The sequence below is a fragment of the Paenibacillus sp. NPDC058177 genome, assembly GCF_042883835.1.
Lineage (GTDB): Bacteria > Bacillota > Bacilli > Paenibacillales > Paenibacillaceae > Paenibacillus_AQ > Paenibacillus_AQ agri.
This window is the reverse complement of record NZ_JBHVVB010000003.1, coordinates 111,879-169,549: the sequence shown is the minus strand read 5'-3', so window position 1 is coordinate 169,549 and position 57,671 is coordinate 111,879. Positions and strand designations below refer to the sequence as shown.

Here is a 57,671-nt window from a genome sequence, read left to right as displayed (position 1 = left end):
TAAGGAAGGCGAGGTAGCGTCAGGTATCCAGGGGGCCATTTATGATTTTGCCGACTCGCCGGTGGAGACAGTGAACTATACTACAGCTCATGATAACCTCAACCTGTGGGATAAAATATTGACCGTTCAAGGCCTGCGCGAAAATGCCGCTCTGCCGGAACTGGAGAACGGTAGGCTGAAGAATGGAGGCAGTGTAGAGGCTGCTGTCGCTTTCGCTAATCCCTATGTCACTGTGGACAAAGGGGATGTTTTGAAGAATGAAACGGTTCGCCGTTCTCTTTTGGCCAATGGGATTGTGCTGACTTCACAGGGCGTACCGTTCCTCCATGCCGGGGACGAACTGTTGCGCAGCAAATATGGTGATCATAACAGTTACCGGAGCAGCGATGTCATCAATGGGATTCGTTGGGATAACAAGCAGGTATTCAAACCTGTATTTCAATATTATAAAGGCTTGATTGCCTTGCGGCGGTCCCATCCGGCCTTCCGCCTGCACGGACGTGAGGAGATTGAACGTTGTCTGGAAATTCTGCGCTGCGACAGCGGGATCGTATCCTATATACTCAAGAATCATGCGGGGGGCGACTCGTGGCGGAATATTGTTGTTATTTTTAACGCCAATCCAGGGACTGTAACCCTCTGTCTTCCAAATGTTGCTGAACGCTGGAATGTGGTGGTGGATCATTCTGCTGCAGGTCAAGATGCCTTCCGGCTGATTGAAGGCAGCGAGGTCGAGATTGAAGGGCTGTCCATGATGGTGCTATACGATGTGTACGGAGAACCGGGCCCCCGGTCCAAAGTGGTCGAGGTGCATTATGAGCGACCGGATGGCGATTACCGGGGCTGGAACTTGTGGGTATGGGATACAGGCATTCAGGATGGTCAGTGTGATTTTCGGACATTGGAGGATGGACGCGCGGTAGCCCGCATAGAAGTGATGCCGGAAGTGGAATCCATCGGCTACATTCTGCGCCTGAATGACTGGGAAGAGAAAGACGGGGAAGGCGATCGTTTTATCGATTGTCCTCCAGGGGAAGATGTCATCCGGGTGTTGATCCTTGAGCGTGAACAAGGGAACGGCGGGGCGACCGTTGAACATTTGCAGCTAATGACCTAATGGAGAACGGTTGCCTTGCTAACATGGGGGTGCCTAAGCGGAAGCGCGACTAAGAATGAAGTATGAATCAGAGTTAACTCAAAAAGGCTGTTCATCCGGTCCTATCGCAGTGGTAGTCCTGGTGAACAGCCTTTTAACTATCAGGGAGAAGCAATCTGCCGCCTCAGCCATTCTTTTGCACAACATATTCTTCTTCCATATTCTGATTGTAGAGATTAGACTGATTACCGCCGCAGCTCTTGGAGTAGTACATCGCAACATCGGCGGCATGCAGTAGTTCATTGATAGTGCTGCCGTGCTGCGGATAGAGGGCTACGCCGATGCTGGCCGAGGTGTGGAAGTCGGAGCTATTCTGTAAGGACCATGATTTGCTGAACAGATGAAGTACCCGTTTTAGCATTTCCTCTAGTCTCTCAGGGCTTGTGAAGCGGTGTAGTACCACTGCGAATTCATCTCCACCAATGCGGAAGGCCTGGCCCACGCCTTTGACCGTCTGCTGCAGCTCACCCGAGAGTAACTGCAGGAACTCGTCACCGGCAAGATGACCGAGTGTGTCATTAAGCTGTTTGAAACGGTCGCAGTCGAGCATTGCAAGGGCGACTTCCTGTCTGCGCTCCGGTGGCTGTGAGATCAGATTTTCCATGTACATGATGAAATGCGCTCGATTGGGGATGGAGGTCAGATGATCATAGAAGGCTAGCTTGTGCAGCCGTTCTTCATATTGCTTCCGCTGGGTAATTTCCCGGGATACCAGCATGAATTGCGCTGGAAAGGCACCGCTGTCCTGCACAGGTGTGACCTTGGTCTCCAGCCATACCCAATGCCCCTCCGATCCACGCATGCGAAGCTCTGAGGTCCGCGGTGTTCCCTGGACAATGCTTTTCAGCTTGGCCCAGGCGATTTCCGGCTCACGGATATAATTGGACAGAGGCACGCCTTTTTGTGGAATATAGCCCAGTATAGCTGAGTGGGAAGGGGAGGCGTACAGGATCAGTCCGTTCGGATCAGTCAGAATAATGAAGTCGGACATCTTCTCACCGATCAACTGATAGAGGTTCTGTTCCTCTAGTTTTTCATTTTGGAGAGTGAGGATTTTGCGGCCCAGATAAATAATGACCACGAGGAGTCCGGATAATAGAATTGTGAATAAGGCAAACAGGGTGACTTTCTTGCTTTGAAATTCATGGCCCAACTGTTCGGTATTACTCAGCCCTGCCTGATGAGGTTGATAGTCTGTACTAAGGATTTGTTCGGAGCTCTGGTACATATCGCTGTCCAGCAAACCCGAAAGCTTGCTGAGGCTGTTATTCAAATAGACCAGTGAAGCGATGCTGATGCCGATCAGAAGCACAGAGATTGAGGAGAACAATAGAATCAATTTTCTTCGTATGCTAACTTCGTACATACCAGCCACTTTCATTCACTCCTTCAAACCTATTCGCGGTAGGGACTTCGGCCTCACCATATTACCCAGTACAAATGGTAGTTTTCTTTACTATACCAGAATTTTCAAATCTCACATACAGGATTATCTATGATGTAAGATGCAGGAAGCATAAAGCGTTCATTGTTTCATCTGCTCTAAGTTTCAAAAATATTGAGGGGCCTGTTGCCTTATTCATATTCCGGCTTCTGAGACCTAGTACATAGTTTTCAACTAAGCGGTGTAGTGGATTGTCCATCTAAGCACAAAAAACTGTCACCTACCCATAATCATGGGAGGTGACAGCCGAACTAATAAGTCTTTAGACCTTGCAGGTGCTTAATCAACACGAAGTGCATGAATCGGCCGCAGTCTTGCTGCCTTATTCGCAGGCATCATTCCGAAGACCACACCGATCAACAGGGAAAAGAGGAACGATACCAGCACCATATTCCAGGCGATGGATACCGAGAGCGGGGAATAGTGGCCGAGCAGCCAGCTACCCCCAACTCCAATTCCCACGCCGATGATCCCGCCGAGGCCACTAAGGACAACGGATTCGATCATAAACTGGGCCAGAATATCGAGCTTCTTGGCTCCAATCGCTTTGCGGACGCCAATCTCTCGTGTTCGTTCGTTAACCGACACGATCATAATGTTCATGATGCCGATGCCACCAACCAGCAGCGAGATTCCGGCGATGCCAGCGAGCGCCATCGACAGGGTATTGGTTGTAGAATTGACTGTATCCAGCATTTGCTGGGAGTCGAATACGGTGTAGGCATTGGTAGCATTGCTGAATTTAGCAGCCAAAATGCCTTCAAGCCGGCTCTTAACCGTAGCTACAGTATCTGCTGAAGTGGTAGCTATCGTAATAGAGCGCACGCCTTTGCTTTGCAGCTGGCGTTCTGCTGTAGAGATGGGAATCAGGATCTTGTCGTCGTTGGAGCCCCCAAGGCTGCTGCCCTTGGTTTCCAGCAAGCCGACGATTTTGTAGCTGATGCCATTTAACTGGACAGTCTGCCCGACAGGACTATCTGTGCCGAACAAATCATTCGCTGTACTGGAGCCGATCAGAGCCACCTTTTGCCGATACTGGGTATCAATATCCAGCAGAAAACGTCCGGATTGGACGTGAAAATCCTTCACATCCTCATAGGAAGGTGTAATGCCCTCCACAGAGACACTGACATTATCCGTATTATGCTTGGCCGTCACATTGCCGCTGATTACCGGTGCTACATCCTTGACACCTGGTATATCGCCCAGCGCCAGCGCTTCATCGTAAGTGAGAGAGGTGGTTGCTCCGCGTCCGGTAATATTGACAGTCAATTGATTGGTCCCTAGTCCGTTCAACTGCTCGGTTATTTGTGAGGTAGTGCCCTGGCCTACGGATACGAGAATAATGACGGAAGAGACGCCGATTATAATTCCCAGCATGGTGAGCAGAGAGCGGACCTTGCTGCTGTAGATGCTTTTTAATGCCATTCTCATGCTTTGAAATAACTTCACCTACGCCTTCCTCCGATCTTCCACGAGATTGCCATCCTGTATGCGTATAATGCGGTTGGCCTGTTCGGCGATCTCCAGGTCATGTGTAATCAGGATAATCGTATGGCCTTGCTCGTTCAGTTGTCTGATCATTCCCATCACTTCCTTGCCGGTCCGGGTGTCGAGCGCCCCGGTGGGCTCGTCAGCAAGCAGGATAGGCGGGGAGCCTGCCATCGCCCGCGCAATAGCCACCCGCTGCTGCTGTCCGCCGGACAGTTCGGCCGGCCGATGGTGCATGCGGTCACCCAGACCGACCTTGGTCAAGGCTTCCTCGGCAAGCTGCCGCCGTTGCCGGTGCGATAGTCCCCGGTAAACGAGAGGGAGCTCCACATTTTCCACAGCCGAGAGCTTCGGAAGCAGATTGAAGCTCTGAAAAATAAAACCGATCTTCTCGTTGCGTATGGCTGCGAGCTTGTTGTCGGATAGCTTGCGGATCTCTTGTCCGTCTAGAAGGTAGCTGCCTGTATCCGAAACATCCAGGCAGCCGAGCATGTTCATAAGTGTGGACTTGCCGGAACCGGAAGGGCCGATAATCGCTACGAACTCGCCAAAGTTTATCGTAAACGACAGGTTCTTCAGGACGGTCATTCGCTCACCAGCCATGGTATAGCCATGACTCATGTCACTGACCTCGATTAGCGTACCTGATGTACTCATTGTCCTCCACCCCGAGTCCCTGTACCGCCACCGCCTGTACCAGCACCGCCCGTACCAGCCCCGGCTCCGCCAGAGCCGCCAAAGCCACCGCCGCCGTTTCTTCCGCCTCCACCGAAGCCACCGGACCCTGGAATACCGCCGGTCGCACCGCCGCCACCGCCGCCGAAACCACCAAAGCCACCGCCGCCTTGACCTTGCTGAGCTGCTGCGCTATTACCGGAAGAAATGACGGTTGGAATCACGACTTGATCGCCTTCTTTAAGGCCGCTGGTAATTTCCATGCGACTCTCGTCATGCAGGCCTACTTCAACAGTGATCATTCGTTGGGCAGGTGTTGTGCCAGTTCCAGTACTGGTTCCTGTTTTCGCGGCTTGCCCCATACCCCCGCGGGTGCCTCGGGCACCGCCACCGTAAGCTCCGGTTCCACTGCCTGCACCCCCAAAGCCGTCACGGCTCCCAGCTGCAGGCGTACTGCCCGAACCGGAACTACTACCGTCTGTTCCGTCAGGAGCTGCGCCGCCTGCACTACCTGGAGCCTGTCCAGCACCTGCAGATCCGGTGCCCTCCCCGGTTCCGGCCGCTCCAGAGGTTGCCGGCACGGCAACCATGTAAGTGCCGTTTCTATCCCGGACAGCTTCTATTGGTACGGTTAGGACATCTTTTTTCTCAGCCGTCGTAATGGACACTTCTGCTGACATTCCTGCACGAGCGCCCTTGGAATCTGTTAAATCTACCGTGACATCGAACAGAGATACGCCATTGGAGCTGGTGCCTTCATTGGCAATAGCGGTTACTTTTCCCTGATACTTCTTATCCGGCAAAGCGTCCAGCTTAATGGCGGCCGGCATACCGAGCTCGACCGACGGAACGTCCAGCTCATCAACCTGAACGACAGCGCTGAGATTGGAATAATCGGTAATGTCGATCAGTTCCGAGCCATCCATGGCTTTTTCACCATCCGAAATGTTTACCGCTGTGACAGTGCCGTCAATCGTGGCAGTCAGTGGAGCAGGCGGCACCATTGATTCCTCTACAGAGGCAACTTTATACTTCTGATTCTCGATATCTGTCTTTGCTTTATCAAGTGAACGTTTGGAGCTTTTTACTTGATCCTCTGGGGCACCGCTATCAGCCAGCTTGTGATACTGGTCTTGCTTGTCTTCGAGGTCTAACTGGAGGTTGGCCAGGTTGTTTTTTTCCTGCCGAAGACTGTCACTGAGGTCTGCTCCTTCGAACGTAATCAAGGTTTGTCCCTTTTTAACGACATCGCCCTCCTTGACTAGTACCTTCAGAACTTTGCCGGAGTCCTTGGTTTTGACCTTACCTGTACGGGGAGCTGTCACAGATCCTGCACCGGTAACACTCACCACAATGTCGCCTTTCGTAACTGAAGCTGTATTGAGGGGGATTTCGGCCAAAGCGCTGCTTTTGTCAGGCAGATAGGCGTAAACCAGCAGTCCAGCTGTTACGACCGCCGCTGCCCCAATGGACAGTAGTGCTACTTTCTTCTTCTTCATCGTTGTCCTCCATTTAATCGTTAAATTTCTGGATCATTACTTGCTGCTGCCTGAAAATATCAAATGTGGCTGAATGCTAGCTGAAAATTGCGGCCAAAACCGGCCTTTAACCTTAAAGTCAGCTTAAAGGAAGATAAAGATTTGCCCAAATTTGTCCGGCTTGCCAATGCCAATGAATTTGCATATAATAAAGTGACATATCTTTTCATAGGGAAAGATGAATGAACATTTGAAAGAACTGCCAAATGCAGTGATGGAGAAGAGTACGCAGTGCCTGACTTACAGGGAGGAGACGCCGTTGATTGAGAGCGTTTCTAAGGATGCAGAGCTGCTGAAGTTCACTCCGGAGCAGTTCCCTGAAATTATCCAAGAGGCTTAGGTCCTCTGGCAATGGGTAGGGGATACCGGCCGCAGACCGTTACTTCTGCATAAAGTGAGACAGAACTGTTATTAGTGAGGGTGTAGATTATACTCCTGAATGGAACAGGCTATGCTGTCTAACAAGGGTGGTACCACGGTCTTTTCGTCCCTTACCGGGAGGAAAGGCCTTTTTTTGTTGGCTTGGCTGACTACACAATGATTGAAGGGGGCTGTACACGGCCATGAAAGAAAAGTTGGAAGCATTGAAGGCTGAAGCGTTGGCGAAGCTGCAGGAGGTCTCAGACCCGCAGGTACTTAATGACTTGCGCGTGAAATACCTGGGAAAAAAAGGTGAACTGACAGAGGTGCTGCGCGGCATGGGCAGCTTGAGCGCCGAGGAACGTCCGGTTATCGGGCAAGTTGCCAACCTCGTCCGGGGTGCGATTGAAGAGATTATTGGAACCAAGCAAGAAGTTTTCCAACAGCAGGAGACACAAAACCGTCTGCAAGCGGAGAAAGTGGATGTTACCTTGCCGGGACGCCGTTTGGCGCAAGGCGGAATTCACCCGCTCAGCAGAGTGGTTCAGGAGATCGAAGATATTTTCATCGGCATGGGCTATCGTGTGGCAGAAGGTCCAGAAGTGGAGACAGATTATTACAACTTTGAGGCGCTCAACCTGCCGAAGAACCATCCGGCACGTGATATGCAGGACTCCTTCTACTTGACGGAAGACCTGCTCATGCGCACCCAGACTTCTCCGGTACAGATCCGTACCATGCAAGCCATGAAGGGTGAAGCTCCGGTCAAAATCATCTGTCCCGGCAAAGTATTCCGCCGCGATGATGATGATGCAACCCACTCCTTCCAGTTCCATCAGATTGAAGGTCTGGTGATCGGACGGAACATCCGTATGAGCGACCTGAAGGGCACGCTGCAACAATTCGTGCAGGAAATGTTCGGGCCAAGCACAGGTATTCGCCTGCGTCCAAGCTTCTTCCCGTTCACAGAGCCAAGCGTTGAGGTAGACGTGAGCTGCTTCAAATGTGGCGGCGAAGGCTGCCGTCTATGCAAGCAAAGTGGCTGGTTAGAAATCCTTGGTGCAGGAATGGTGCATCCGAATGTACTGCGTATGGGTGGTTATGACCCCGAGGAATTCAGCGGTTTCGCGTTCGGTATGGGCGTAGAGCGGATAGCAATGCTCAAGTACGGTATTGATGACATCCGTCATTTCTATAATAATGACATGAGCTTCGTGAAGCAGTTCAAGGGACTGTAGGCAATAAATACATTGAATTAAGAGGAAGTGAGCCGAAATGAAAGTATCAACGTCATGGTTGAGTGATTATATATCGCTGGATGGAGTAACCGCCGATGAGCTGGCTGAGAAGATTACGGCTGCAGGCATCGAGATCGACGGTGTGGAAAATCGTAATAAAGGCATTACCGGCATTGTTACCGGCTATGTCAAATCTAAAGAAAAACATCCGGACGCGGACAAATTGAATGTCTGCATCGTTGACGCCGGACAGGGCGAAGATCTGCAAATCGTCTGCGGCGCGAAGAACGTCGAAGCCGGACAAAAGGTTCCTGTTGCGCTTGTAGGCGCAAAGCTACCGGGACTCGTGATCAAGAAAGCGAAACTGCGCGGCGTGTTGTCCCAAGGGATGATTTGTTCCGCCAAAGAACTGGGCCTGAATGACAAGCTGTTGCCGAAGGAATTACAGGAAGGCATTCTTGTACTTCCGGAATCTACGGAAATTGGTCTGGATATTACCAAAGTGCTAGATCTGAACGACGAGGTGCTGGAGTTTGACCTGACACCGAACCGTTCCGACTGTCTCAGCATGATTGGTGCTGCTTATGAGGTAAGTGCGATTCTTGGCCGTGAGCTGAAGCTTCCACAGCCAGAGAAGGATATCGTGGAGGCGGGTGGTTCTGCCGCGAATGATATTTCCGTTCGAATTCTTAATGAAGAACTGTGCAGCCACTATACTGCTCGTTATATTACAGGCGTTAAGCCCGCTGCTTCCCCGCTCTGGATTCAGAACCGTCTGATGGCAGCAGGTGTGCGTCCGATCAACAATATCGTGGATATTACCAACTACGTGATGCTTGAATACGGACAGCCGCTGCATGCTTTTGATGCGGATACCATCGATGGAGGCATCCTTGGCGTGCGTCTTGCGGATGAAGACGAAGTGCTGACCACACTGGACGGGCAAGAGCGGAAGCTGGAGCCGCATATGCTGGTAATTACCGACGCGGCCAAAGCCGTGGCGCTTGCCGGAGTGATGGGTGGTCTGGAGACCGAAGTCACGGGCAGCACCGTGAATATCGTGCTGGAATCGGCTAAGTTTGACGGAGGCACGGTTCGCAAAACTTCACGCCAGCTTGGCCTTCGTTCCGAAGCCTCGCTGCGTTTTGAGAAAGAAGTGGATCCGAATAGAGTTATTCCAGCTCTTAACCGTGCAGCAGCGCTTATTGCGAAGTATGCAGGTGGTACGGTGCATGAAGGGATCATTCAAGCAGGAACTGACGTTGTGGAAGAGAAGGTCCTCACGCTGTCGCTGGATAAGCTGAACCGTTACCTTGGTACAGACTTGTCCCTGCTGGAAGTCAAAACATTGTTCGGACGGCTGCATTTCAAATGCGGTGATGCCGCACAAGGGCTGATCGAGGTGCAAGTGCCAACAAGACGCGGCGATATCAGCTATGATGTGGATCTTATTGAAGAAATTGCTCGTCTTTACGGGTACGATAATATCCCTACAACACCGATCGAAGGTCCTACCACACCGGGAACCTTGACCAGATCACAAGCGATCCGTCGTGAAGTCCGTCGACTGCTATCGCATGGCGGTTATCAAGAGGTACTGGGCTACTCCTTCATTCAGCCGGAACAAAGCAAACTGTTCCCTGCGTTGACCGGTGAGGGCCTGGCCGTGAAGCTGGCGATGCCGATGAGCGAAGAGCGCAGTGTGCTGCGCACCAGCCTTCTGCCGCAATTGCTTGATATTGCTGGATATAATACGAATCGCCGCCAAAGCGATCTGGCACTGTTTGAGATCGGAAATGTGTTCTACACGGAAGAAGAAGTGCTGACTCGTCAACCTCATGAGTTGCCGATGCTTGGTTTGCTGCTGAGCGGAACCCGTGCTGCTAAACAATGGAACGTGCCAGTGCAACCGGTCGACTTCTTCGACCTGAAGGGTGCTCTTGAGACCGTCTTCGACCACTTGGGGCTTACTGGCCGAGTAGTCTATGAAGGGGATGCGCCGGAAGGCTATCACCCGGGACGCTCTGCTTCGATCCTTCTGAAAGGACCTGAAGGGGCGGTTAAAATCGGAACGCTGGGCCAGCTTCACCCAGACCTGCAGCGTAAGCTTGATCTGACCGATACTTATGTCGCTGAAGTTTCGCTGCAGCCGCTGTATGAAGTTGCCCGGAATAAGCTGCAATATCATGAACTGCCAAGATTCCCAGGGGTAGAGCGGGATATCGCGGTGGTTGTAGACACAGCTGTACCAGCTGGTCAATTGATGGATTCCATCCGTGAGAACGGAGGAAGCCTGCTACAGAACGTACAGGTATTTGATCTCTATACCGGCGGCAAGCTGGAGAGTGGGAAGAAGAGCGTGGCTATCTCTCTGGTGTACCGTCATAATGAACATACTTTGACGGATGAAGAGGTTGCAGAAGTGCATGATAAAGTACTATTCGAGCTTCAGCAAACTTTTGGCGCAGAATTGAGAAAGTAGCAGGAATTGTGTAAAGCCGCAGCGAATCCATTAGAAACCGAGATTCGCCGCGGCTTTTTTTCATGCAGCAAACATGCGGAATCCCGGTTCAATCTACTGATTCGAGCATCATTTTTGCTAAATGATTAACTATACAGATACAATGGAAGCAGGGAGACCAGCTTAGAATCTGCACATATATAAAGGAGGGCACAATTGTGGCTATGGACCGGACACGTGTCGCCGTGGAGATATACGGAACTTCTTATAAACTTGTAGGAAGCAGTAGTGAATATATGAAACAGGTTGCAGACTATGTGGATGAACACATGCGTGCAATCTCTAAATCCCATAACCGGCTGGATACACCGCGCATTGCTGTGCTTGCTGCTGTACATATGGCCGAGCAGGCGCTTCAGGTGCAGGACATTAAGAACGAAGTGAAAATGCTGACCGGGGAACGCAGCGAACTGCGGGTGGAGGTTTCGCGCCTGCTGGAGGTGCAACGGGAACGGCAGGAGGAGTATGAACGTCTGGATGCTGCCGCCAAGGAAGAGGCGAAGCGGCTGATCGCTACGGCGGAGGAAGAGCGCAAGCGGCATTTGGAAGCACAGGAGCAGGAGAAAGCCCTGCATCTTCAGCAGCTGCAGGAAGCGGAGCAGGCTGCCGATGACGTCCACCGCAAGCTGACAGAGGATCTTCTGTCCCGTGAGCAGGAGCTTAAGGACTTGAAGGCTGGCTATGAGCAGGAACAGAAGGCCCAGCGGGAGAGTCACCGCCAGGAGCTGGCAGAAGCAGAAGCTGCCCGTCTGGCAGAGCTTGAAGATCTGAAGGCTACACATCTTCTCGAACTGGAGGGCATCCAAGAGGCCCTGGTACAGGAGAAAGGGGATGCACTGGCCGCTGCCGAGAAAGAGCTTGCGGCAACCCGAGAATCCCTTGGCAAAGAGCTGGAAGAAGTTCGAACGCTTCTTGGTCAGGAATTGGCAGATACGAAGTCTGCGCTTGGCAAGGAGCTGGAGGACACGAAGACTCAGCTCGGCCAAGCGTTAGAAGAAGCCAAATCGACGCTGGGCAAGGAGCTTGAAGATACAAAGGTTGAGCTTGATAAGGAACAAGCTAAGAACAAGGAGCTGCGCCAGACACAGGGAGCGCAGGAGCACAGACACAAGCAGAACGTGCAGGAGCTGGAGAAGCAATTGGCCGAACTGCGCGGCGGTACTGGACAGCTTCAGTCCAGACTGCGGGCTGCCGAAGCTGGAGTCAAAAGCGAACGAGAAGCGCGTCTTACTTTGCTGGAACAATATGAAGTTATTGTCAAGCGCGAGGAACAGCTCAGCGGAGAGCTTCAGACTGCAACAGCGCTTAGCGAGACGCTCAGTGGCGAACTGGAAGAAGTGCGTCAGCGTTATGATTCCTCGCAAAATGAAGTTGCAGTGCTACGAGGCTCACTTGAAGAAGCTGAGAGCGGCTTAAGTGCTGTTCAGGCAGAACTGCGTACAGCTAACGAACTGGGCGAGATGCTGGACGCTGAGCTGGAAGAAGTGCGTCAGCGTTATGAAGCCTCGCAGAATGAGGTTACAGTGCTGCGCGGATCCCTTGAGGAAGCTGAGGGCAATCTGAGCGCAGTTCAAGGAGAATTGCGTACGGCCAACGAGATAGGTGAAGCCTTGGATGTTGAGCTGAAAGAACTACGCCAGCGCCATATGGCTTCGCAAGAGGAGGTCGCGGTGTTCCGTGAGGCTCTGGAAGAGGCTAAAAACAGCGTGAGCCATGTGCAGGCAGAACTGCGCACGTCCACGGAGCTGGGCGAGATGTTGGATACTGAGCTGGAAGAGCAGCGCCAGCTTCATGTTACTTCGCAAGAGGAAGTTATGGAGCTGCGGGAACTTCTTACTGCTTCGCAAGAGAAAGTTAAGGAGCTAAGCGATTCACTTAAGGAAGCTGAGAGTAATCAACGCGTTGTACTGGAAGAATTGAGCACAGCTAACGAGCTTGGTGAGGTCTTGGAGACTGAATTGAAGGAGCTGCAGCAGCTTCATGCCGCTTCACAAGAGGAGGTTAAAGAGCTGCGCCAGCGCCATGCTGATTCACAAGAAGAGGTTAAGGAGCTGCGTGGTTCTCTTGAGGAAGCTGAGAGTAACTTGAGAGCGGTGCAGGAAGAATTGAGCACAGCCAACGAGCTGGGCGAAGTTTTGGATACTGAGCTGAAGGAGCTGCAGCAGCTTCATGTAGCTTCGGAAGAGGAAGTTAAAGAACTGCGCCAGCGCCAGGCTCTTGCGCAAGAAGAAGTTAAGGAGCTGCGTGGTTCTCTTGAGGAAGCTAAGAGTAACTTGAGAGCGGTGCAGGAAGAATTGAGCACAGCCAACGAGCTGGGCGAAGTTTTGGATGCTGAGCTGAAGGAGCTGCAGCAGCTTCATGTAGCTTCGCAAGAGGAAGTTAAAGAGCTGCGCCAGCGTCATGCTGATTCACAAGAGGAGATTACAGGGCTCCGTGAAGACCTGCAAGAATCCAAGGGCAGCCTGAGCAGTGTGCAGGAAGAGCTGCGCTCGTCCACAGAGCTAAGTGAGATGCTGGATGGTGAGCTGGAAGAACTGCGTCAGCGTCATGTTGCTTCGCAAGAAGAAGTTAAGGAGCTACAAAGTTCTCTTGAGGAAGCCGAGAGCAGTCTGAGTGCGGTGCAGGAAGCATTAAGCACAGCGAATGAACAGGGTGCAGTCTTCAATACTGAGCTGAAAGAGCTGCGCCAGCGCCATGCTGATTCACAAGAGGAGATTGCGGGGCTCCGTGAAGATCTGCAAGAATCCAAGGGCAGTCTGAGCCAGCTTCAGAACGAACTTCAGTCTTCAACTGATCTTGGCGAAATGTTGGACGCTGAGTTGGAAGAGTTGCGTCAGCGTTATACTTCGTCACAGAATGAAGTGACAGTGCTGCAGGATGCTCTGGAAGAAGCTAAGAACAGCGTGCTCCGTGTCCAAGAAGAACTGCGCTCGACAACAGAGCTTGGCGAGGTGCTGAATTCGGAACTGGAAGAGCTTCGCGAGCGTTATGATCTTTCGGTGAAGGAAGCCTCGGATCTGCGAACCTCCCTGGGGGAAACTGGTGACAGTCTGAGCCAGGTACAGCAAGAGCTTGACCGTGCTGCGAGTGAGGCGGTTTCTTATAGGGAGCTTGCTGAGAAGCGTATGGATGAAATCAATGAGCTGGAAATGAGTCTTCTGGAGACAGAGGACAAAGCTCAGGGGCTGAACCGCGATACCGAGAACCTGCGAGGCCAGTTGAACAGCTTGGTGAACAAGCTAGATGACGAAGTTACCCGGCGTGCGGAAGCGGAGCAGCAAAACGGAGTGCTGATCGGCGAGGGAGAGCAAGTGCGCAAGGAACTGGCAGCATTGCAAGTCCGTTATGAGGACATGATCTCACAGTATGATGAAGTTCTTCAGGACGGGGAGCGTCTTCAGGAGCGATACCGTCTGCTGGAGGAGGAACGCGAGGAGATGGCGGTCCGCCTCGAAGAGCTGTCCGAGGCCGGTCGCGAAGCGGCGGCTGCAGCAGCCGAGCAGCAGGATGTGCTAAAAGAAGCTCAGGATTACGGAGCTTCCTGGAAGCACAGATATGATGAGCTGGCAGCGCGCCAGCAGCAGTGGGCCGAGGCGGAAGCCAAGCTGCGCGAGGAGATTGAGATCTGGCAGCAGGAGGCCACAGAGGCTGAGGCGAAGCGGGAAGCGGCACATCAAGAGCATAGCACGGTACTGGCGCAGCTGAACGAGGTTGGGGAGCATTACGAGCTGGCGCAAGGCCAACTCCGCTTGCTCCAGATTCAGTCCCAGGTTAACCAGGACGAGTTGGACAAGCTCAATCAGGAATATCGCAGCCTGCAGGCGGAATATTCCAAGCTGCAGCTTGAATATAATGAATGGATTCAACTGATCGAGCAAGACAGTTGAATAACGGATGAAGGTAGAAAAGCCGGTCCCGACGCTTATGCGTGTGGGGCCGGCTTTTTTTAGACAAACAACGAATTCCACTTCCATATTCTGCAACTTTGTCCAGCTTCGAGTCGTCTGAAGATCGAGGTGATACCCATGAGACTAAAGAGTAATTTAGTACTGCTCCCAGCCATACTTGTTCTGCTGATTACAGGCTGTGGGGATGTGGAGAAGGGAAGCGTTTCTACATCAGCTGCTTCTGCTGGGTTGAAAGCCACTGAGGAGACTACTGAGGAGACTGCTGAGGGAGCAGAGCCGATTACAACGTCTGAGCCCCAAAGGGACTATAAACAAAATAACAAACAAAACTGTTCTTACGCTATTATCGAATGGGTAGATATCTTGATGATCAACGATATCAAATACGAGCGGAATTATGAAGGTACACAAGAAGTTAAAGCTGATCAGATCGGCAAAAAGGTAGGGGAGGTAGCCTACATGCTGAACGACAATGCTTGTTCTGGCCATATTACGGTGAATGGTGATGCAGCTTTTCTGCCAGTTGGCACTGAGATTTATGAACTGAAAGGATACCGGCCAGAGTTTCGGGTGGTGGCTAACCATTCCATCTATGAAGTGAGCGACAATCCCAAAGCGCAGACTATAGGCGATTTACTTGATATTGGGGGGAAGATTAGTAAAGTCAGTATTGAGAGTGGGAATGACGGCAGCCTAATTCGGTATTTTGATCCTGAGGCAGCGAAGGCTTTTGAAGAAGAGCTGTTGAGAATAAAAAAATCTGATTTTAAGAAGATCTATGCTGTAACAAGCCGTACGAAGAATGAATGGAAAATTTTTCTGCGTGTGCACCTTCAGGATGGCACCTCGCTGCGGATGGTCTTTTACCCGGAAGCCAATGCCATTCACCGGGGAGGATTTGGGACTGAGAAGCTGAAGGAGATCATCCTCTCGCAGAAATTTGCTCAGAGGAAATAGACTGGATTGTCTGCTGAAGAGACTAACTACGGTAAATAGACTGTAGTGACTGAGCGTGACAAGTGAGGGAAGTACGTGAGAGAAGTAATTGAGAGTAATAAGTGAGAGTAGTAAGTGAGAGAAGTAAGTGAGAGAAGTAAGTGAGAGTGGTAAGTGAGAGTGGTAAGTGGGGAGTAGTAAGTGAGAGTAATAAGTGATTGTAGTAACTAACTGCAGTAACTAGCTCTCCTCAAGCAGGCGCTTCAGCAGTCTGTCGTGGAATAACGGGAAAAACTCCCGTTAATATCGCATGTTGGAGCAAATGAGCAGTCCAAAGTGCGAAATAACAGGAGTTTTTCCATTTAAAATAAGGAATATTGATTAGTTTGACGAAATAACAGGAACAATTCCCGTTACTTCCATAAGGTTGACGCTCCCCCCAGTCCTCACTCCTCGACGATCACATTTGCAATCATGCCGGTGTGGCCGGCGCCGCACATGATGGAGCATGTCATTTGGAAGGTTCCGGTTTCTTCCGGGACGATGACCTTTGTATTTTTTTTGCCGCTTAGTTGCAGATTCAGCTCGGGAACGAGAATGCCGTGATTACCGCTTTCATTTTCGAAAATGATTTTGACGGGTACGCCCTTCTTCAGGTGGTACTCCTCTTGATCGAAGCTGTAGTTTTTGGCCTTGATGACGAGTTCGGTCTCAGCTTGAATTTCAGGTTCCTTTGCAGCGTTAGTGCTGCTTCCGGCGGCGTTGCTCCCGCTATTGGAGCAGGCGGTGAGAATCAGAATACAGAATAATGACATAAAAAGTGCAAATTTAGACTTCATTTTGCTCCCCCTCACCTGTAGAATGGTTAAATGTGACAATTCTGTAGACATCATAACTTAAAAATTTAGGAAGCGCTCTATAAAGTTGTGAAAAGTTGGTGAACAGAGGGAAGTATGCCGGAGATATATTAATCGACATTTTTCGCAAAATAATTGTCGAAGAATGCAAAAAAATGATGCAAAAACAATTTATATTTATTATAATGTAAACTATTATATCATGGGTTAGAAGTAGGGGATCCACATGATCGCAGCAACTGATTTGCTGAATGCGGAGGTCTGGCACCGTAAAATAATGAATGGGTATTGGATTGTGTTGGCTTTCATGCTGATCGCCCAAGTTCTCTTTGTGCTGTGCGAGGATCAACTTAGACTGAAGAGTAGTCCAGGGACTGAAAGCGGCTATTTGTTCATTGCTTCCAATATCCTGATTGTTATTTGTGTGGCTTCTGCGGAGATATGGCTGCGTTCCACTTTGCAGTATAACAAGCAAGCCATTGTTGGCTGCGGCTTTATCATTTCTTATTTGTTTTATTTTGTAATAGAGCCTTTTGTGGACGGTGCCCAGATGGCGCTGATGATGCCGATCATGATTTCGTTAATTTATTTTGATCGCAAGCTTCTGTACACATTGGGTCTTTTTAGCATATTCTTCTACGCTGCGGTATATTTCGGGCTGGAACGAGTGTACTTGAAGAAACCGTTGCTCGAATTTATTGCTATGGAGTTTGTTTTCTTACTCTTTTTACTTATGGCGCGGGCTGTGATTGTAAGGTCGAAGGAAACCGGAGAATACTTGGAGCAGCTGACGAAATCGGAACAGGGCCTGCTGGTAGAGCGGGCTATTTCGGACAAGTTGTTGAAGATTGATGCACTGACTGGATTGTACAATCACAAGACCTTTCATGAATACCTTGATTCCTTGCTGGAACAGTGCGAGAACAACGGGCTAATGCTGCAACTAGCGTTGTTTGATATTGATAACTTCAAGCGGGTGAACGATACTTACGGGCATTGGGTCGGTGATCTGGTGCTGAAGGAAGTCGCAGCCAAAGTGGGCGAGAAGATCGGGCTTAATGATTTTGCGGCGCGTTACGGCGGAGAAGAGTTTGCGGTTATTTATACAGACCGGAACTGTTCTGAAGCTTACAGTGCAGCAGAGGAGCTGCGGTTGACCATCGAGCAGATGGAGCATCCCTATGCCGGCGGCCATCCTATAACGGTTAGTATCGGCTTATGCCGTTATCAGCTTGGCGATGGTAAGGAACAGCTGTTTCGCAAGACTGATGATGCGTTGTATCAGGCGAAAAGATCCGGAAAGAACAGAGTCGTTACATCTTCTGTTGATTCACAAGAAGCTAATATCCTGTCCTATGGATAAATATGAACAGCCCCCCTCTCCCGTGGTAACCGGAAGAGGGGGGCTGTCTTCGTGCTTGAGGCAATCGTTATTTAGCAGCTTCGAACGGTGTGGATACCGGCAGAAACAGGTCGATAATACCGATGACCAGAGCTGCCAGAATCGCGCCGAGAATGGTAACACTAACACCGCTGACTACAAACTGCGCGATCCAGATAACTAGCGCGCTGACGAGGAAGCCGACAATGCCTCGACCAAACGGTGTCGCTTTGCCGCCGAAAATCCCTTCGACCACCCAACCAAGCAGGGCGATCACGAGGGCCAGAACCAAAGCGCTCCAGAAGCCGCCGATGGTGAATTGGGGAACAATCCAGCCGACGATGAGCAAGACAATCGCTGATACAACAAAACGGACTACATGACCTAAAAATCTCACTGGTTTAACCTCCTTTGGCTCAAGCTAAGGATATGTGCAGTTGTTATTATGACCCGGATACGGAATTAATATGTTGGGAAACGATACCCAAATAGCGAAAATCGCCCATATTCGGTATAATGGAATCATCTATGAAGGGAGTTGTGACTGTAATTGGACGACAAAATTTTGCATACGCTTGAATATCGCAAGATTTTAAATAAATTAATGCAATATACGCAGACCTCGATGGGGCGTGAAATGGCGGAACAGCTAAGACCTTCCGGTGATTTTGAAGGCGTAAAGCTGCTGCTGAAGGCTACCGATGAAGCCGCCAACGTGGATCGTCTGAAGGGCATTCCATCGTTTGGCGGAATTACCGACATCAAGGCGGCGCTGAAGCGGGCGTCCATTGGTGGACTGCTTGGAACGCATGAACTGCTTTCTGTCGGCTTCACAATTGGCGGAGCCCGCAGAATCAAGCGTTTTTTGGCTGCAATGCATGAGGATGAGGCTGTTGAATCTTTGTTTGCCCTCAGTGATCTTTTGTCAGAGCAGAAGCATGTAGAGGATGCCATCCGTGCGTGTATTGACGAGAATGCCGATGTCATGGATTCCGCCAGCCCTGAGCTGGCAAATATCCGCCGCGAGCTGCGCGGAGGCGAAGCCAGAATTCGTGAGAAGCTGGACTCGATGATTCGTTCCTCCTCGGTATCTAAAATGCTGCAGGATCAGCTTGTTACGATCCGCGGCGACCGATTCGTAATTCCGGTCAAAGCGGAATACCGTGCCCACTTTGGTGGTATTGTGCATGACCAATCCGGCTCCGGTGCGACCCTGTTCATTGAGCCTGAATCCATTGTGGCGATGAACAATAAGCTGCGGGAGACACGGCTTCGTGAGGAACGGGAAGTGGAGATTATTCTGCACCGGCTAACGGCTCTGGTCGGCGATATCGCGGAAGAGATGACTTACGATGTCGATATCCTGGCCGAACTTGATTTTATTTTTGCCAAAGCTCGTCTGGCCCGGGATATGAAGGCTTCCCAGCCGCGCATGAATGACCGGGGATACCTCAAGCTGCGCAAGGGGCGTCATCCGCTGATCCCTGCAGAGCATGTAGTGCCACTGGATGTGGAACTGGGGAACCAGTACAGCACGATTATCGTTACCGGACCAAATACCGGCGGTAAGACCGTGACCTTGAAGACCATTGGGCTGTTGAGTCTGATGTCCATGTCTGGTCTGTTCATTCCGGCGGAGGAAGGCAGCCAGATGTGCGTATTTGACGCGATCTATGCTGACATTGGCGATGAGCAGAGTATTGAGCAGAGTCTCAGTACCTTCTCCAGCCATATGACTAATATTATTTCCATTCTGCGTAAAATGACTCCGAAGAGCCTCATCCTTCTGGACGAAGTCGGCGCGGGTACGGACCCGGCGGAAGGATCGGCACTGGCCATCGCGATTCTGGAGAACATCCACCGGACGGAATGCCGGATGGTGGCGACTACCCACTACAGCGAGTTGAAGGCCTACGCTTACGAGCGAAAAGGGGTCATCAACGCCAGTATGGAGTTTGATGTACAGAGCCTTAGCCCGACATATCGGTTGCTGGTCGGCGTGCCTGGACGAAGCAACGCGTTTGCTATAGCAGAGCGCCTCGGCTTGCCGAGTGCTATTCTGGAGCATGCGCGCGGTGAGGTCAAGGAAGAGGACCTGCGTGTGGAGCACATGATTGCTTCGCTCGAAGAGAACCGCCTTGGTGCGGAGAATGAGCGGGAGAAGGCGGAGCATATCCGCCGTGAAGCCGAAGAGTTCCGCAGTAAACAGAAGCAGGAACTGGAGAAGCTGGAGAGCCAGCGCGACAAGCGTCTGGAGAAGGCCGAGAAGGAAGCCAGCGACATTCTGGACAAAGTGCGCAAAGAGGCTGAACAGATCATTAGTGATCTGCGCAAGCTGGCGCTGGAGGAAGGAGCTTCGGTTAAGGAGCATAAGCTGATCGAGGCCCGTCGCCGTCTGGATGAAGCTGAGCCCGCGCCGCGCAAGAAGGCAGCGTCCCGCACAGCGGTCAAGCCGCCTAGGCAGATTGGACCTGGAGACGAAGTGCGGGTTTACAGCCTGAATCAGAAGGGTCATGTTGTGGAAATGAGCGGTTCCAAGGAAGCAGTAGTGCAGCTTGGCATTATGAAGATGAAGGTGCAGCTGGATGATCTGGAACTGGTCGCTGCCCAGAAATCGGGCAATCCCACGCCATTGCGGCAGGCTACGACCGTGAAGCGTACGCGCGACGAGAATATCCGCAGGGAGCTGGATCTGCGCGGGGCCAATCTGGAGGAAGCGCTGCTGGAGACGGATCGCTTCATCGACGAGGCGTTCCTCGGCAATCTGGGCCAAATTGCGATTATTCACGGCAAGGGAACCGGGGTATTGCGGTCAGGCATTCATGATTACCTTCGCAAGCACCGGAATGTTAAGAGCTACCGTCTAGGCAACTATAACGAAGGCGGAGCAGGCGTGACGGTAGCCGAGCTGCAATAGCGAAGGAACCATGTGGAGGAGAGAAGGGTGAGCATGCAGGAAAATGTTGATCTTTTGCTGAGGCATCCGCTGGGGTCGCTGCTTGGCTACTTCACCGTAGCAATCTTGGGGCTGGTGGTATTCCTCTCCTTTTTTGAGATGGTGACGAAGTATAACTGCTGGGAAGAAATTCGCAAAGGAAATGTAGCGGCGGCCATGGCAACCGGGGGCAAAATCTTCGGAATTTGCAACATCCTACGTTTCAGCATCCAGGCCGGGGCTTCGATTTACGAGACGATGAAATGGTCGGTTGTGGGCTTTTTGTTGCTGCTGTTGGCCTATTTTCTCTTTGAGTTCCTAACGCCCGTATTTTCTATTGATGAGGAGATTGCCGCAGACAACCGGGCCGTAGGCTTGACCGCACTGCTGATCTCGGTATCCTTATCGTATGTTATTGGAGCTTCCATAATGTAGGAGGAAACCATGAAGATTTTAACCCGGGTCCTGTTTGGTTGCGCCGTTGCTTTTTTGCTCGGTGGCATCATATATGTGACGATTAATTAAATATTAAGCATGTTAAGAAGGAGATTTTAAAGATGGAAACGACTGTATGCCCTTGGTGTGATACCGAAATTGTGTGGGATGAAGAATTCGGACCCGAGGAGTATTGCCCGCACTGCAACAATGAGCTGAAAGGCTACCGGACAGTGAATGTCACCAGTGACGATCTGGAGGACGAGCTGGAAGTGAAAGAGGACACGGACGAAGAGTCTGTGAATGACGAGGACCTGTGGGATGACAGTGAAAAGGATGGCGTAGTGCCTATTTTCAACACTCTGGAACAGTTCCGGGACGATTACGATCTCCAGAAGTATGAACAGAACAGCTCAGCTATTCTGTCGCAGCAAGAAGAAGCACCGGAATGCCCGCAGTGCCATGAATTACTGTTACTGGCTGGAACGCAGGAAGTGAAGGAGTTCGATCCTTCGACCCCGGCTGTCCTTGGCGGACCTGTGCTGAAGGCCCCGTTCTCACTAAATGTATTCGTCTGCCCGTCTTGCTTCCATGTCCAGCACAATCTGGCACAGAAGGACCGGGTACAACTTGTTCGCAATTTGAGCATTGGCAGCTAGGGAATTGATCATTTCCTGCCTGTATGGGCATGATATTCAGAATCATGTCTATAGGCAGGGGGACAATCATGAAGGCTGCATCAATGAAGGTTCAGGCTTCGCTGCTGCTGGGAGTGAACGGTTTGTTTTTACTGGCGGGAGCGTTGTCGGGTACCTTTCTTAACGTTTATTTATGGAAAAGCCGTCAGGATTACATGATGATCGGCTGGTTCACTGTGGCCCAGCAGATTGCGCTGGGCCTTAGTTTTTGGCTCGCAGGCAAATGGGTCAAGGAGCACAACAAGATGAACGCTCTGCGGATCGGGATTGCCGTTTCAGGTCTTTTTTATCTGATTGTGCTGGGAATTGGCGGAAATGCGATTCAGTATATCTGGCCGCTAGGCCTGCTCCTGGGTGTGGCTATCGGATTATTCTGGCTGGCGTTTAATATCGTCTATTTCGAGATTACGGATGCTGCAAACCGTGACTTCTGGAACGGCTGGATGGGACTCTTGGGCTCGCTGACAGGGATAGTTGGACCTTGGGCTTCAGGGAGGTTAATCTCGTCTTTATCCGGAGACCGCGGTTATCAGATCGTATTTATGATCTCGCTCGGTATCTACGGAGCAGCGGTTGTGCTAAGCTTTTTTCTCAAAAAGCGCAAGAGCGAGGCGGATTACGGTTGGCTGGAGCCATGGCGGCAGCTGAAGGGTTCGGATCAGTGGCGAAGAGTGGCTGCAGGGCTTTTTTTTCAGGGCTTGCGAGAAGGGGTCTTCTCGTTTCTAATTGGTTTGCTGGTCTTTGTTGCCGCTAAGGAAGAGAGCAAACTCGGTCAGTTTGCACTGGTTACATCTGCACTCTCGTTAGTAAGTTACTGGATCGCAGGTAAATTCTTTAAGCCGACATACCGGTCTGCCGGTATGCTGATTGGCGGGGTGCTGCTGGTTGGAGTGATCACACCACTGCTGTGGCAGGTGAATTACGGAACTTTATTGATCATGGGAATGGGTACTTCGCTGTTTATTCCGCTGTATATGTTGCCGATGACATCAACCAGCTTTGATCTGATTGGAGCGTCTGAAGAGAGCGTGAGCAATCGGGTGGAGCTTGTCGTGCTGCGGGAGTTAAGTTTGATGTGTGGCAGAATACTGGGTATTCTGGTGTTCATTGCTGTGTTGTCTGTCAACCGATCACCGCGTACGATAACAGTGCTGCTGTTGGTGCTTGGTGCGGCACCGCTGGGAAGCTGGCTGGTCCTTAGGCGTTCTTTGTCCCGTCAGGAGGACAGGCATCCGGTCTAAAACGTTTTATTTTATTGTTATGGGAGAGGCCTACATTGGTCAAAAGAAAACGGATTAACAGCATGGTAACGACGATTGCTATCATGGTGTCCGCAGTGGTGTTTTCCGTACTGCTTGTACTGTATATTATCTTCATTAATCATATTTTACCCCAGACCCGAAAAGCATTGGAGGGCAAGGCCCTAAGCATTGCCCACACAGTTGCCTTGACACCGCTGGTGTCCAAGGGCCTGGAGGAGGGTGTAAGTAAGGATATTCAAGCTTATACGGGAAAAATCGCTCGTCGGAATGATAGTCTGTTCGTAGTGGTACTAGATATGGATAGTATCCGCTACTCGCATCCCGACCCGGCCCTTATTGGCAAGCCTTTTGTTGGCGGAGGACAGGAATTAGCGCTGCAGGGCGAGGATAGCATTTCGGTGGGCTGGGGGACAATGGGCAAATCCTTGCGCGCATTCGTGCCGGTATATAACGACAAAGGACATCAGGTTGGAGTTGTTGTCGTCGGCTTCTCCATGAAACGGGTACATGATATTATTAAGAAAAATGAGTGGACCATCATCTTGATCCTGTTATCGGGGGCCCTGCTTGGTACTTTGGGCGCTATTGTGCTGGGAAAAAAGATTAAGAAGATGATGTTCGGGATGGAGCCGTCGGAAATTTCAAGACTGCTGGAAGAACGCAGTGCTATGCTGCAATCAGCCCGTGAGGGCATCATTGCCATAGACGCTGAGGCGCGTATCACGTTGATTAATGTGGAAGCAGAACGGTTGTTTACGGCTGCTGGAATTACAGGAAAGGCTTTGGAATCATACATAGATGATTATTGGCCAGCTCTGCGTCTGGATAAGGTCTTGATATCAGGAGATGTGAAGCTGGATGAAGAAATTGACCTGAACGGGATTTCTCTGCTGGCTAACAGTTTGCCGATTCGTGTGGGCAGCGAGATTGTTGGAGCGATCGTCACTTTCAGAGATATGACTGAAATTACCCAACTTGCAGCGCAGTTATCCGGGATATCCGTATACGCGGATGCGCTGCGGGCAGGTGCGCACGAATATATGAACAAACTGCATGTTATTTTGGGTATGACCCATATGGGGATGTATGATGAGCTGCAGCAGTATATTTCCGGAACGGTAAGTAATTATCAGAGCGAGATTGGTTCCATCACAAGAGCAATCAAAGATCCGGTTATGGCGGGATTTCTGCTAGGGAAATTAAGCAGGGCCCGCGAGGACGGCATTAATCTTGTGCTGGAGGAAGACAGCTATCTGCCGGAGTCAGCCCAAGCGGAGATAACCCATGAGTTGATCACAATTGCCGGCAATCTGCTGGATAATGCAAGGGATGCCCTGAGCGATATGACGTCTGAAAACAAGGAAATACGGCTGGCTTTTTACTATGACGAAGGCCGTTTGATCTGTATAGTCAGGGACAACGGTCCCGGCATACCGGAACCGCTGCAAGAGAATATCTATACGCAGGGCTTCTCCACAAAAGGGGAGAACCGGGGGATGGGACTCCATCTGGTCCGGCGAAGTGTGAATAAACTGAACGGACATTTGCAGTTGCTTCCCGGTCATGATCCAGGAACGGTTTTTGTCGTAAATGTGCCGTATTTGACTAAAGGTGATGAGTCTAGATGATTAACGTAATAATCGTGGAAGATGATCCGATGGTAGCGAAGTTTAACCGACATTATCTGGAGCAGATGGATGGGTTTCGGTATACTGGCTGTGCTGCTTCAGTTGAAGAGGCTAACGTACTGCTGGCAAGCCAACAAGTAGATTTGATTCTCTTGGATATCTATATGCCAAAGAGTAACGGGCTTCAGCTGCTATCCTTTTTACGTGAACAAGGAAGTACGGTAGATGTGATTGTTATATCGGCAGCTAGCGATAATGTCAGTATCCGTAATGCCTTGCAGCATGGTGCAGTGGATTATCTGATCAAGCCCTTTGAGTTTGCTCGCTTTCAGGCGGCATTGACCACGTACAGGGAGAACAACCTGCTGATGAGGCATAGGAAAAATCTTAATCAGGAACAGTTAGATAAGCTTGTCCGGCATCGGGGTGAGACTGAGAAGAATTCTGTCGTGGTGTCTGCTGCTCCCGTGCTCCCTAAAGGGCTCAGTGAGAGTACCTTGGATAACATCTGGGAGATCATCAACGGGCTGTCGCAAGATTCCTTCTCTACAGACGATATTTCTACAAGAGCGCCTATCTCCAGAATATCGGTGCGCAAGTATTTGATGTATCTGACGGAGACCGGTGCTTTGTCTATGGAGATCAGCTATGGGGCGATAGGGCGTCCAGTATATAAGTACAGGGTAATATCAGAGGGGCACACAGGTGAATCTCCTAATATTTGAGTAGACAAGGTGTTTGCAAGAGGCTGTAAAGTTTGAAATTGCGAGAACCCCAGGTCATTACGACCTGGGGTTTCTTTAATTTTTTATATAAAACGAATAAAAGAAAGTAACAAAGAGCCAGAAGGAACGGAGGGGAAGGATTGGAACTGTAGGAGCGTAAGCGATCGCCTGAAAGCTTTCCATAGGAAAGCACGCATCGTAAGCCTAAGCTGTAGCCAGATATCAACAGCGACCGGAAGTCCAAACATTCACCGTAGTGACGACCAAGCCTTAAGTGAGAATCTTAAGTTTGTTTTATATAGATTAGTACAGAACGTCGCTCAGGATCAGCCTTTTGGATTGATCGTGTTGATATCATGGTTGTTGTTGCTCTTATTGCTACGTATTGAATACAGTATGAATAGTAATATGAACCATAACGGGGTAAACAATAAAGCCGGTCGTGTCTCTTCTGCGAAGAGCATTATGATGAGAATTACGGCAAACAACGTTAGGACCGCATAATTAATAGCCGGGGTGAACGGTGCTTTGAACTTGGATTTAGCCTGTAAGTCCGGCCGAGTCTTCTTGTACTTGATATGGCATACTAGAACAACACCCCAAACCCATATAAAACAAATTGCACTTATAGTAGTGACGATCCCAAAAGCTTGACCTGGAATGACTTTACTTAATAAAGTACCAACCGATATAACGAGCGTAGAAATAAATAAGGAGTTCCCTGGTACATGATTTTTATTTAGCTTGGCAAAATGAGGGGATGCTTGGTTCTTTTTGCTCAAACTATAAAGAATCCGGCTTGTCGAGAACATCCCGCTGTTGCAGGCGGAAGCGGCTGAAGTTAATACGACGAAATTAATAATTCCCGCAGCGATGGGTATTCCTATTAAACTAAAGGTTTTCACGAATGGACTTTCCGCCGGACTGAGTTCTGTCCATGGGTTAATGCACAGGAGGACAAACAGTGCGCCAACGTAAAAAAATAGGATCCGCAAAGGGATTTTATTAATAGCAGATGGAATGTTTTTCTCTGGATTGGATGTCTCCGCTGCCGAAACACCAACTAATTCCACGCCGACATAAGCGAATACCACCATTTGAAAAGAAAATAAAAACCCTGAGGCGCCGTTTGGGAAAAAGCCGCCATGCTCCCAGAGATTCCGTATAGTTACCGATCCTGCATCTGTTTTGAGTCCCATGATCAGCAAAACGATCCCAATGCCGATCAAGGCAAGAATTGTAATTACTTTAATTAACGCAAACCAAAACTCCAATTCCCCGAAATTTTTTACAGTTAATAGATTGAGCCCTAATAAAATGATCAGGCAGACGATGGCCGGTACCCACTGCGGGATATCAAACCAATAGTTCACGTATATGCCAACAGCTATAACATCAGCCATAGCTGTCATGATCCAGCAGAACCAATAGGTCCAACCCGTGATAAACGCAGCTCGAGGGCCGAGATAGTCTTCGGCAATGTCCGTAAACGATTGATAACCTGCCTTAGACAACAGAAGTTCTCCCAATGCTCTCATTACAAAAAACACAGCAATCCCCACGATTAAATACGTGATCATGATAGAAGGACCTGCTTGTTGAATCGCTTTGCCCGATCCCAGGAATAATCCCGTCCCAATGGTGCCGCCAATAGCGATGAGCTGAACATGCCGATTAGCCAGCTCTCGCTTTAATTCTGTTTGTGCCATACCTGTTTCCCCCTAAATGGATATAATGCCAATAAAAAAGAGACTGGATGTCATCCAATCTCTAGGTAAAAAGAATATTAAATAATACTTGCCCTGCTAATGATAATCAGCATGACAAATACATATTCAGTACTCTTCTGTCCTTTTGCCTGAGATTGTGAACCCTTCGGCGCCGCAGATTGCCTGCGGTCTCTCCAGAAGCTGCTCCTGCTATAGTGTGATCCATAGCAATCATAGCTTATGATTTATGAAGTTTATGTTTGTGTAGCGACGGTGTTCTGATATGCAACATATTACATTTAATGTGAATATCCGAACAGTGATAAAAGTCTCTCTGTCACGCAGATAGTATATTATAACATGAAATTCATTAAAATTATGAAGGATCTGTTACTTTAATGACGAAACGTTTTCTTTAATTACGTAAACTATCATGAACAGCACTTTTACGGTTATGATTAATTGTGAAAAAAAGCACAAGGGGGCAATTATAAATTATGAAAAAGAAATCAGTGGCTGCGCTTATTCTCATTCTCTCTGTTATGCTCGTGATCGCAGGATGCGGGAATAGTGGCAATAACAGCAGTAAAGGCAACTCCGTCAATAACAGCAGCAGCGGGAACAAGAATCAAGACAACAAGGATGCGGCAAAGGAAGCAACCACGGAGGCTGTTTCAGGAGCATCGGAAGCAAGCTATACACCGCTCGATCAACTGAAGGATACATACGATATCATTATTGTCGGTGGAGGCGGGGCAGGGATGTCTGCCGCGCTTGAGGCTAAAGCCAAAGGGATGAATCCTGTTATTTTTGAAAAAATGCCGGTTGCTGGCGGGAATACAACGAAGTCTTCTTCGGGAATGAACGCTTCTGAAACGAAGTTCCAAAAGGAGCAAGGTATTGCAGACAGCAATGATTTATTTTATGAAGAGAGCTTAAAGGGTGGTCATGATACGAACGACAAAGAGATGCTGCGTTTCTTCGTTGACCATTCCGCAAGTGCCATTGACTGGCTCGACTCCATCGGAATCAAACTGAGCAATATCACCATTACAGGCGGTATGAACGAGAAGCGTACACATCGTCCTGAAGATGGCTCTGCAGTTGGACAATATCTTGTTAAAGGTCTAGTGAACAATATTCAAGAGCAAGGAATCCCGCTTTTTGTGAACGCCGATGTCAAGGACATTACTGAAAAAGATGGCAAGGTCAATGGCGTCAAAGTCATCTTTAACCAAGAGGATGAAAAAACCATTACAGCGAAGGCGGTCGTTGTGACAACTGGAGGTTTTGGGTCCAACAAGGAAATGATCTCTGAAGTCAGACCTGATTTAGACGGATATGTAACAACCAATCAAATCGGCAGCACAGGTGACGGCATTCAGATGATTGAGAAGCTTGGTGGTGTAACTGTCGATATGGATCAGATCCAAGTTCACCCGACGGTGCAACAAGAAAAATCATATCTCATTGGGGAAGCTGTTCGCGGGGAAGGCGCTATCCTCGTATCCAGCGAAGGTAAACGATTCACCAACGATCTGGGTACTCGTGACAAAGTAACCGCCGCAATCAATCAACTTCCTGAAAATGCAGCTTTTCTGGTCTTTGATTCTGGCGTGAAATCCAGAGTTAAAGCAATCGAACAATATGAGAAGATGGGCTTTGTGATCCAAGCTGATTCCATCGAGACATTGGCCCAGGAAATGGGTGTGCCGGGTGATCAATTGCAAAAAACACTGGATACCTGGAACAGCTCTGTAAAAGGTAAAGAGGATGCCGAATTCGGCAGAACGACAGGGATGGATAACGACTTGTCCAGCGCGCCCTACTTTGCGATTAAAATCGGTCCCGGGGTTCATTACACCATGGGCGGTGTGAAAATCAACACCAACACAGAAGTTTTAAATAAAGAGGGTAACCCTATTACAGGTCTGTTTGCTGCAGGTGAGGTGACAGGAGGTCTGCATGGTCAAAACCGGATCGGCGGAAACTCGGTTGCAGAAATCATTATTTTCGGTCGCCAAGCGGGGATCAAATCTGCAGAATTTGTAAAAGCAAACTGAGAAATACACCATTCATCCATCATATTGGAAAATAAACAAAAGCTTGGACTGATTACAGTCCAAGCTTTTGTTGTAGGTGCAGTCACAATTATAATCAGCTCGTCTTTTCATGAAACGCTATGGGGTGAAGGTCTGGATGAACGGGTCAGTGAGAACAGTTCGAGTTCCGGCCTGTGCTTTCCACCAAGAGTATCCGTCAATAGCTCTGCCGCTATATTGCTGTAGGCAGTGCCGTTGCCGCCGTAGCCTTCAATGAAGTAACTATGCGGATAATCCGGGTGCGGCCCAATATAGGGCAGGCCGTCACGCGTTGTTCCAAATACGGCGCCCCAGGCGTATTCAACCTCTATGCCGCGGATTTCCGGGAATAATGCTTCCAGCTCCTCCCGTAGCCTTTTACTCTGGGAGAGAACTCTAACCTCGCGCTGCTTGTCATCAGTCAGTGGTTCATCTTTACCGCCGGCAATGATGCGTCCCTCCGGAGTGGTTCTGAAGTAAAGGTAGGGACGAGCTGTTTCCCAGAGCAAGCTTTGCTCATGCCATTTGGGAAGCTCTTTCAGGGGACGGGTCATGATAGCATATGTATTAATCAGTTCGGCACCCCGGTCCTTCTTCATCTCCTGTGTCTCATAGCCCATAGCAAAAATAACATTCTTCGCAAAAATCCGACCATGCCGGGTGTGGCAAATCACGCCGTCTTCCTTGAACTCATAATGCTGCGCTTTGGTCTGTTCGTATACACGAGCCCCGTTCTTGGCCGCTTGATGAATCAGGCTATGCACCGTTCGGAAGGGATTGGTCTCGGCATCTCCCCGGGAGTACAGGCCTGCTGGTTTGGCAAAAGAGTATGCCGAAGCAATCTGGTCCTGCTCCCAAAACTCCGAATGAAAGCCGTGAGCGGTCAAATTGCGGTGCTCTTCACGTAGGGTTGGTACATCCTCTGGCTTACTGGCATACAGCAAGCTGGAACGGGGAATGATCTGCGGGTCGATCTCCAGCTTGGCAGGGAGGCCAACAATATTGTCGAGTGCCTTCTGACACAACTTATAGAACATCACACCCTGAGCCTCTCCAAACGTGTTGATACAAGCAGTCAATGACTTGTCATTAGAGATCTGCAATAGTCCAGTGTTAGCGTGTGAGCTTCCGCCAGCTACGGCTCGTTTGTCGATCAAGAGCACATCTGCTCCGTTCACGGACAGCTGATAGGAAGTCATGGCTCCGCCCATTCCGCCGCCTACTATCAGACACTCACAGTAGGCATCTCCTTGCAACGCCGGGTAAGCAGGCGGATTTAGCAATGTATCACTCCAGGGCGTTTGCCCGCTGATTAATTTCATCGTCGATCTCCCTTTCGTATCATCGGGCGTAGTATTCGCAGGAAACGATGGACTCATGCATGTTTTGCCTGTGCTGGTTTGCGCTTTTTGGCACATAATGTGCTGGGCCCGGGGCATACTACTGTTGGTTTGAACCATCTATAAGGAGGGAAAACATCATATGCAATCTACACAAATGCAGGCACTCAGCGGTAAAGAGCTGGAATACATCGCCGACTCCATTTCTAATGAGGATTTGCTAATCAAGCAACTGGCGGCTACAGCCGGTTCTACACAGAATCAGGCCGTCCGCCAAATCTGCATCCAGCATATCCAGAGCCATACACAGCACATGGGCATGTTGACACAAATGCTGCAGCAGCACCAGCAATATGCCCCAACGCAGCCACAATAACGCTATTCCAACTTTAAGGAGGTTATCTTAGTGAACGCACAAAACGGATCATTTATGGCGGATGAGGACCTGATGAATACGGTGCTGGCCGACCTGAAACGGACGGTACGCGAATATACCACTGCCGCCACAGAATCTGCCTGTCCATCTGTTCGTCAAGCCTTCAACAATTTGACGATGGATACGCTGCGCCTTCAAGGGGATTTGTATACCCATATGTCGCAAATGAATATGTACACAGCTCCCTCCAAGGCCTTGCGTCAGGATGTGGACAAGCAAATTCAGACTGCACAGCAGACACAGCAAAAATGCCAGCAGTTTGTGCAGCAAAAAACAGGGGGAGTCGGCGACTATAGCCATAATCCCAGCGTGACTCATCAACAGAACAATTCACATAATTCTTACTATATGTAACCCGTCTCCCGGGCCTGTGAAGCAGCGAGTTATATCGCTTAAGCGGGCCCACCGGGTAATGCAAAGCAAAGGTTGATTCCCGAAGGGAACCAACCTTTGTTTTTTTATATTTCAGTATTCTCTTGATAATATACCCGTCCCAAACAACTTTCACAACCTTTTACTATGATGAAACGACCAGAATAGTAAGAGGTTAACGCCTCAAGACACTCCAAGGGGATGTTGAGATGTTAGATAAGTTATTTGAACTGATTGATAAAAATTATGGTAGGGATACTTTCTTTATGGGGTTGGCTTTCAAGTTCGATAAAGGCATAGCAATGATTGACAAGCACTTTGCAGAAAACATTGATGATGGCTTTGTAGTCGAATGGGTAAGTTTTGTAGACATTGAGAAGCCAGTATCAGTAATCTGTGAGGACATTTCCGAACTTTATACTCTACTTAGAGAACTTGCCCTGTAAATCTTTAGGGCTTTTCTTTTTGTCCAGGTAGTATGTCCACAGGGGCGCATCATTAACTTTTCGGTTGCCCCTTACTCTCTCAGTAGTCAATCTATCCCCTCAGATAGTTGCGGTAGGTGCGTACAAAAAGTTATTCGGTTCACATCGCTACTTATATTGGTGCAGAGGTGGTTTGTTTTGAAATGTAAATGTAGCCGGTTCATTACGCAACAGGCTAAGGTGTTAGCCAAAGTATATGAATCTACTGGCGGCCTGTGCATCCACTGTTTATCGGAGACTCTTAATGTCCCATATCAAGAACTATTAGATAGATACTCAGGAATATACGAATGCCGCCCGTGTGCGCAAGACAAGAAAAAAGAAGAGTTGAGAAGAAAATTGCTTGGTTTAGAGGGGTAAACACGAGGGATCAGCGGCACTTTCAAAATGATCATGGAGAAAGTCAAACAAGGAGATTGAAGTGGAGTGGGTTCGATAATGAGCGAGTACGTAAAGTGCATCAAATGTGAGTTCAGGTATGTGACAGACAAAGCAAGGGAGAATTTTTTAGCAGAAGGAATTGAGGGAGACCCCCTGCTTTGCCTTCATTGTATTGGTGAGGTTACTGGAAAGGTCATGAACCGTTTCGGGCACTTAGTAAATCCAGAAGATTTAGAAAGTGATAATCAACGTATGCAAGTATTACCACAGACAATCACAGGCTGCAGACCGTGCATGAAGAAAAGAGGAGTGTTATGAAGAGTGAAAGGCTTTACTTGAGAGCTACTCCTGAAACTAAAGAGTACCTTCAAAGCATTGCAGATAAATACTTTGAAGGAAAAATGTCTGCTGTATTTGACTACATGATAGAACGATTGGAGTTACGTTTGGAGAGCGTTGAATCTTAATGACTGATTTGTCTATCCGTAAGAAAGGTACACAGGGGGATGAAGCAATGGATGAAAATGTAGGCAGGGTTGTAGTTAGTGTTGGCACCAAGGGTAGTGGTAAAACGAAGAAGCTTATTAATTTATATGAAGAAATAAAAAGTGATGGGCTTCGTGTGGCTGTATTTAAGCCGTTTATGTCTCATGAGGTTGAGGAGGCTGATTTTGTATGCGCTAGGGATGGAAGAAAAGCTCCTGCCATCTCTGTTGATTTCCTAGATGAAATACCAAGGATAGCTGAAGAAGAATGCTTACAGGCAATCTTAGTAGACGAGATCCAGTTCTTTGAGGATTTCGAGCCATATAAGACACTCGAGGGATTGGCCATGTCCGGAATAGAAGTTTATGTTTTCGGTCTGGACGTAACATCTGACAATGTGACTTATGAAAACATAGGTGATATTTTAGCGCATGCAGATGAAGTTCACAAGTTACGTACTCCCTGTGTCCAGTGTGGTGAAGAAGCTAGAATTAGCAAATTTATGGGTGAACAGAAGGATGGGAATGTTCAATTACGTGAGCATGATGACTACGCCCCACATTGCCGTGCTTGCTTTTATGGTTGGAAAGAGAAGCTCGAGCAGATGAAGAAGACGGTTTCCCTAACTGTAGACAGTAAAAATTTCTTTTTTACTTGTGATATTGATATTGACCGCATTCGTGAATTAGGTTACGAACCTGAGAAGATTTCTGAACAACTCCTCTCACTTGACTCAGTTGTTGAGTTCATCTCCAAAATGAAGAAAGTGGAGTGATTAGTGCTCCAATGATGACCAGGGGAAAGGTTATACCTGACATGTAAAATTTACACTCTATATAGTAAAAAGATACATTCAAAAGATAAGAGATAAGAGATAAAAGATAAAAGATAAAAGATAAAAGATAAAAGATAAAAGATAAAAGATAAAAGATAAAAGAATAACATTAGGAGCAATCCTGCAGGTAGCATCGGACTATGTACAGGGCTTTGTTAGAGTGTTTATTGAATAACTTATAATGTACGTACAGAACAGAATCGATTTCCATAAAGTGAATACGTGGAAGGTAGGTTGTGTGAGGGCAAACTGGACTAAGATTATTCTTCCTAACTTGAGAAGGTAAACTTCGAGCATGTTGATATTTAAAAATACCGCTAAGGGGAGAAATGCAAAATGGCAGGTAAGAAATTGACGGTGGCCAAGAAGACGGCCCTCGATGAAAAAAAAACTGAGGTTGTAGAAGTTCCTGAAGTGTACAAAAAACCTAAGCAGACGATAGAGAGTCTCAAAGCAGAGGATATAGAAGGTGATGTAGTGGAAGAGTTCACTCAACAACTGTCAATCTTCGGTCAACTTATTTACAACGCTAGTAATGAAGATGTAACTCTAATTGTAGACAATCTGGGCTTTGGTGATATCTACGTTAGTGACAAAAATGACGTTCGAGTGGGCAATGAATCACAGCGATTGCTTTACAAGGAGCAACGGGCATTTAAGGCACAACAACTGTTTTTGATCTCAGCAAGTCAACCTGTTGCTTCAATTATTGAAATCAAGTAGAGCGGGAACCGAAACAGAATAACTTCGGCATTGATGGTGGCTACTTCATGTCGTAGGCGGCAGCTCTATCCAATAAAAGGGAGACGTATGGACAGAAATTAAATCTTCTTACTGGTTAAGCGAAGCCATAACAGCGAGTCTATCAATGTTCAAGGAAGCTGTACGTAGTGCGGTTAAGAGCGTACCCCTTTCAGCTTATATTGATTTACGAAGAGGATGTGATGCAGCATGAGGAGATAAATGTCTCTGATGTATATGCGCACATTCACACCACCCTTCGTGAAAACCCTGAGATTATAGTTATGCTAGGGTTGACGGATGAATCTGCTCTGGAAGACTCAGCTACCAAGATTCAGAAGAGGAAGAAGCCATAGGGATTAGTTCAGCACAACTTACCCTTGAAATCTTTCTACAAAAATCCGGGGCACAGAGGGGTGAATTACCTTGAGTACAGGTTCATTGTAGACTTCGATATCTACACTCAGGATGACGTTGAATTGGCTAGTAACATAGCTGACCAGAATACTCAACACTTGGACGACAAGTTCATGTTGGGGCTGAAGTAAGAAAGTGTGTTGAAGGGGAAATATGTCACAAGTGCTGAAGATGACACTGACCTAACAAACACTTACAAGTATTTCACCCAAATAGGATTCACTATTGGGATAGATAACTAATTGAAGGAGGTCTCTAAAATGGGAGTTACAAAAAATAAAAAAATGCTGATTAAAGGCGCAGGTAAGTTCATGGCTAAAATCCCGAAGTGTGATGACCTAATCACAATCGGTACACTGAACAACATGCGTCTGGACATTCAGATGGACATGCAAGACATTGAAGGCGGCGACACTAGCGTAGCGCTGGATACTTTGCTCCGTAAGAAAACGATTGATATCACTGCGGAATCGGCAAAATTCGATTTGAACTTGGTACGTCTCGTACTTGGTTCTAAACTTCGTGAGGGTGTTTCCGGTTCTGCTTATAGCATGGTTACCGAAACTGTCCTTGTTCCATCTTCCTCGCCTTACCAAGCTACACTGACTCAAACAGCACTAGCATCCCCTGCTGTTAAGGTATTTAAAGGAACAGTGGCTGGTGAAGATGTAACGGTTGACACTACTGTATCAGGAAAAACTGCGGTATTCGATATGTCCCTGGCAGGTAAGACTGTGGTTATCGTTTATGCTGTAGCACTTGATGGGGTAACTCAAGATCCTGATGGTTTCGTGTGGGTACTTGAAGAGAAGCATACGGTTAAGCAAGTAGGAACGGCTTTCACTGTTGATCTTGTGTACGGTGGATCTTTGAACATTGACCCTCAGATTTCCGTAAGGACTTTGGCGGGAAATAAGCTTCTTAAGAAGACAACTGGCGTCCCTACTGAATCGCAGTACACTGTAACAGGTGGTAAACTTTCCTTTAACTCTGCCTTGAAAGACGTAGATATTTATGTGAATTACAAGCGGAACGAAGTGGTTGATATCCTTGATATTACGTCTAAGGACATGCCATTGACTGTACACGTTGTTCATGACGGTCAGTTCGAGCAAAAGGATGGAACTATCCAAGGTTACCAAACCGAACTGTACCAATGCCGTGTGAAGTCTAACTTCACTCTGGATGCACAACGTCAACAAGCATCCACGCACAGTGTAACACTAACCGTTATTGACCCTGAACGCACAGACGGTAAGCTTGGTTCTATCAAGCGCTACGAAGTCGGTTCTATCACTGCCGAAGATTGCTAATAAAAAGACCCTCTTAAGAGGGTCTTTTTTACATACCAGGTGTTAGAGTGTAGGCCTACATACTTAGAATGTTCAGTGAGGTGACTGCACGGACTTCTCCCGCCATGTAGTTGCTTTGATTTCTTGGTTACCTTGGGGGAGAAAATAAAGGGGGCTATTTGAATGAGTGAACGTGATCTGGTTATCCCAAAAGCAGAAGACGGCATTTCAAAAGGGACTACAAATCAAGTTGAGGAGCAATCTTCGAAGGTGGAAGAGGAAGAAAAGAAGCCACTGACACAAGAGGAAGCCGATATTCGTGAGAAGGTCTTCTTTGAAGAAGACGAAAAGGTGCGTTTACGTGACGGAAAGACTTATTATATTCCTCCTTTGGGTTTGAAAGATGCAAGAACTTTGATGAAGAAACTCAATACCATTGAATCGGGCATTATCATTGCCAACTTAATTCCAGAAGATGGCGAAGATAGATTTGAAGAGTTGCTCGATGTACTTCTGATGGCATTTAAGCCTTATTACAAGCATATTACAGTCGAACATCTCGAGGAGTATGTTGATCTGGAGACGGCTAAGAAGATTATCGATAGCATGATTGGGATAAATGGGCTAAAAAAGTCAATGTAACCACTAAGGAAGAGGAAGAAGACTTCGACAGCAAGCCGCCTGTCGATTGGGCAAACATCTTCTTCAAACTTGCACACTATTGCAACTTGAAGAAGCAGGACGTGTGGAAGTTAACCTTGCCTCAGTTAGGTTACTATCTGGAACAATGCAATGAACACATTCAGTTTACTATAAAGGTTTCTACTATGTCGCTTGGCGGGTTGTTTGGTGGAGGAATTTCTTCTGGCGAACCTGCTGGAGAAGAGGAAGGACCTGATGGTAAATACGTGGATGGTTATAAAGTAGCTGACGCGGAAGACATGAATTTCCTCGCACAGTTATTGTAGACCCTCCTGCTCTGCTTCCTTCTAGGGAGGGGCAGGAGTTTTATTTTATTAGGGCAGGTGATATCGTGAACAACATTCAGTCAGATGTGATTTTAGAATTTCAGAAGTCCATAGATAACATGACTCGATTTGGGCAGGAAATGGAAACTCTCGATGCTAGGTTTGGGAAAATGTACCAACGTATTAACGCAATGAAGTCCTCACTTTCTGGCTTGCAGACACAAGTCTCACGCGGGTCTGGCGGAAATCTTCGTCAATCTCTGACCAATGAACTCAACAATCTTATTTCCGGTAATGGTATTGTCATGCAGCAGCTGGGTTCGGCGGGGTTAACCATCAAACGCGAGACTATTAGAGATGTACTCGGTAAGGTGGAGAATGAGATCAATCAAGAATTGCGTAAGTATGCTCGCAACATGAATATCGAAATCGATCCTAACTATGCAAGTGGTCAGAAACTTCCCATGAGTACCGAAGGCTTTAATGAGATTAACAAAGAAGTAGCCGGAGTCATCAAGTTGCAAATTAGCAATCTTGTCAATGCTATTCAAAGTCACAGTGCTAATCTGATTAAACCCGAAGCTTTGGAAGGTTTACAAATCACTGTAGGTAAAGAGACGGTAATGGCTTTTGTCAACAAAATAAAGAGTGAAGTCCTTCATAAGCTTGCCAATCCTAACATTGCTGAAGCAAGTGACCTGAAAATCACTAAAGCAGACTTAAGTAAAGTTGTAAAGGAAGTGAAAGAAAAGCTTCTAAAAGCAATTAATATGGATATTCCAGAAATGGGCGGTTTAGATGTTTATTCCAGTATCAAAAGGATTCCCAAAGAAATAGAGAGTAACCTGAAACAGTATGTAAACAGAACGGTTGAAGGTATCAATGGGGCGATTGCAGGTAAGGTGGAAATACCCATTAACGACCTGAGTATGAAGCTCAAAAGTATCATTGCGCAGGAGCTGGATGCTTCCGTAGAGCAGTTGAACAAACTAGGCACTGTCGATATAGGTTCGGTGCGCGGCTCTGAACTCAAGGATCAACTTGAGAAAGTGACGAAGTCCATTGACAAGAAAATGAGAAGTAGCATTACCGAAGAAATTTCTGGTGTAGTAAGGTCTATCAATGGCGTGGAATTCACTCCTGAACCTAAGCTAAAGCTTCATCTTGTCAATCAGATTAATCGTATCAACAATGCACTTATTAAGAAAATTCGTGAGCAAGTGGATGTTCGGGTGCAGTCAATCATTCAAGAGATTAATGATGTCCAGTCAAGGTCAGGTGGCTTGAACCGTAACGCTCAGATTCGTAACGCAGGCGACCTTGTTCTGACAGGGCAAAAAACAATCGTTAAAGCTGATGGAGGGCAGAGTAAGGATACAAGTGCTTCTACACCTACGTCCAACGAGAGCTCAATTCCTCCTAATTCAAGCAGTAGCAATGGATTGTTTGATGCTGTTACCAATACAATCCGACGCATCGTGCCAAGCAATATCGTTCGTGATCCCACGGCGATAATGAAACAAGGGGCGGAGATATTTAAGAACGTCCAAATCGAGCAGGTTAAAATGACCCAGAACTTGAAGCGGAAGGATGAATATAACAGGGACTCTCATGGTAATCCTTTGGCCAGTCCCAATATGGTAGGAGTAGCGAATGCTGTAAACGAACTTCAGACATTTATCAGGCAACAATCCATTTTATATGGAAATAATTACTATGATCTTTACAAGGTCGGTGGAATGGGTTCTAATTTTCTTTCTGATCCTGTTGAAATCAAGAAATTTGTGCAATTAACCTCTCAACTTCAGTCTGTTGACCCCGGAAGTAATCCTCTCAAAATCGCCAATGGACTTGAGAATATACAGGCTCAGTTTGGATTAGAAATGGCTGATATGGAAGAGAAGGTTGCCCGGCCACTTGCGGCTGTATCCACCATGACTAAAGCAAGCGTTGAAAAGCTGATTGAAGCCACAAAGCGTTCTGATTCTGCTAAGTCTAACTCCAATGTTGACCCTGAAACAGCAATCGTCTTGGCTGGTACGTCCATGCAAACAAAGGCCTTCGAAGGAGCAAACATCGGAAACTTTTACAACAGTATCTTGAATAGACTACAGCCTGATAACACAAAAAATAAACCGGATGCATCAGGGGCTGACCCTTACTATGGTAAGGACGATGCCGCTGTAGTCAACAGAATGCAGTCTCCTGAAGCGATGAAGAAGCTGCAAGATCTTGGATTGGCCTCAATGACTGAGTCCGGAGCTAAACTACTGGTGCCGGCAAACGAATTATTCAAGTCACTTGCCCAGAAGCTGTCGGGGGCTAATGACCTGACCAAACGTAACACATACGATACGATATTTGGTACTTATCAGTCATCAAAAGGTGCGGCAACCATGCACGAAATCATGAACACCTTTGGTAAGGTATCCGGTGTCACTGATAAAGAGCAGTATGACCAACTGATTAAGTCCTCTTTGAATAACCCTTTGGTAAATACAAACCGGGCTAAACAAAGCTATACTATAGCATTCGATTCACTGATTCAAGAGATGACACCTGCCATCAACAAAGTCTCCTATGCTCTTATTAATATGGCTGACAATGTAGCTAAAAATGCTCAGTTGTTCGCATCACTGGGTGACATAATGTCCAGCGCACTAATCGGTATGATGATGCTTAAAGGAATAAAATGGGGAGCAGCCAAGGTAGGTCCTGAAGTTGAGCGAGAAAAACAACGTACAGGATTCCTTAGTAGAGTCAATGATTTGAGTGTGCACAACAGCATCAAGACCATGAGTCGCAAGCAGATAGGCGCGATGCAGCAAGACCCGTTACTTGAGCGTTATGTACGTGACTTGAATGGGATGACGGAGAAGCAGCAAGACCACTTTAAGAACTATCTAACAGAGAAGGGAATTGTCGCTAAAGACCTGCCAACGTTGTTTACAACGATGGATGAAGCGAAGAATTGGGAACAGCGCAAAGATCTTACGGATACTGAAAAATTTGAGCGCACCAAGCAGTATCACAACCGTTTAAGCACTAGGCCTGAGTTGGCCAGCGTAATTAATCCTCACTTCCTTAACACGCTGAACTACAGTACAGCCAACCAAGGAAAGTTCAACAATTTCAGGAATCGCTATCAAAGTTACTCTTCCCTGACTGATAAAATGTCCAGCATGTCTCAAAGTGAGTTTCAAGGCTTCGAAAACCATTTGGTTGATCGTCAACGTAACGGATTACCTCCTATTAATAGTTTTGCGAAGCTATCCAGTGCAATGAAAGACTATGAAAAAAGTCAAAGACAGGTCGCTCAAGCAGCGCGTCAAGCAACGCCAATCTACGGAAGCCTTTCCCATGCAGTTCGCGGAATGAATTCTGCAATGTCCAGTACGGGATCTCTAAAAAATGGATTCAAGCAGTTTTTTAAGGATATTCAAGACTTAGGTAGAGGTGCACTGTCTTCGATCAAGAACTTGGCGGGCGGTATCGCTAAAATGGGCTTACAGATGGTCGCTGCAATAGCCTTAGGACAAGCAGCTAAGGGAATTTCTGAAGGTATGTTACTAACCGAAGACCAAAGATTACTTTCTAAAGCCGATACTAGAGAGAAGGATAATAAGTATCTTGCGAACATGCTAAAAGAAGCTGGAGACGGAGGATTGAGTAATCTTGCATTTTACGGAGGAGTAGCTAGAGGAATGGCTGGTAGTGCCTTAAACGGCATTAGCTCACTCTTTGGTGGAAATGCAGATGACGTAGGCTACTTTAAACTGAATAATGATATATCAAGCATACAGAGTCATTATGGTTTTAATGGTAATATGGGTGATTTTGCTAATTGGTTAAAGGATACTAAAGGACTAACGATGGAGGAAGCCGTGAACCAATGGTACACGGAATCTGGAAAGTCCAAGGAAACCGAAGCAATGAGACAGGAAGCTGCTAACAAGCAATATGAGGAAGCTCAGCTTAAAAAAGCCGAAGAAGAGCGAATTGAACGGAATGCCAAGGAGGCTTACGAGAAGAAGTACAAGTCAGGAGAAGCTAAGGATCCTTCCGTTGATGCCAATACTGTAATCCAACGCATTTCTAACAAGATGCAGGAGACGGAGGATAGTAACAAAATTGCTACGCTCGATGCTTTACTAGGCGGCATGAAAACCGACTCGGATGAGTATATTCAAATGCGTAAGAATCAGACAGCTGCCTTGCATGAGGTCTTGAATAATGAATTAGCCATCATTGATAAGTATATTGCCAACGCCAAAGAAATTATGGCTAAGGCTGACCCAAGTTCTCAAGAGTACGCCAACGCTAAGCAAACTGTGGATGATCTTACAGCAGAACGGGCTAAGATAGCCAAGGAAGGCGAGGCTAAAAATAAACAGGAAGAGTTCAATACCCGTCAAGAAACTTACGAGAGCAAGGTGAAGAAGGTCACCAACAGTTTATCGAAAATCGACCTTTTAGCCCAGGCCAAGGAGCTGGCGGCCGCGTATAACATGGACAACGGGTCGCAAGCCTATCTGGATACCATGAAGAAGATTACTTTGAACAAAATCTCTTCTATGAAGACTGAACTGAAAAACCTTAAGGCAATCGAAGCCTTGGGAGATCTCTCCACTGAACAAGAGCTGCAGGTTCTACAACTTCAAAACAGCATCGCTAGCGAGCAAGCAAGGATAAAGGAATACAATCTTGCTTCTATCGGTATCGGAAGAGCGAAGATTCAGGAGAACAACTCTAACCGGGAGAATGATTTGTTAGCTCTCAAGCTTAAGGCTGGAAACCCTGACGATTCTTCTTCGATTCTGAGAAATAAGCGCATAGCTAACGCGAAAGCCGAAGTGTCTGAAATCTCTCAAGAGATTAGAAAGCAAAGAGAGCAGCTTCCTTCTGCTACTGCGGACGAGGCTAACAAAATTAATGCAGAAATTCGCGAATTGCAGAAACAGTCTTTACAGACTCAACTAGGAATCTTGGATGAGATGAAATCTACTGCAGGTACTTTTAACATGCCTGATGGGGTAAGTGCAATGACACGCTATGAGCACCTTACCCGTGGCGGCACGCACAATACCACAACCATAGGTAATGGGGACGTAACCGTAAACATCACGCTTCCCAACGTAACCAACGGTATGACAGCCAGCCAATTGAGTCAAGTCGGTCAGTCTATCGGCCAAGGTTTATCGGTAGGTCGTGTGGGGGGGCTTCGTAGCCAACAGGCTATGCATCCACGCAACTACCGCAGTTAGTAATCTAGCTCCCTGTCTTATAATGAGATAGGGAGTTATCTTTTTTAGGGAGGTACGATCATGACACAACAAAATAACCTCTTCTCAGAGGACTCTGTATACAAGAAAAAGCTATTTTACGATAACGGGAAGCAATTTACTGAAGTTAAAGCACGGCTGATTAAGGAGTATAAGCCTCCGACACCTGCTTTGAAGACTCATGTCAATCAAACCCTAGCATCTTCAGCGGGGCTTATTCAGAGTGGAACATCCCACTACAGTGCTTCACTAACCCTTCTGTTTTACTCTAAAAAAGAGTATGCTGATTGGCTTCAGTACATTGGATCCCAGCATAAATACTATGATGAGAAGGGGACCATTTACGTTGGTATCGTGACAGGTGAGCCTGATATCAAGACAGCTGAGATGGAGTCCAAGTATATCGTGACTATAGGAATGTCGCTTGTCCGCAAGCAGGAATTCGAATACAAGTACATGACTGAATTCATTGACATTGATAACCACTGGGCACGACAGTACATTGATGAAATGCAACAACTAGGGATTGTTGCAACAAATTGGGATGCAGACGGGGATTCAGTTCTATACTTCCGGCCAGATGAAGCTGCGACACGAGCAGAGTCAGTAACATTACTTATGCGGACTTATAGATATGTTGATAAACTGATGAGGGGGTTCTAAGATGAAACGGTGGATTGACGTTGACCCGCTGGATTGGTTCTACCGCGATACCCTTGAGATGACAAGATTGAAGACTGACGGGACAGGTGATACAGATGTTCTGAGCGGGATGACCTATAACGTCTTCAAGACAGGTTATGAACGTATGGTTAAACGCTTCGTAACCGTAAATGGCCAACAGGATTTTCTTGTACCTGACTACAAATACCATGCGGAAAACCCTATGTTCGTGATAGTTAATGGTGTGGAGGTTATTCCTGAAAAGATTGAAAATGGTAAGGTTACCATGTCTAATCCCATGTCTGCGGGCATTGAGGTAGTATGCGTAGCTTACGGTATCCCTGATAAGAAAAATATAGGGTGTATGTATACACCTTATAACGCAGTGGGGAATTACCGGATGCCACACGCGACCTTGAAGAATGCGACTACATATACATTCAGTTTAAGTAATCCCCCAGAATCTTGTACGGTACTAGGTGTGAAGCTTAAAAGGATGTTTGTCAATGTTAGTGCGGGTAGCGACCCAGGGGTGGTAATCAGAAACGCCATAGGCTTCCAAAGGAATGTGTTCGTAATCCATAAAGGGGAAGTATACCTACCGTACATGTACAACGGTTTTCCTGCCGTCATTGGTTACAACGCTAAGATAAAAGGAGTTAATCGACGTACAAGTGAGACGGTGATCGTAGAATCGGGACGGGTCACTTATAACGACAGGTTCTTTGGTGATGTTCGTATTCGCCGCGGAGACTTCTTTGCACTCATGAGTCGCCTATACGAAAATCTGCACAATCGTTACACAGACCGCAGGTTCGCCTATAACGCCGCTCCGCAGCGGTATATCGTAGACAGAGCAGATATCGAAGCGAGCTGGTACAAGAATGACGTGCTGACCCTGCTAGATGAGAAATATCATGATGGTTGCTATGTGTTCCCGTTATACTCAGATGATAAGTTCGAACCGGAAGCATGTATTACAAGAGCGGAAGCCGTAACTTATCTGTGCAGATTCATCGAGTGGATTACAGAGAAATATAGATAAGGCGGGTGGGTGTAGTGGCTTATGTATCTAACGTTAATTACCCTTCAAAACAATTATTGCAAGGCATCATGGAGCGTGTAAATGCGCTAGGAAATGAGCCGAAGGTGATTGTAGAGTTGGACAAAACCTCTTACGTACGGGGATTTCGTAGAAAGTACGACGCAGTACAATATGTGTACGACAGTGCCGTCAGCGATCTTTTGTCCATCGACAAAGCAGAAAAGCTTACAGACTACAAAGAGGGCTCTGGTGAAGAGAATCCTGATCCTAAACCGATCGAGACCAAAACAGAACTCCGTAATGTCTCCTTCTCTATGCCGATAAAAAACAGCTCTACTATGAGTGGCAACAAAAACGACGCACTTCATGTAAACGGGATACGAATCACGGACTGGATTGATACTGACCCGCGATGCTCCCGCAAGCGACACAAAGGGATTGACCTTGACCTTGCAATGAATGACCCTGTTTACGCCGTCTGGACAGGTACAGTTAGGACAGCCAGTACACAAAACGGTTATGGAAGAGTCGTTTACCTTGACCATGGGAATGGGTGGGAGACACGCTATGCCCATCTTAACAAAATTAAGGTTAGCGTAGGAGATAAGGTCGAAGCAGGCGGGCTTCTTGGTCTTGGTGGTAATAGCGGACGTTCCATATCCAGTGGCGGAGGGGACGGTACTCATTTGCACTTTGAAGTACGTCTTAATAATATTCCACAGAATCCTGAGCCCTATCTTAGAGGCAAGAAGACTATTCAGGCGGCTTCGAAAGCGGCTGCACATATGATTAAAGATACTGAGATTATGGATGCTACAACCATCGAGGATTCTTCCACTTCCTATGCTGAATACAATATGGAAGCTACAGCTTATATTGCTTTTTGTAAAGGTTGTATTGGAATCACAAAGGGCGGCACGGACGTTCGTAAATGGAATAATTGGAAGATAATTGCCGTTGATCCGTCTATCATCCCATTGAAAAGTGTGGTAGAAGTCATTGTTGACGGCGTGAGTTGGGGTGAATATCTCGCAGACGATACGGGCGGAGATATTAAAGGCAATCGAATAGACATTCTTTACGATACAGAAGCGAATGCCCGCAAGTTCGGTAGAAAGCCTGTGGTAGTTAAGGTCAAGTCTTGGGGGGACGGGAAGAAGCGCAAAGGAAGTCCTGGTCCCACTTCTATCGGAGAGACGAGTTTAGAAAAGGAAATCGTCACGTACCAGTACAATAAGACTACTGCAACACAGACCTACTTCAAGGATTTTTCCGCCAAGAAAACAACCTTAGATGTTAAAAAGTATACCAAGACTGACGGATCTGTTCAAATGATGGTTACTGACGATGGAAAGCACATGAACGTTCTCGGATTTAATGGGACTAGTGGAGCAGGAAAGGCCAAGACCTTGGTATTTGAGCATGATTGGTTTAAGCCTGGAAACCTTAGCTGGGCATACTTCGCAGATCTGGAGATGGATGATGTGGTAATTGTCAAAGTGAATGATTACGAAGTGGTGCGAATCAACGGAATCAATGCCAAGAATGGAGTTGCTTATCCACCATCCATACCCATGCCGAAGGGTCACAATATTGTTGAGATTACGTTTGCAAATTCTTCAAAGGCATCAAGGGGCAAGTTCGGTATTTTGTGGCTTAAAGCTAAGGAATTTGATGTACAGACCGTGGAGACCAAGACCCTGTGGGATTTTGAAGATAGCATGAATAGTGCTAACAACTGGACACCCTACGGAACGGTTGTACAGAAGGATAAAGGTGACTATCAGGCAATATCTACTAGCGGCGGTGAAGCAGGTATTGAACGTCTTGGCAAGATTAAGGCTTTTCCATTTACCGTAAACTTCAAATTGAAAACTGTAGCGGGTACAAGCGGAAAACTCGTCATCGGTGATGGTACTAAGGGATTTCTCCTGAACATCAAGGATAACCAAATCTATACTGTGGGCGGTGGCACGTACACGCTGGACACTACCAAAGATTTCATTGAATATACAGTAGTTTGTCACGATAGAACTGACATTGATGTTTATGTGAATTTGAATGATACCTGGGTGAACACTGGAATCCGCGGAGCGGCATTCGATTACCCCTATCAAAGCAGAATTCTCTTTTCCGTAACAGCTGGGACGATCTACCTCGATAGCGTCAGATATGCGTCTAACGATTATGCTATAGAACAGTTTGCAACAGCCATTGGTGATACGTACAAGGAGAAGTGGTATGAGGTAGGAGATTTTGTTTATGAAGAAATGTACACCATTGAAGCGGACGTAATGAATTGGGAAGTGAATACTCACCTCGACAGTGCCATCAGTACCGCTAAAATTACGCTGAATAACTCATCTGGTATTTACTCTCCGTCTTGGGAGCGTAAACCGGAGTTCCCTGACGCATTTAGAACAGACAAGTCTCCACTGAGCTATTATGAGGAAGGAGAACTACGTCACGTAGTTAGCGAGTACACTCCCATTAGGATATACGCTGGATACGGCGAAGAAGTCGTCCGTGTCTTCACTGGCATGATTAAGGGGGAGATTGTAGAAAATTCTGCGGAGAAGACTATCACTTTTAGCTGTGTGGACAGGTTTGATATGCTTGAGGAGTTTGTCTTCTATAAGCCCATGCAGTACCCGCCAGAAGAAGCGTACGCAGGAGACGGCGGAGCATTTGCTTGGATTAAGTCAAGTATCGTAGAAGATATTGTGGTAGCATCTGGATTTACCAGTTGGAAAGTACATGCCGAGGATCTGGCAAGCCCTGACTATGTAATTGAAGATACGGTCTACACGGATGTAAATAAAGGGAAGAATACTTTTATGAAGTTTAATCCCAAGACAGGTGAACTTGAAGCGGTGAGCCAAAAGGATATCATGGAAGTCGGAGGTTGGCAGAATCCATTCGTAGCAAATGTCACATTTCCATTGGGCACGAATGCTTCAGACGCATTGCATTCATTAATTCAAGATTTACCGTACCGAATTTACTGCGACAGGTACGGTACGTTCAGAATGGAGAAAATGAACTTTTTGGAAGCACCGGATTGGGCAATGGTCTCTGGAATGAAGTGGGAGTTCATCGACGGAGAGAATCTGATGGATGTATCATCTTCTACTGACTACTCTCGTGTGAGAAACCATTTAATGATTTCAGGAACAGCAGGTATTGTGGAGCACTTCTTCGACAGGTCGTTGATAGTTGCTACAAAAGGTAATATCCGTACCGCTGGAGCTCAATTAGACTGGATTGAAGAAGTGGATGGTTCTTCAATGCGTGGGCTGAAAGAGGAAGTAGCCAACAAGATTTTCTTCGATTATAAGCGCCAGGCGAGAACCAAAAACGTAGTAGTCAAAGGAAATCCGTTGATTGAGATTCTTGACTCTGTTTACGTATATGATGCCAAGACTTTTACTGCCGACTACTTCTTGGTTAAAGGAAACAGGCTGGTAGGTAATGCCGATGGTATTCTTAACTACCTTGAGCTTACTTGGCAATCCCTTTCCGAAGCAGGATAACCTATAAGAGCAGAGAGCACTTACGTCTAAGACGCTAATTGTTCTCTGCTCTTTCTTATAATGCTGTAGAAGGTGAGGTGGATACTGTAGATAATAGAAATTTTGTAAACTCAAATGAAATTTATCCCATACTTGACTTGATTCGCAGAGAGATGAAGAAGTCAGGGATATATACGGGTGGCGATGACCTAACTATCATAGAGAGTCCAACAGAGCCTAACGTCATTAATGTGGAAGTCAGGAGAGAGATGGAAGGATTTACAACACTCGTAACGTCCGTGGTGTACACCTATGACAACGGAACGATTGAAATCCTGACACTACAACGTGACGATAATCTGATCGTATCCGGGTTTCTGATAGAGTTGACGTATCCTTCCGTAATTACAACGGAGTTAGAAGAGGAAACAGATATCGCATCTTTCAGTACAGTTAGAGGGACTATTATTAGGGAGAACGGATTATTTAAGAATCTGGAGCTCGAATATATAAAGGCGGTGTAGTAGATGTCTAATGGGGCAAACTTTGCGAGCTATTTGGTCGGAGGTAGGCTTGACCCGCCTTTCATGCCTACCAAAACTAATCCGTACATTGAGGGAATCATGATGGAGTCTAAGTCTGCAGGTAAGGCAGAACACAAGTTGACTCTCGAAGAGGATTGCGAATTGCTCTCCATTGCGGTAGGTGTGTCCAATTACGAAGCAAGGGACTACTGGAACCTATACGTAGGTGAGCAATTAGTCTGCAAGAATATTTACACGAAAGACTTGCCAGAGGGAATGTACCTTACAGCAATTATACCGTGCAAAAAAGGGACCCAACTACATTTTGAGTTCTTTAATGAGGGCGGCAAGCCTAAGGTTGCTTGGGTAAATTACCAAACGCTAAAGTAGAAAGAAGGTGAAAAATGGCAGATACTTCTTATCAACCAACCCCATGGATAGATACCATGATAAATGAAGAACACTTACTAGATGGTATTGCAGGTATATGTGAGAACAATGGTTGGACTAAGTTAGATGAATTTACTAAGGTCTCATATTCTAATAAGTTGACCAAGCCCACAATCAAGAGGGCATTCCTACCACTGTCAAAACCGGAGATAGACCTACCTAAGATTATGAACGATGACTACTATGTCTACCTTAACGGAGAAGAGTGCCCAACTTCTTATTACTCTGTTACTAACAACCCTGATGAAACTACAACTCTTACATTTGAGCAAGGTGTGTCGGGGAAACTTGCAGTCTATTACAGTGCAGTACAACCTACAGACTCTTTTGATTTCTACGTAGCAAAGCACCATATCCTGCGAAATTCATCCGGTAATCTCTTCGGTATGTCAATGCTTGCACACGTCAACGAGCAGATAGGCAGAACGGGCTGCAAAGTACCATTTGCTATTTATGACAAAGCGGCTGACTTTGGTACACAGCTAACCCCTCAAGACATGGGTATTTTCTCATGGGCTATCCAAAAGGCTGCAGATGATGCTCTTTATGAGAGACACACCTTGTATTTTTACCAACTTGAGAAATACATCGGAAATGGGAAGATGATTGTGGGTTGGGATAAGGATGCTGAACTAAAGAGGCTTGCATTGGACGTCGAAGTACAGACGAGCATGTGGGGGCTTGACGATAACGCAAATGCCCTCCAATTCAAGGTAACGGATAAGTTCCCTCAGATGTACCAATCTCCAATTGTAACTGCCCGGACGAGAATACCGCAACTTGAACACATGGATAAGCTGAATTTCATGGACGTGAAGTACACGAACTGGTGGGACGATAGTAAAGTGTTTGTCAAGGGTTTCGTAGATGGCAAGTCACTAATGCTTATAATCCTTGCGGACACTGCTCCTGTATGGGATAGCAACGCTGTACCCGCTATTCCACTTTATATGGGTGACATTGAAATAGGCGGTACGCCTGAAGAGGTGTCAAATAGGGAAATTACGTTTGACTTCCAAGGGGTGACCAAGAAAACATCAACCATCATTTCTAATAAGCCAATGGTGAACCACGGTTCCAATGTGAAGGTTTGGCTTATGGGTGACACTGACGGTGGTTTTGGAGACGAGTCGGTTACCTTGAGCATAGCGGGTGAAGAGATTGGCAGATTCAATACAAAATATGATATTGAACCTACTGATAACAAGCATGATGCGCAGTTTATGGGTACGTTTGATATTACTGGCATAGAGGGCAAGAACTCCGTAACCATTGAAGCGCTCAGCGGCAGTGGTGTTCATGGGTACAAACCAGTAGCGGCTAGGATGTGGCTAGAGGTTACCATAAACACAAACAAATCCACAGGAGATGCACCTTCAGTTCTGTTCTCAGGAACGGCGTACAATAAAGAGGGCGCAGCAGTGGATACTGTAATGAAGCAGTCTGCTAATTTGGACTATGATAACGTAAGCATCAAGCAAGAGATTACTATGCCTATCATGAAAGAATACCCAAGCTACCCTAGCAACGGAGTAGACTCCGTTATGGTAAAGCGCACCAAGTATGGTGCAAGATATCAGGCTCATTACTTATCTTGGAATGTACCTTCGAATATCATGCCGCCTGCTAGAGAGAATAGCAAGGGACAGAAACACCCAAGGGCATGGAATAACTATACAAATCCGCAATACAAGTATCAATTTAATCCATCTAGGTATAGTGATAAGGCACATTCATCCAGGGCCCTGCTTGTTCACCCTGAAGATGGTACGTTTGGAACACTGCGAAACGTTATTTTGGTATCTCCCTTAACTATAATGAATGGTGACGAGCTAAAGGCGGTAAAAGACCACTGCGATGAAGAAAACAAGTACGAAGTATACTCGTACTACTTGGTCGAAGGAATCTCGCCGCTAACCAAAAGACCCGCGACGGCTTTCAGACCTGCGGGACTAGGGATCCTTAAAGCAGGGTACACACTACCAGAAATTCCGCCATTACCTCCAGCACCACCTGCACTGGTCGCACAGATTGACCCTGATTACTCGGTAATAGAGGAAGGTGGATCAATTAGGTTTACATCCCTGTATAGCAAGCACTCTCCTAGCACTAATTTTAGGTGGGAGACAGCAAGTAGTGTAAATAAAGGAAGCTATTCGGTTGATAACGCAATCTACACCTTCAATCATGCGGGTACCTACACGATAATCTTTACGGTATGGAATGAAGTGGGTCAGAGAGGGACAGCAACAGCAAGTGTGTTAGTTAAAGCCAAGCCAGTACCACCTCCACCCCCACCTCCACCCCCTCCAGCAAACACATTGCAGTGTGGTAAGACCAATGATACGGGCGGCGGCGCTCGTACAGAGAAAGAGCATGAGATGGGAAGTAGGAGCGGCAATGTAGTTGTCACGTATGACATGTATGGTATAGCAGATAGGATGGATATTTACTATCAGAACCAACTACTCGCAAGCACCAACATGGAAGTATCAGGTACAGGATCACTTAGATTTGACTACAGTCCTGTAGGTGGTGTAACGCAGATAAAGGTAGTTATGACTTCGTCTTCCGGTTCAAATAGCAGTTGGAAGTATTTGGTTAATTGCCCTGTGTAGTACGGGGCTACCAAAAGAAAATAAGTGAAGGGGTGCAATATAAATGCCATTTATCGACACGACTCGCGCAACATTTACTCCACGGGTAACTGAAGCAGATATACAACCAAGGTTGGGGGATCTGCTGGCAACAGCGGGATGGAAGGTAGTTGCAAATTTTAAAAAAGTAACGTTTGACGCTAGTATTATGAGATCTACCTATATAGGTAATGACCAAAACAATATCTCTATTTATGTGGCAGAGCATTTTATCTACGCCAACAAAGAGAATAAGATGTTCGGCGTGGCAATTCTAGGTAATTGGGAACAGAACCTGGGCCAACTGAGGTCAAGTGGCAAGTCTCCAGATGGGGGAAACGCGAACCCTAATAAAGCGACACTTGCAGTGTTCTCTCAATGGGCGACTAATGAGTTTAGGAAGTACCGTTCCCCTCAAACCTTGTATATATACATGGTAGAGCAGTTAAGTGGACTGAAGCCTGCGAACGAAGACATCTGCTTGCCATGGAATAACACGTCAGCGAATGAATTGAAACGCGCGGTGCTGGATATTGAAGTAGAAGCAGCAGCTTGGGTAGGGAGCGGAACTAGTTCAGTATTTACGGTAGTAAAGGCTGAGGGTGGGCGTATGCAATCCCCAATCATTCAAGCAGGACTCCGTACTAACCTACTAGAGAAATACTACGAAGAAAGTATCCACTATCCGGTTCAGAACACCAACTGGTGGCATGATTCTGAAATTTCTATTAAGGGTCATCTAACGGATACAAGCTTATTCTTCATTATGCAGTGTGATAACGTACCTGCACCCGAAGGAAACCTTGTACCGATCATCCCCTTTTATTTTGGTAAATTGGACGCGGTAGAAGAAGGTGACAACGCTTATGCAATGTTTGCAGGTAGTGTGCCTATAGTGGGTACTGGTAGTCTCGATTCACAACTAAAGGCGATCGCTGAGTATGATTTTGACAACACCGCAACTCGTCAGCAGAATATCATGCCTTTGATGAAAACTTATCCTAAGTATCCTGCCAATGGATTGGATAATATCATGGTCAGCCGTGGTAAACTCGGTGCTCGGTACCAAGCATACTACTTGTCTTGGAACGCACCTGCTAACGATATCACACCAACCCGTTCTTCGGTAGATGGAAAGAAAGACTACCCGCGGGCTTGGAACAACGCTGAGAACCCGCTTTACAAGTATTCTTTCAACCCATCGAGATACAGTCAGAAGGTACACACCTCCAAACTGTACGTAATTCATCCCGAAGAAGGTGTACGAGGCGCATTGAAAGATACTATCGCATTGTCGGCTCTTTCCTTTAATGCCAACAAGCTTAGAGTCAAGAAAGAACATTGCCCGGACGAGTTCGATGTTTTCCGTTATTTCTTGGTTGAAGGGGTGTCCCCACTAACCAAAAAGCCAGGCACACAGTACAGACCTGCGGGTATTGGACTGTACTACAATACGGTCGATGATGAAGGTGTGGAGATAACCCCTACACCTGAGTGAAGCATTAAACAAAACAAGCCCTGCTGTTAAACGTGGTGGGGCAATTCTAAACAAGAGGTGATGTATGGTGAGTTGGTTTGATGGAGATTCTACGATTCAATTATTCCCACAAGACTTTGAGACTTTGCTAAACTCCAAGGGTTGGGATACATTTGTTAAATACCGTGCAGTGTCGGTAGACGGATTAAAGTTCGCTGATGTACGTTTGTTCCGGTCACTAGGTTCTGATAACCAAATGCGAAACTTCGGCATGGTGTACGGTTATGGTAAAAAAACAAGCCCTGCCTTGGGTGAACAAGAGTTCATCTCACAGAACTCTGTTCTTGGAGAACTGGTTAAGGATACTAAACTGAACACCAAGTACCAGTATAAGGTTTTCCCAATACTTAAGGATTCCGTCATCGTTTACAAGAATGGCTTAGTAGTATCAAGTTCGGATTATGTTCTGGATGAAGTAAATGGGACAATCACCTTTGCGGAAGCCCCATTGGCGACAGATAGAGTCAACTCTAACTACTCACCATCCCCTATTGCACCACAGCCAGTGAAGCGAATGTACTTTTTCACTTTTGATGACGTCCGGGGCGAGAGGATCGTACAGGGCATTAACGGCACAGTAGTAATTGGTGACCCTGAATCTATCCTCCCTGATGGAGATGGAAGCAAGAAAGTCTTCCCAATTCCGACTTCTACTACAATTAAGGAAGATACGGTACGTGTATATAAAAATCAGGTGGAGGTTGACGCAACTTCTTACACTGTTGATTATACTACTAATACTGTAACCTTTAAAACTGCACCGGATGCGGGAGCAGAATTACATGCTTCTTATATCAGGATTCTAAATGCAACAGGAACGCAGACATTGAACTACGGTGATATCAAGGTTAAGAACTTCGACCCTGATAAGGGTTCGGATTTGCTAAACTCAGTGTACTCGGCAATCTACTACATCTACCCATCGTTGCCTACAGCACTGTCCTTCACGCCATTACAGAATTTTGATAGAGGATGGCAGAGAGATAGCACGATGTACTATTGGGGCAACATTACCAAAGACCGCATCGCGATGTTTTTCCGGCCTGACCCAACTCCTGGCGCAGAGAACACATACTTTGCACCGTTGTACATCGGCCGGCTAACCACACTAGGTAAATCACCACGTAAGAACAACGTGATTATCTCCGGTTGCCGTGAAGCAGATGAGATTAAGTGGAAGAAGGACATGAAGCTAGGTGCTGTTTACGTGGATTACGGCGTACACACATCTAATGGTAACCGTGGCGTACAGCTTCAACAATCAATCGGTGGTACGTATTACCAGGAGCACTATCTGGCATTCATTACTCACGATAAGGACGTTGATGCAGGAGAATCCAGATTTAATCCATCGGTATATAGCGGTAAATACCATATCTCCCCAATGTATATTGTTCACCCTAACGATGGTTTTGTAGGGAAGCTGGATGAGTGTTATGCGGTTCATCCGAAGAACATCTCTCAGTTGGATGAATTGGAAGTCATTGAAACGGCTGATCATGAGGATTTGGGTAAAGGTGACGGAGTGAATTCAGTTTTCCATCTGGCTCATTCCCCTTCCTTGAAGGATGACGGTACGCCTTATAAACTGGACGTGATCATTGACTGTGAAACCCTTGTTCTAGGAACAGACTACGTCATAGATGCTGAGTTGAAGACGATCAAATTCCTAGAGGGGAAAACACCTGCTTTCGGCAAAGAAGTTCTTGCTACTTACGAGTACAAGCAACTTTACCGCTACACTCTTGCAGATACTCCGGTCAGCCCGTTCACACTAGCTAACATGTCCCCATTCGCTCCAATTGGGCTAGGTATTTTGAAAGAGACTCTGAAGAAAAACGCATAAACATAAATAAGGGAGGTGGCGGTGAGTGATGAATGGTAAGAAATCTTACCTAATCAGCTTCACCGCCCTTTTTTCTAAAAAGGGCTATGAAGTTACATTTGGTGTAGAGCAGATAATAAACTCAAACAACTGGTATCACCTGACCGCCCCCGTTAATTCTACGTACAAGACTTTGATCGAGGACACCATGAAAGGCGCTAATAAAGTTCCTCACTCAGCCACGGGATTATTCGGGAAGCTTACGAACGCTGATAACGTGACAGAGTATGAGGGGGTTGGGATCGATACGGCGATAGCGTCCATCGTATCCTATTTGTCCGACATCCATAGGTACTTTAGTGGGGACGCTGTGGTAATGTCTAGGACTGATTGGCAGAGAACAGGTCGTAGATTAGATAACACAATTGACGTTGGGTTAACCCCTATGGAATCAGGGCGGGAGACAGCGGATAACGGGGTCATTGATGACACAGAGATCGGTGCATTATATGACGTTAACATTGTGATTGCAGAGGATAATAGAGTCACGATGTCTTTATCAAGCAACACAGGTACTTCCAACAAACTTGAACATGCTGCAGGAAATAAGACCGGCACTATCATAGAAATCCCTGAGTTTTTCGAGTTCAAGTTGGATGCAGAAGAAGGGCGAGCAATTCTCTCAAGTATCTTACGCCAGCTACTTGAAGGTGAGATTTCACTGCTCAGTCAGGCGGACCTCAACTCTAAAATTAGTGACAGTATCATAGAGCACAATTCAATCGGTTCTGTTGTGATCAAGGATTCTGAAGAAATCAGCAATCGTTATGCTGAGATCGTCAAAAATTCTTCCTATGAGCGTATTGAAAATGCCGGTCTTTCTGTGAAGGACTCGTCCGTAACTAGGGGTGTGTTGGCGGATACTCAATTCCATGTTAGTAATCATATAACCATCAGTGCTGAGAGGGTAGAGGTAACTAAAGAGGCATCGGTAGGCGGCTTAACAGAAGCGATGATCGATATGGTATACAATTCCAATAATCATCAAATGGTAGAAAGCACTTCTGCAGGATTTGAAGTTGATGTTCATAGGCTAGTGTCGGTGGATACATCCGTCTTGGCGTGCATGGAAGATACGAAAATTGTAGATACCGTAAATGATGCTACTATTGAACAGACCCAGGGAGGTAGCCTGGAAGGCTACTTTGAAAGTAGTGATCTGGCTGATTATATAAAAGCAGAGTCATTGGTAAGCACTTCTGCCTATTTAAGCCAAGAGACCACGGTAGAAAACTACATGGAAATTGATAACGAAATCCTTATTGAATCTGAGATTGTACTGCTGGCTGTATCACAAGACTACATACATTCAGATACAATAATTAATATAACTTTACAAGGTACGGAAATGGCAGAACTGCAGCAACCCATTTACGATGGGAAGGTAGACGGTACTTTGACTAATGTAGAGAATAGGAGAGATGCTCTATTAGATGAAGTAATTTATTACGATATCCGTATAGACTCCCAACCTATCAACTTAACTGCTGTAGATACATATGAGAATAGTTCTCAATCGAATGAATTAGTTAGTGTGGAGGTTAAGGGGAAGAACGGTGCAATCCATTCTAAGACCTTAGCTGAGGGTAGTCACCGTACCCTATCATCAGTGGACGAGACGATGGCTTACGACACCACACAATTTGGTATCTTGGAGACCATTGAACAAGCAGATAGCAGTTCCTATGCGGATCTTACGTTTAGTAGAGGACAGGTAGATACAAGACAGGATGCTCATTTTACTGCATATACAGAAACAGACAGCTTTAGTGGTGAGATTGGTAGGGTTGATTTCATTGAGTGGGCTAAGGTAGAAATGGACTATGATTCTTACTTAGAATTTAAGGATACTGAAGCAAGCTTAACCAAAAACGGTTTAACAGTAGACTACTTCAGTACAGCTCAGATCGCATATGAAGCAAAAGTAAGCGATATCGAATGGTCAACCCATATTACTAAGGAAGCAGGAGAAGTAAGGCTCACAAGTGCTAGGAATACAGCCGACATGATGGATGGTGAGGTGGAGAGAACTACTATAGCTACCCCACTCAGGGATTATGATGCTGAGGTGGAACATGTCGTGGGCGCTACTTTAATTAATGGGGATGGGGCTGACATACAGATTATCACAAACTCTGAAGTATACGTGGGCGGTCAGCCTTTAATTGATCTGATTATAGAAGCAAAGAATCTGACCACATGCCATGATTCTGAAGTGGAAGAATTTACTGAGTTTCTTGCAACAGAGCAAGTGGAATCAGAGGTTCAGAGTTTTACAGCTATCGACCAAATGAAATCAGTTATTACTGAGTCTCCTGAAATACTCAAAGCTGTACGCTTGTTGGAGATAATGTATGGCTCTAAAGCAGTTGATTACATCGAAGCAGGAATGACTAAAATTCTGCAAGATAGTATATCTGGAGAATTCCTTATGGCTGATCTTCCCTTACGGACTTCAGCGGTTATTGAGCAGATAAAAATGGCAGGAGCAGGGGTTACCACGCTAGGTATTAATCAGGAATCTAGTTTGGCGAGCAGATCCGAGGGGGCAGATATATTACAGCCTCAGGAGACAGCTTTAGGTGGTATGTACGTTGACTACAGAGAGAGTGTCACGGAGGAATTCACTGACGCACAGTTCTACGACTTTAGTAGACCTATGGATATAGAGGAAATGAGTCATGCTATTTTGGGAGCAAACAATAGAATCGGACAGTCACATGACTTAATAGAAGCTGATAATGTAGCTGGAATGTCAGGAACTAGACCGCAAAAATTTGCTCTAATTGATATGGAAAGTGAAGCAGACGGAATGACTCATGAGATTGAAATGGCAGATATACAGGTCGAAAGAGGTGGTAATTCTCCTGAGGAGATTGTAACTGCCAAAGCTGATAGATCATTTGAGGGGTACGAAACAGGAACGACATTAGCCAATATGCAACGTGGTATGGAAGGGGTTATTCAGAAATCATCTGCAGGAGAGAAGTTATCAAACAGTGAAGGAACAACTGACCGGACAGTAACTGCAGCTAGCGGTTCAAGTAGTGAGGGTGTGCTACCTGAGCTAGAAAGTGCAACTACTGAATCAAGCAGAGATGGTGTGCTTCCGGAACTGGAGAGAGCTAACCATAGCGTAAGTAGAGATGCTGTTATAGCTGAGCTAGAAAGTGCAACTGCTGAATCAAGCAGAGATGGTGTGTTTCCGGAACTGGAGAGAGCTAACCATAGCGTAAGTAGAGATGCTGTTATAGCTGAGCTAGAAGGTGCTACTAGCGAATCAAGCAAGGAGGGCGTACTTCCAGAGCTAGAGAGAGCTAACCATAGCGTAAGTAGAGATGCTGTTATAGCTGAGCTAGAAGGTGCTACTAGCGAATCAAGCAAGGAGGGCGTACTTCCAGAGCTA

Annotated in this window: 40 protein-coding genes, 1 riboswitch and 1 other annotated feature (1 of these 42 only partly in view); of the genes, 32 read left to right on the top strand and 8 right to left on the bottom strand. The window is 46.9% G+C overall.

Annotation, left to right across the window (positions count from 1 at the left end; genetic code table 11):
• A protein-coding gene (gene pulA, locus ACFVU8_RS14860; RefSeq protein WP_387428153.1) for a type I pullulanase crosses the window boundary here: on the top strand, positions 1-1,117 show its 3' portion. The gene continues 1,280 nt to the left of window position 1, outside the view; the window shows 1,117 of its 2,397 coding nt (coding positions 1,281-2,397); its start codon lies beyond the left edge, outside the window; its stop codon occupies positions 1,115-1,117.
• 163 nt (positions 1,118-1,280) lie between these two features.
• Here pulA and ACFVU8_RS14855 read toward each other — a convergent pair whose 3' ends face one another.
• From ACFVU8_RS14855 to ACFVU8_RS14840, 4 genes are all read right to left on the bottom strand, one after another.
• Positions 1,281-2,522, bottom strand: a complete 1,242-nt coding sequence (locus ACFVU8_RS14855; protein ID WP_387428765.1) for a diguanylate cyclase domain-containing protein — start codon at positions 2,520-2,522, stop codon at positions 1,281-1,283.
• Positions 2,523-2,879: 357 nt separating this feature from the next.
• On the bottom strand, positions 2,880-4,052 hold the full coding sequence (locus tag ACFVU8_RS14850) for an ABC transporter permease (protein ID WP_175374108.1): 1,173 nt from the start codon (positions 4,050-4,052) through the stop codon (positions 2,880-2,882).
• Positions 4,053-4,748, bottom strand: a complete 696-nt coding sequence (locus tag ACFVU8_RS14845) for an ABC transporter ATP-binding protein (RefSeq protein ID WP_387428152.1) — start codon at positions 4,746-4,748, stop codon at positions 4,053-4,055.
• A complete protein-coding gene (locus tag ACFVU8_RS14840) occupies positions 4,745-6,265 on the bottom strand; it encodes an efflux RND transporter periplasmic adaptor subunit (protein WP_387428150.1) in 1,521 nt (506 codons plus the stop codon). The genes ACFVU8_RS14845 and ACFVU8_RS14840 overlap by 4 nt, the downstream gene beginning before the upstream one ends.
• A 241-nt stretch (positions 6,266-6,506) precedes the next feature.
• Positions 6,507-6,799 (top strand) — a binding site (T-box leader).
• Between the two features lie 68 nt (positions 6,800-6,867).
• Between ACFVU8_RS14840 and pheS the strand changes: the two genes are divergently transcribed.
• From pheS to ACFVU8_RS14815, 4 genes are all read left to right on the top strand, one after another.
• Positions 6,868-7,902: a phenylalanine--tRNA ligase subunit alpha gene (gene pheS / locus ACFVU8_RS14830; protein WP_379465059.1), complete on the top strand. Its 1,035-nt coding sequence runs from the start codon at positions 6,868-6,870 to the stop codon at positions 7,900-7,902.
• Positions 7,903-7,939: 37 nt separating this feature from the next.
• On the top strand, positions 7,940-10,384 hold the full coding sequence (pheT, locus tag ACFVU8_RS14825; protein ID WP_387428149.1) for a phenylalanine--tRNA ligase subunit beta: 2,445 nt from the start codon (positions 7,940-7,942) through the stop codon (positions 10,382-10,384).
• 203 nt (positions 10,385-10,587) lie between these two features.
• Positions 10,588-14,310 (top strand): cell division protein ZapA, encoded by a 3,723-nt coding sequence (gene zapA / locus ACFVU8_RS14820; protein ID WP_387428762.1) that lies wholly within the window; start codon positions 10,588-10,590, stop codon positions 14,308-14,310.
• A 138-nt stretch (positions 14,311-14,448) separates the two neighbouring features.
• Positions 14,449-15,288 (top strand): hypothetical protein, encoded by an 840-nt coding sequence (locus ACFVU8_RS14815; RefSeq protein WP_387428147.1) that lies wholly within the window; start codon positions 14,449-14,451, stop codon positions 15,286-15,288.
• 425 nt (positions 15,289-15,713) lie between these two features.
• On the opposite strand, the gene ACFVU8_RS14810 is transcribed toward ACFVU8_RS14815, so the two are convergent.
• Positions 15,714-16,106, bottom strand: coding sequence for a cupredoxin domain-containing protein (locus ACFVU8_RS14810; protein WP_387428146.1), 393 nt, complete (start codon positions 16,104-16,106; stop codon positions 15,714-15,716).
• A 244-nt stretch (positions 16,107-16,350) separates the two neighbouring features.
• Between ACFVU8_RS14810 and ACFVU8_RS14805 the strand changes: the two genes are divergently transcribed.
• Positions 16,351-17,487, top strand: a complete 1,137-nt coding sequence (locus tag ACFVU8_RS14805) for a GGDEF domain-containing protein (RefSeq protein ID WP_387428144.1) — start codon at positions 16,351-16,353, stop codon at positions 17,485-17,487.
• Between the two features lie 67 nt (positions 17,488-17,554).
• Here the strand turns inward: ACFVU8_RS14805 and ACFVU8_RS14800 are convergent, their stop codons facing one another.
• Complete coding sequence (locus tag ACFVU8_RS14800) at positions 17,555-17,902, bottom strand: phage holin family protein (RefSeq protein WP_379465054.1); 348 nt, start codon at positions 17,900-17,902, stop codon at positions 17,555-17,557.
• A gap of 153 nt (positions 17,903-18,055) precedes the next feature.
• On the opposite strand from ACFVU8_RS14800, the gene ACFVU8_RS14795 reads away from it, so the two are divergent.
• The 6 genes from ACFVU8_RS14795 to ACFVU8_RS14770 all read left to right on the top strand — a co-directional run bounded on the left by ACFVU8_RS14795 (position 18,056) and on the right by ACFVU8_RS14770 (position 25,188).
• The gene (locus tag ACFVU8_RS14795) at positions 18,056-20,422 is read left to right on the top strand and encodes an endonuclease MutS2 (RefSeq protein WP_387428143.1); all 2,367 of its coding nucleotides are present in this window, start codon (positions 18,056-18,058) and stop codon (positions 20,420-20,422) included.
• Between the two features lie 33 nt (positions 20,423-20,455).
• Entirely contained in the window at positions 20,456-20,875 is a 420-nt protein-coding gene (locus tag ACFVU8_RS14790) for a DUF350 domain-containing protein (RefSeq protein ID WP_066373746.1), read from the top strand.
• 122 nt (positions 20,876-20,997) lie between these two features.
• Complete coding sequence (locus ACFVU8_RS14785; protein WP_379465052.1) at positions 20,998-21,534, top strand: hypothetical protein; 537 nt, start codon at positions 20,998-21,000, stop codon at positions 21,532-21,534.
• A 68-nt stretch (positions 21,535-21,602) separates the two neighbouring features.
• Positions 21,603-22,814 (top strand): MFS transporter, encoded by a 1,212-nt coding sequence (locus ACFVU8_RS14780; protein WP_387428141.1) that lies wholly within the window; start codon positions 21,603-21,605, stop codon positions 22,812-22,814.
• Between the two features lie 35 nt (positions 22,815-22,849).
• Positions 22,850-24,463, top strand: coding sequence for a DcuS/MalK family sensor histidine kinase (dcuS, locus tag ACFVU8_RS14775; protein WP_387428140.1), 1,614 nt, complete (start codon positions 22,850-22,852; stop codon positions 24,461-24,463).
• Entirely contained in the window at positions 24,460-25,188 is a 729-nt protein-coding gene (locus ACFVU8_RS14770; RefSeq protein WP_387428139.1) for a response regulator, read from the top strand. Before dcuS ends, ACFVU8_RS14770 begins: the two co-directional genes overlap by 4 nt.
• Positions 25,189-25,514: 326 nt before the next feature.
• On the opposite strand, the gene ACFVU8_RS14765 is transcribed toward ACFVU8_RS14770, so the two are convergent.
• Positions 25,515-26,897, bottom strand: a complete 1,383-nt coding sequence (locus tag ACFVU8_RS14765; protein WP_387428138.1) for an amino acid permease — start codon at positions 26,895-26,897, stop codon at positions 25,515-25,517.
• Positions 26,898-27,024: 127 nt separating this feature from the next.
• Positions 27,025-27,105, bottom strand: a riboswitch (glycine riboswitch).
• Between the two features lie 289 nt (positions 27,106-27,394).
• On the opposite strand from ACFVU8_RS14765, the gene ACFVU8_RS14760 reads away from it, so the two are divergent.
• Positions 27,395-28,960, top strand: coding sequence for a flavocytochrome c (locus ACFVU8_RS14760; RefSeq protein ID WP_387428137.1), 1,566 nt, complete (start codon positions 27,395-27,397; stop codon positions 28,958-28,960).
• A gap of 107 nt (positions 28,961-29,067) precedes the next feature.
• Here the strand turns inward: ACFVU8_RS14760 and ACFVU8_RS14755 are convergent, their stop codons facing one another.
• Positions 29,068-30,300 (bottom strand): NAD(P)/FAD-dependent oxidoreductase, encoded by a 1,233-nt coding sequence (locus ACFVU8_RS14755; RefSeq protein ID WP_387428135.1) that lies wholly within the window; start codon positions 30,298-30,300, stop codon positions 29,068-29,070.
• Positions 30,301-30,460: 160 nt separating this feature from the next.
• On the opposite strand from ACFVU8_RS14755, the gene ACFVU8_RS14750 reads away from it, so the two are divergent.
• The 19 genes from ACFVU8_RS14750 to ACFVU8_RS14660 form a co-directional block, all read left to right on the top strand.
• A complete protein-coding gene (locus tag ACFVU8_RS14750; protein ID WP_175374126.1) occupies positions 30,461-30,694 on the top strand; it encodes a hypothetical protein in 234 nt (77 codons plus the stop codon).
• Positions 30,695-30,748: 54 nt separating this feature from the next.
• Positions 30,749-31,108, top strand: a complete 360-nt coding sequence (locus ACFVU8_RS14745) for a spore coat protein (RefSeq protein WP_175374301.1) — start codon at positions 30,749-30,751, stop codon at positions 31,106-31,108.
• 227 nt (positions 31,109-31,335) lie between these two features.
• Positions 31,336-31,572 carry a hypothetical protein gene (locus tag ACFVU8_RS14740; RefSeq protein ID WP_387428133.1) on the top strand — a complete coding sequence of 79 codons (237 nt, stop codon included), beginning with the start codon at positions 31,336-31,338 and terminating at the stop codon, positions 31,570-31,572.
• A gap of 734 nt (positions 31,573-32,306) precedes the next feature.
• A complete protein-coding gene (locus ACFVU8_RS14735) occupies positions 32,307-32,459 on the top strand; it encodes a hypothetical protein (RefSeq protein ID WP_175406453.1) in 153 nt (50 codons plus the stop codon).
• Positions 32,460-32,506: 47 nt separating this feature from the next.
• Entirely contained in the window at positions 32,507-33,253 is a 747-nt protein-coding gene (locus ACFVU8_RS14730) for a hypothetical protein (RefSeq protein WP_387428132.1), read from the top strand.
• Positions 33,254-33,649: 396 nt separating this feature from the next.
• A complete protein-coding gene (locus ACFVU8_RS14725; protein ID WP_387428131.1) occupies positions 33,650-34,036 on the top strand; it encodes a hypothetical protein in 387 nt (128 codons plus the stop codon).
• A 695-nt stretch (positions 34,037-34,731) separates the two neighbouring features.
• Complete coding sequence (locus tag ACFVU8_RS14720; protein ID WP_066373773.1) at positions 34,732-35,784, top strand: hypothetical protein; 1,053 nt, start codon at positions 34,732-34,734, stop codon at positions 35,782-35,784.
• 162 nt (positions 35,785-35,946) lie between these two features.
• Positions 35,947-36,405 (top strand): DNA polymerase III subunit gamma/tau, encoded by a 459-nt coding sequence (locus ACFVU8_RS14715; RefSeq protein WP_387428130.1) that lies wholly within the window; start codon positions 35,947-35,949, stop codon positions 36,403-36,405.
• 101 nt (positions 36,406-36,506) lie between these two features.
• Positions 36,507-36,731, top strand: a complete 225-nt coding sequence (locus tag ACFVU8_RS14710; protein ID WP_387428129.1) for a hypothetical protein — start codon at positions 36,507-36,509, stop codon at positions 36,729-36,731.
• A gap of 65 nt (positions 36,732-36,796) precedes the next feature.
• Positions 36,797-41,995 (top strand): hypothetical protein, encoded by a 5,199-nt coding sequence (locus ACFVU8_RS14705; protein ID WP_387428127.1) that lies wholly within the window; start codon positions 36,797-36,799, stop codon positions 41,993-41,995.
• A gap of 60 nt (positions 41,996-42,055) precedes the next feature.
• Positions 42,056-42,676, top strand: a complete 621-nt coding sequence (locus ACFVU8_RS14700; RefSeq protein WP_387428126.1) for an S-layer homology domain-containing protein — start codon at positions 42,056-42,058, stop codon at positions 42,674-42,676.
• Position 42,677: 1 nt separating this feature from the next.
• Complete coding sequence (locus ACFVU8_RS14695; protein ID WP_387428124.1) at positions 42,678-43,721, top strand: hypothetical protein; 1,044 nt, start codon at positions 42,678-42,680, stop codon at positions 43,719-43,721.
• Between the two features lie 14 nt (positions 43,722-43,735).
• Entirely contained in the window at positions 43,736-47,254 is a 3,519-nt protein-coding gene (locus tag ACFVU8_RS14690; RefSeq protein WP_387428123.1) for a peptidoglycan DD-metalloendopeptidase family protein, read from the top strand.
• Between the two features lie 248 nt (positions 47,255-47,502).
• Complete coding sequence (locus tag ACFVU8_RS14685) at positions 47,503-47,757, top strand: hypothetical protein (RefSeq protein WP_387428122.1); 255 nt, start codon at positions 47,503-47,505, stop codon at positions 47,755-47,757.
• A 3-nt stretch (positions 47,758-47,760) separates the two neighbouring features.
• On the top strand, positions 47,761-48,147 hold the full coding sequence (locus tag ACFVU8_RS14680; RefSeq protein WP_066373793.1) for a Low copy number virion structural protein: 387 nt from the start codon (positions 47,761-47,763) through the stop codon (positions 48,145-48,147).
• Between the two features lie 14 nt (positions 48,148-48,161).
• Positions 48,162-50,825 carry a PKD domain-containing protein gene (locus ACFVU8_RS14675; protein WP_387428120.1) on the top strand — a complete coding sequence of 888 codons (2,664 nt, stop codon included), beginning with the start codon at positions 48,162-48,164 and terminating at the stop codon, positions 50,823-50,825.
• 187 nt (positions 50,826-51,012) lie between these two features.
• The gene (locus ACFVU8_RS14670; RefSeq protein ID WP_387428118.1) at positions 51,013-52,341 is read left to right on the top strand and encodes a hypothetical protein; all 1,329 of its coding nucleotides are present in this window, start codon (positions 51,013-51,015) and stop codon (positions 52,339-52,341) included.
• Positions 52,342-52,408: 67 nt separating this feature from the next.
• Positions 52,409-54,226, top strand: a complete 1,818-nt coding sequence (locus ACFVU8_RS14665) for a hypothetical protein (RefSeq protein ID WP_387428760.1) — start codon at positions 52,409-52,411, stop codon at positions 54,224-54,226.
• Positions 54,227-54,254: 28 nt separating this feature from the next.
• Positions 54,255-57,671, top strand: a 3,417-nt coding sequence (locus ACFVU8_RS14660) for a hypothetical protein (RefSeq protein WP_387428116.1), incomplete at its 3' end; no start/stop codon positions are given.

What these genes read in the sequence shown, in the direction of transcription:
- ACFVU8_RS14855 (WP_387428765.1), bottom strand. Translation starts at nt 2,522, where the DNA reads ATGTACGAAGTTAGCATACGAAGAAAATTGATTCTATTGTTCTCCTCA.
- ACFVU8_RS14845 (WP_387428152.1), bottom strand. Translation starts at nt 4,748, where the DNA reads ATGAGTACATCAGGTACGCTAATCGAGGTCAGTGACATGAGTCATGGC.
- ACFVU8_RS14840 (WP_387428150.1), bottom strand. Translation starts at nt 6,265, where the DNA reads ATGAAGAAGAAGAAAGTAGCACTACTGTCCATTGGGGCAGCGGCGGTC.
- pheS (WP_379465059.1), top strand. Translation starts at nt 6,868, where the DNA reads ATGAAAGAAAAGTTGGAAGCATTGAAGGCTGAAGCGTTGGCGAAGCTG.
- pheT (WP_387428149.1), top strand. Translation starts at nt 7,940, where the DNA reads ATGAAAGTATCAACGTCATGGTTGAGTGATTATATATCGCTGGATGGA.
- zapA (WP_387428762.1), top strand. Translation starts at nt 10,588, where the DNA reads ATGGACCGGACACGTGTCGCCGTGGAGATATACGGAACTTCTTATAAA.
- ACFVU8_RS14815 (WP_387428147.1), top strand. Translation starts at nt 14,449, where the DNA reads ATGAGACTAAAGAGTAATTTAGTACTGCTCCCAGCCATACTTGTTCTG.
- ACFVU8_RS14810 (WP_387428146.1), bottom strand. Translation starts at nt 16,106, where the DNA reads ATGAAGTCTAAATTTGCACTTTTTATGTCATTATTCTGTATTCTGATT.
- ACFVU8_RS14805 (WP_387428144.1), top strand. Translation starts at nt 16,351, where the DNA reads ATGATCGCAGCAACTGATTTGCTGAATGCGGAGGTCTGGCACCGTAAA.
- ACFVU8_RS14790 (WP_066373746.1), top strand. Translation starts at nt 20,456, where the DNA reads ATGCAGGAAAATGTTGATCTTTTGCTGAGGCATCCGCTGGGGTCGCTG.
- ACFVU8_RS14785 (WP_379465052.1), top strand. Translation starts at nt 20,998, where the DNA reads ATGGAAACGACTGTATGCCCTTGGTGTGATACCGAAATTGTGTGGGAT.
- ACFVU8_RS14780 (WP_387428141.1), top strand. Translation starts at nt 21,603, where the DNA reads ATGAAGGCTGCATCAATGAAGGTTCAGGCTTCGCTGCTGCTGGGAGTG.
- ACFVU8_RS14770 (WP_387428139.1), top strand. Translation starts at nt 24,460, where the DNA reads ATGATTAACGTAATAATCGTGGAAGATGATCCGATGGTAGCGAAGTTT.
- ACFVU8_RS14765 (WP_387428138.1), bottom strand. Translation starts at nt 26,897, where the DNA reads ATGGCACAAACAGAATTAAAGCGAGAGCTGGCTAATCGGCATGTTCAG.
- ACFVU8_RS14760 (WP_387428137.1), top strand. Translation starts at nt 27,395, where the DNA reads ATGAAAAAGAAATCAGTGGCTGCGCTTATTCTCATTCTCTCTGTTATG.
- ACFVU8_RS14755 (WP_387428135.1), bottom strand. Translation starts at nt 30,300, where the DNA reads ATGAAATTAATCAGCGGGCAAACGCCCTGGAGTGATACATTGCTAAAT.
- ACFVU8_RS14750 (WP_175374126.1), top strand. Translation starts at nt 30,461, where the DNA reads ATGCAATCTACACAAATGCAGGCACTCAGCGGTAAAGAGCTGGAATAC.
- ACFVU8_RS14745 (WP_175374301.1), top strand. Translation starts at nt 30,749, where the DNA reads ATGGCGGATGAGGACCTGATGAATACGGTGCTGGCCGACCTGAAACGG.
- ACFVU8_RS14740 (WP_387428133.1), top strand. Translation starts at nt 31,336, where the DNA reads ATGTTAGATAAGTTATTTGAACTGATTGATAAAAATTATGGTAGGGAT.
- ACFVU8_RS14735 (WP_175406453.1), top strand. Translation starts at nt 32,307, where the DNA reads ATGAAGAGTGAAAGGCTTTACTTGAGAGCTACTCCTGAAACTAAAGAG.
- ACFVU8_RS14730 (WP_387428132.1), top strand. Translation starts at nt 32,507, where the DNA reads ATGGATGAAAATGTAGGCAGGGTTGTAGTTAGTGTTGGCACCAAGGGT.
- ACFVU8_RS14725 (WP_387428131.1), top strand. Translation starts at nt 33,650, where the DNA reads ATGGCAGGTAAGAAATTGACGGTGGCCAAGAAGACGGCCCTCGATGAA.
- ACFVU8_RS14720 (WP_066373773.1), top strand. Translation starts at nt 34,732, where the DNA reads ATGGGAGTTACAAAAAATAAAAAAATGCTGATTAAAGGCGCAGGTAAG.
- ACFVU8_RS14715 (WP_387428130.1), top strand. Translation starts at nt 35,947, where the DNA reads ATGAGTGAACGTGATCTGGTTATCCCAAAAGCAGAAGACGGCATTTCA.
- ACFVU8_RS14700 (WP_387428126.1), top strand. Translation starts at nt 42,056, where the DNA reads ATGACACAACAAAATAACCTCTTCTCAGAGGACTCTGTATACAAGAAA.
- ACFVU8_RS14695 (WP_387428124.1), top strand. Translation starts at nt 42,678, where the DNA reads ATGAAACGGTGGATTGACGTTGACCCGCTGGATTGGTTCTACCGCGAT.
- ACFVU8_RS14685 (WP_387428122.1), top strand. Translation starts at nt 47,503, where the DNA reads ATGGAAGGATTTACAACACTCGTAACGTCCGTGGTGTACACCTATGAC.
- ACFVU8_RS14680 (WP_066373793.1), top strand. Translation starts at nt 47,761, where the DNA reads ATGTCTAATGGGGCAAACTTTGCGAGCTATTTGGTCGGAGGTAGGCTT.
- ACFVU8_RS14675 (WP_387428120.1), top strand. Translation starts at nt 48,162, where the DNA reads ATGGCAGATACTTCTTATCAACCAACCCCATGGATAGATACCATGATA.
- ACFVU8_RS14670 (WP_387428118.1), top strand. Translation starts at nt 51,013, where the DNA reads ATGAGATCTACCTATATAGGTAATGACCAAAACAATATCTCTATTTAT.